Origin of the sequence: Staphylococcus sp. GDY8P196P, assembly GCF_017891705.1 — a bacterium.
Taxonomy (GTDB): domain Bacteria; phylum Bacillota; class Bacilli; order Staphylococcales; family Staphylococcaceae; genus Staphylococcus; species Staphylococcus ureilyticus.
In genome coordinates this window covers 123,606-181,276 of sequence record NZ_JAESJS010000021.1, presented here as the reverse complement: position 1 = coordinate 181,276, position 57,671 = coordinate 123,606, and the positions used below count along the sequence as shown (strand labels likewise).

At 32.2% G+C, this 57,671-nt stretch carries 52 protein-coding genes, 2 tRNA genes and 2 pseudogenes (2 of these 56 cut by a window edge); 18 read left to right on the top strand and 38 right to left on the bottom strand.

Annotation, left to right across the window (positions count from 1 at the left end; genetic code table 11):
* A protein-coding gene (locus tag KA814_RS12475) for a GNAT family N-acetyltransferase (protein WP_046208086.1) crosses the window boundary here: on the bottom strand, positions 1-33 show its beginning. 519 nt of this gene lie to the left of the window's left edge; the window shows 33 of its 552 coding nt (coding positions 1-33); it begins with the start codon at positions 31-33; the stop codon falls past the left edge of the window.
* Positions 34-209: 176 nt separating this feature from the next.
* Between KA814_RS12475 and KA814_RS12470 the strand changes: the two genes are divergently transcribed.
* The gene (locus KA814_RS12470; RefSeq protein WP_046208085.1) at positions 210-422 is read left to right on the top strand and encodes a TM2 domain-containing protein; all 213 of its coding nucleotides are present in this window, start codon (positions 210-212) and stop codon (positions 420-422) included.
* 108 nt (positions 423-530) lie between these two features.
* On the top strand, positions 531-620 hold the full coding sequence (locus KA814_RS13855; RefSeq protein ID WP_019469096.1) for an SAR1012 family small protein: 90 nt from the start codon (positions 531-533) through the stop codon (positions 618-620).
* Between the two features lie 463 nt (positions 621-1,083).
* Here the strand turns inward: KA814_RS13855 and KA814_RS13850 are convergent.
* A pseudogene (locus tag KA814_RS13850) lies at positions 1,084-1,215 on the bottom strand (MazG-like family protein); the annotation flags it as partial.
* 96 nt (positions 1,216-1,311) lie between these two features.
* Between KA814_RS13850 and KA814_RS12465 the strand changes: the two are divergent.
* On the top strand, positions 1,312-1,653 hold the full coding sequence (locus tag KA814_RS12465; RefSeq protein WP_080937822.1) for a magnetosome magnetite crystal formation protein family: 342 nt from the start codon (positions 1,312-1,314) through the stop codon (positions 1,651-1,653).
* Between the two features lie 736 nt (positions 1,654-2,389).
* Here the strand turns inward: KA814_RS12465 and KA814_RS12460 are convergent.
* The 3 genes from KA814_RS12460 to KA814_RS12450 form a co-directional block, all read right to left on the bottom strand.
* Positions 2,390-2,478: transfer RNA gene (locus KA814_RS12460), tRNA-Ser, on the bottom strand.
* A 2-nt stretch (positions 2,479-2,480) separates the two neighbouring features.
* Positions 2,481-2,555, bottom strand: a tRNA-Asn gene (locus KA814_RS12455).
* 153 nt (positions 2,556-2,708) lie between these two features.
* Positions 2,709-3,272 carry a competence protein ComK gene (locus KA814_RS12450; protein ID WP_046208083.1) on the bottom strand — a complete coding sequence of 188 codons (564 nt, stop codon included), beginning with the start codon at positions 3,270-3,272 and terminating at the stop codon, positions 2,709-2,711.
* Positions 3,273-3,523: 251 nt separating this feature from the next.
* Here KA814_RS12450 and KA814_RS12445 point away from each other — a divergent pair, with 251 nt between their 5' ends.
* A complete protein-coding gene (locus KA814_RS12445) occupies positions 3,524-3,742 on the top strand; it encodes an IDEAL domain-containing protein (RefSeq protein WP_046208082.1) in 219 nt (72 codons plus the stop codon).
* Positions 3,743-3,820: 78 nt separating this feature from the next.
* On the opposite strand, the gene lplA is transcribed toward KA814_RS12445, so the two are convergent.
* Positions 3,821-4,810: a lipoate--protein ligase gene (lplA, locus tag KA814_RS12440; RefSeq protein WP_046208081.1), complete on the bottom strand. Its 990-nt coding sequence runs from the start codon at positions 4,808-4,810 to the stop codon at positions 3,821-3,823.
* 197 nt (positions 4,811-5,007) lie between these two features.
* On the opposite strand from lplA, the gene KA814_RS12435 reads away from it, so the two are divergent.
* Both KA814_RS12435 and KA814_RS12430 read left to right on the top strand, forming a co-directional pair.
* Entirely contained in the window at positions 5,008-5,193 is a 186-nt protein-coding gene (locus tag KA814_RS12435; RefSeq protein WP_002508073.1) for a YkvS family protein, read from the top strand.
* 5 nt (positions 5,194-5,198) lie between these two features.
* Positions 5,199-5,801: a CPBP family glutamic-type intramembrane protease gene (locus tag KA814_RS12430; RefSeq protein ID WP_046208080.1), complete on the top strand. Its 603-nt coding sequence runs from the start codon at positions 5,199-5,201 to the stop codon at positions 5,799-5,801.
* Positions 5,802-5,991: 190 nt separating this feature from the next.
* Here the strand turns inward: KA814_RS12430 and KA814_RS12425 are convergent, their stop codons facing one another.
* The 7 genes from KA814_RS12425 to KA814_RS12395 form a co-directional block, all read right to left on the bottom strand.
* The gene (locus tag KA814_RS12425) at positions 5,992-7,500 is read right to left on the bottom strand and encodes a bifunctional metallophosphatase/5'-nucleotidase (RefSeq protein ID WP_046208079.1); all 1,509 of its coding nucleotides are present in this window, start codon (positions 7,498-7,500) and stop codon (positions 5,992-5,994) included.
* Between the two features lie 196 nt (positions 7,501-7,696).
* Entirely contained in the window at positions 7,697-9,055 is a 1,359-nt protein-coding gene (locus KA814_RS12420) for a TrkH family potassium uptake protein (RefSeq protein WP_046208078.1), read from the bottom strand.
* Between the two features lie 18 nt (positions 9,056-9,073).
* Positions 9,074-10,828: a S1C family serine protease gene (locus KA814_RS12415; RefSeq protein WP_107521929.1), complete on the bottom strand. Its 1,755-nt coding sequence runs from the start codon at positions 10,826-10,828 to the stop codon at positions 9,074-9,076.
* A 192-nt stretch (positions 10,829-11,020) separates the two neighbouring features.
* Positions 11,021-11,818 (bottom strand): TerC family protein, encoded by a 798-nt coding sequence (locus tag KA814_RS12410; RefSeq protein ID WP_046208076.1) that lies wholly within the window; start codon positions 11,816-11,818, stop codon positions 11,021-11,023.
* Between the two features lie 363 nt (positions 11,819-12,181).
* A complete protein-coding gene (locus tag KA814_RS12405; RefSeq protein ID WP_046208075.1) occupies positions 12,182-13,744 on the bottom strand; it encodes a peptide chain release factor 3 in 1,563 nt (520 codons plus the stop codon).
* 12 nt (positions 13,745-13,756) lie between these two features.
* Positions 13,757-14,005: a YueH family protein gene (locus KA814_RS12400; RefSeq protein WP_267888744.1), complete on the bottom strand. Its 249-nt coding sequence runs from the start codon at positions 14,003-14,005 to the stop codon at positions 13,757-13,759.
* The gene (locus KA814_RS12395; protein WP_210122771.1) at positions 13,986-15,470 is read right to left on the bottom strand and encodes a UDP-N-acetylmuramoyl-L-alanyl-D-glutamate--L-lysine ligase; all 1,485 of its coding nucleotides are present in this window, start codon (positions 15,468-15,470) and stop codon (positions 13,986-13,988) included. Before KA814_RS12395 ends, KA814_RS12400 begins: the two co-directional genes overlap by 20 nt.
* A 430-nt stretch (positions 15,471-15,900) precedes the next feature.
* On the opposite strand from KA814_RS12395, the gene KA814_RS12390 reads away from it, so the two are divergent.
* Complete coding sequence (locus KA814_RS12390; protein ID WP_046208073.1) at positions 15,901-17,076, top strand: diglucosyl diacylglycerol synthase; 1,176 nt, start codon at positions 15,901-15,903, stop codon at positions 17,074-17,076.
* Positions 17,054-18,256 carry a lipoteichoic acid biosynthesis MFS flippase LtaA gene (gene ltaA, locus KA814_RS12385; RefSeq protein WP_064209420.1) on the top strand — a complete coding sequence of 401 codons (1,203 nt, stop codon included), beginning with the start codon at positions 17,054-17,056 and terminating at the stop codon, positions 18,254-18,256. Before KA814_RS12390 ends, ltaA begins: the two co-directional genes overlap by 23 nt.
* 127 nt (positions 18,257-18,383) lie before the next feature.
* On the opposite strand, the gene KA814_RS12380 is transcribed toward ltaA, so the two are convergent.
* From KA814_RS12380 to KA814_RS12370, 3 genes are all read right to left on the bottom strand, one after another.
* The gene (locus tag KA814_RS12380; protein ID WP_019469079.1) at positions 18,384-18,893 is read right to left on the bottom strand and encodes a YjcG family protein; all 510 of its coding nucleotides are present in this window, start codon (positions 18,891-18,893) and stop codon (positions 18,384-18,386) included.
* 85 nt (positions 18,894-18,978) lie between these two features.
* Entirely contained in the window at positions 18,979-19,725 is a 747-nt protein-coding gene (locus KA814_RS12375; RefSeq protein WP_046208071.1) for an esterase family protein, read from the bottom strand.
* Positions 19,726-19,823: 98 nt separating this feature from the next.
* Entirely contained in the window at positions 19,824-21,395 is a 1,572-nt protein-coding gene (locus tag KA814_RS12370) for an alanine/glycine:cation symporter family protein (RefSeq protein ID WP_046208070.1), read from the bottom strand.
* A 337-nt stretch (positions 21,396-21,732) separates the two neighbouring features.
* Between KA814_RS12370 and cozEa the strand changes: the two genes are divergently transcribed.
* Positions 21,733-22,818 carry a lipoteichoic acid biosynthesis protein CozEa gene (cozEa, locus tag KA814_RS12365; RefSeq protein ID WP_064209421.1) on the top strand — a complete coding sequence of 362 codons (1,086 nt, stop codon included), beginning with the start codon at positions 21,733-21,735 and terminating at the stop codon, positions 22,816-22,818.
* An 85-nt stretch (positions 22,819-22,903) separates the two neighbouring features.
* Here the strand turns inward: cozEa and fabI are convergent, their stop codons facing one another.
* From fabI to KA814_RS12330, 7 genes are all read right to left on the bottom strand, one after another.
* Positions 22,904-23,674 carry an enoyl-ACP reductase FabI gene (fabI, locus tag KA814_RS12360; RefSeq protein WP_046208068.1) on the bottom strand — a complete coding sequence of 257 codons (771 nt, stop codon included), beginning with the start codon at positions 23,672-23,674 and terminating at the stop codon, positions 22,904-22,906.
* Positions 23,675-23,977: 303 nt separating this feature from the next.
* Positions 23,978-25,816, bottom strand: coding sequence for a monovalent cation:proton antiporter family protein (locus tag KA814_RS12355; protein WP_064209422.1), 1,839 nt, complete (start codon positions 25,814-25,816; stop codon positions 23,978-23,980).
* 8 nt (positions 25,817-25,824) lie between these two features.
* Positions 25,825-27,225 (bottom strand): magnesium transporter, encoded by a 1,401-nt coding sequence (mgtE, locus tag KA814_RS12350; protein WP_103161403.1) that lies wholly within the window; start codon positions 27,223-27,225, stop codon positions 25,825-25,827.
* Positions 27,226-27,236: 11 nt separating this feature from the next.
* Positions 27,237-28,091 (bottom strand): RluA family pseudouridine synthase, encoded by an 855-nt coding sequence (locus tag KA814_RS12345; RefSeq protein WP_064209423.1) that lies wholly within the window; start codon positions 28,089-28,091, stop codon positions 27,237-27,239.
* Positions 28,091-28,900 carry an NAD kinase gene (locus KA814_RS12340; RefSeq protein ID WP_019469071.1) on the bottom strand — a complete coding sequence of 270 codons (810 nt, stop codon included), beginning with the start codon at positions 28,898-28,900 and terminating at the stop codon, positions 28,091-28,093. Before KA814_RS12340 ends, KA814_RS12345 begins: the two co-directional genes overlap by 1 nt.
* An 11-nt stretch (positions 28,901-28,911) precedes the next feature.
* Positions 28,912-29,547 (bottom strand): GTP diphosphokinase, encoded by a 636-nt coding sequence (gene yjbM / locus KA814_RS12335; protein WP_046208064.1) that lies wholly within the window; start codon positions 29,545-29,547, stop codon positions 28,912-28,914.
* Between the two features lie 16 nt (positions 29,548-29,563).
* On the bottom strand, positions 29,564-29,911 hold the full coding sequence (locus KA814_RS12330; RefSeq protein WP_046208063.1) for a UPF0738 family protein: 348 nt from the start codon (positions 29,909-29,911) through the stop codon (positions 29,564-29,566).
* Between the two features lie 189 nt (positions 29,912-30,100).
* On the opposite strand from KA814_RS12330, the gene KA814_RS12325 reads away from it, so the two are divergent.
* From KA814_RS12325 to yjbH, 3 genes are all read left to right on the top strand, one after another.
* Positions 30,101-30,685, top strand: coding sequence for a CYTH domain-containing protein (locus KA814_RS12325; RefSeq protein WP_046208062.1), 585 nt, complete (start codon positions 30,101-30,103; stop codon positions 30,683-30,685).
* Between the two features lie 87 nt (positions 30,686-30,772).
* Entirely contained in the window at positions 30,773-31,144 is a 372-nt protein-coding gene (locus tag KA814_RS12320; protein WP_064209424.1) for a globin domain-containing protein, read from the top strand.
* 16 nt (positions 31,145-31,160) lie between these two features.
* Entirely contained in the window at positions 31,161-31,949 is a 789-nt protein-coding gene (gene yjbH / locus KA814_RS12315) for a DsbA family protein (RefSeq protein ID WP_210122467.1), read from the top strand.
* A gap of 711 nt (positions 31,950-32,660) precedes the next feature.
* Here the strand turns inward: yjbH and pepF are convergent.
* The 4 genes from pepF to spxA form a co-directional block, all read right to left on the bottom strand.
* Complete coding sequence (pepF, locus tag KA814_RS12310; protein WP_210122765.1) at positions 32,661-34,469, bottom strand: oligoendopeptidase F; 1,809 nt, start codon at positions 34,467-34,469, stop codon at positions 32,661-32,663.
* Between the two features lie 126 nt (positions 34,470-34,595).
* The gene (locus KA814_RS12305) at positions 34,596-35,501 is read right to left on the bottom strand and encodes a competence protein CoiA (RefSeq protein WP_210122764.1); all 906 of its coding nucleotides are present in this window, start codon (positions 35,499-35,501) and stop codon (positions 34,596-34,598) included.
* A 593-nt stretch (positions 35,502-36,094) separates the two neighbouring features.
* Positions 36,095-36,811: an adaptor protein MecA gene (gene mecA / locus KA814_RS12300; RefSeq protein ID WP_064209428.1), complete on the bottom strand. Its 717-nt coding sequence runs from the start codon at positions 36,809-36,811 to the stop codon at positions 36,095-36,097.
* A gap of 312 nt (positions 36,812-37,123) precedes the next feature.
* Positions 37,124-37,519 (bottom strand): transcriptional regulator SpxA, encoded by a 396-nt coding sequence (gene spxA, locus KA814_RS12295; protein ID WP_040030144.1) that lies wholly within the window; start codon positions 37,517-37,519, stop codon positions 37,124-37,126.
* Between the two features lie 304 nt (positions 37,520-37,823).
* Between spxA and trpS the strand changes: the two genes are divergently transcribed.
* Positions 37,824-38,813 carry a tryptophan--tRNA ligase gene (gene trpS, locus KA814_RS12290; RefSeq protein WP_046208056.1) on the top strand — a complete coding sequence of 330 codons (990 nt, stop codon included), beginning with the start codon at positions 37,824-37,826 and terminating at the stop codon, positions 38,811-38,813.
* A 395-nt stretch (positions 38,814-39,208) separates the two neighbouring features.
* On the opposite strand, the gene KA814_RS12285 is transcribed toward trpS, so the two are convergent.
* Genes KA814_RS12285 through opp3b form a run of 5 tightly spaced genes read right to left on the bottom strand, consistent with a single transcriptional unit; the run spans position 39,209 to position 44,903 of the window.
* On the bottom strand, positions 39,209-40,858 hold the full coding sequence (locus KA814_RS12285; RefSeq protein ID WP_064209429.1) for a peptide ABC transporter substrate-binding protein: 1,650 nt from the start codon (positions 40,856-40,858) through the stop codon (positions 39,209-39,211).
* Between the two features lie 17 nt (positions 40,859-40,875).
* Complete coding sequence (locus KA814_RS12280; RefSeq protein WP_150822840.1) at positions 40,876-41,817, bottom strand: ABC transporter ATP-binding protein; 942 nt, start codon at positions 41,815-41,817, stop codon at positions 40,876-40,878.
* The gene (locus KA814_RS12275; protein ID WP_046208053.1) at positions 41,807-42,892 is read right to left on the bottom strand and encodes an ABC transporter ATP-binding protein; all 1,086 of its coding nucleotides are present in this window, start codon (positions 42,890-42,892) and stop codon (positions 41,807-41,809) included. The genes KA814_RS12280 and KA814_RS12275 overlap by 11 nt, the downstream gene beginning before the upstream one ends.
* Before the next feature lie 17 nt (positions 42,893-42,909).
* Positions 42,910-43,977, bottom strand: a complete 1,068-nt coding sequence (gene opp3C, locus KA814_RS12270) for an oligopeptide ABC transporter permease (protein WP_046208052.1) — start codon at positions 43,975-43,977, stop codon at positions 42,910-42,912.
* Complete coding sequence (gene opp3b / locus KA814_RS12265) at positions 43,977-44,903, bottom strand: oligopeptide ABC transporter permease (RefSeq protein ID WP_064209430.1); 927 nt, start codon at positions 44,901-44,903, stop codon at positions 43,977-43,979. Before opp3b ends, opp3C begins: the two co-directional genes overlap by 1 nt.
* A gap of 245 nt (positions 44,904-45,148) precedes the next feature.
* Here opp3b and KA814_RS12260 point away from each other — a divergent pair, with 245 nt between their 5' ends.
* A complete protein-coding gene (locus KA814_RS12260) occupies positions 45,149-45,523 on the top strand; it encodes a DUF3899 domain-containing protein (RefSeq protein WP_064209431.1) in 375 nt (124 codons plus the stop codon).
* Positions 45,524-45,559: 36 nt separating this feature from the next.
* Here KA814_RS12260 and KA814_RS12255 read toward each other — a convergent pair whose 3' ends face one another.
* The 3 genes from KA814_RS12255 to KA814_RS12245 all read right to left on the bottom strand — a co-directional run bounded on the left by KA814_RS12255 (position 45,560) and on the right by KA814_RS12245 (position 49,252).
* Positions 45,560-46,810 (bottom strand): MFS transporter, encoded by a 1,251-nt coding sequence (locus KA814_RS12255; protein ID WP_210122763.1) that lies wholly within the window; start codon positions 46,808-46,810, stop codon positions 45,560-45,562.
* 244 nt (positions 46,811-47,054) lie between these two features.
* Positions 47,055-48,299, bottom strand: coding sequence for a beta-ketoacyl-ACP synthase II (fabF, locus tag KA814_RS12250; protein WP_064209433.1), 1,245 nt, complete (start codon positions 48,297-48,299; stop codon positions 47,055-47,057).
* Positions 48,300-48,310: 11 nt separating this feature from the next.
* Positions 48,311-49,252, bottom strand: coding sequence for a beta-ketoacyl-ACP synthase III (locus KA814_RS12245; RefSeq protein WP_040030149.1), 942 nt, complete (start codon positions 49,250-49,252; stop codon positions 48,311-48,313).
* 230 nt (positions 49,253-49,482) lie between these two features.
* On the opposite strand from KA814_RS12245, the gene KA814_RS12240 reads away from it, so the two are divergent.
* Positions 49,483-49,677, top strand: a complete 195-nt coding sequence (locus KA814_RS12240) for a YjzD family protein (RefSeq protein ID WP_046208047.1) — start codon at positions 49,483-49,485, stop codon at positions 49,675-49,677.
* Positions 49,678-49,932: 255 nt separating this feature from the next.
* Here the strand turns inward: KA814_RS12240 and clpB are convergent, their stop codons facing one another.
* Positions 49,933-52,542: an ATP-dependent chaperone ClpB gene (gene clpB / locus KA814_RS12235; RefSeq protein ID WP_064209434.1), complete on the bottom strand. Its 2,610-nt coding sequence runs from the start codon at positions 52,540-52,542 to the stop codon at positions 49,933-49,935.
* A gap of 319 nt (positions 52,543-52,861) precedes the next feature.
* Between clpB and KA814_RS12230 the strand changes: the two genes are divergently transcribed.
* Positions 52,862-53,281 carry a nuclear transport factor 2 family protein gene (locus tag KA814_RS12230; protein ID WP_064209435.1) on the top strand — a complete coding sequence of 140 codons (420 nt, stop codon included), beginning with the start codon at positions 52,862-52,864 and terminating at the stop codon, positions 53,279-53,281.
* 171 nt (positions 53,282-53,452) lie between these two features.
* On the opposite strand, the pseudogene KA814_RS12225 reads toward KA814_RS12230, so the two are convergent.
* Positions 53,453-55,274: pseudogene (locus KA814_RS12225) on the bottom strand (acyltransferase family protein).
* 231 nt (positions 55,275-55,505) lie between these two features.
* On the bottom strand, positions 55,506-55,814 hold the full coding sequence (locus KA814_RS12220; protein WP_019469047.1) for a metal-sulfur cluster assembly factor: 309 nt from the start codon (positions 55,812-55,814) through the stop codon (positions 55,506-55,508).
* 113 nt (positions 55,815-55,927) lie between these two features.
* On the opposite strand from KA814_RS12220, the gene KA814_RS12215 reads away from it, so the two are divergent.
* Both KA814_RS12215 and KA814_RS12210 read left to right on the top strand, forming a co-directional pair.
* Positions 55,928-56,770, top strand: a complete 843-nt coding sequence (locus KA814_RS12215) for a Cof-type HAD-IIB family hydrolase (RefSeq protein WP_046208043.1) — start codon at positions 55,928-55,930, stop codon at positions 56,768-56,770.
* A gap of 28 nt (positions 56,771-56,798) precedes the next feature.
* A protein-coding gene (locus KA814_RS12210; protein WP_064209436.1) for a CoA-disulfide reductase crosses the window boundary here: on the top strand, positions 56,799-57,671 show its 5' portion. 450 nt of this gene lie beyond the right edge of the window; 873 of the gene's 1,323 nt are visible here — the first part of the coding sequence; its start codon is at positions 56,799-56,801; its stop codon lies off the right edge, out of view.

Below are 57,671 nucleotides of genomic sequence, written 5' to 3'. Positions count from 1 at the left end.
TTTTTTGTCACTAGGCTTAGCTTTTCTAATCATTTTATTTCTCCTTTATTTATTACGATTATTAATTCCATTATATCTGAATCAATTTAAAATTTCGATGTAATAACAACCATATAATTCAAATTTTGTCACATTGTTTTATTTGTTCAATTTCACTATTTAAGAGATAATTAATACAATAATCTAGAAAATGAAAGGACATTATACACATGAAAGTAAACAAAGTTATATACGTCGTACTTGCATTTCTTTTGGGTTGGTGTGGCATACATAAATTTTACTCAAACCAATTACTACAAGGTATTATACATTTAATATTTTTTTGGACTGGCATCCCTTATATTATTGCTATCATTAGCGGGATATTAACAATTTTCTTTAACAAAGCAGATGAAAATGGTCTCATTACCCTCGAAAAATAGTTTTATACTAACTTGCTAAAAAATCCCTTACATTTTCATTACACTTATAAAAAATGGGTAAAGGTATGTAAGTAGCATGTATGAGTTTCGTTTAGGAGGTAAAATTTTATGAATATTATAAAACGTGTTTTTAGAACACTGATTGTCGGTTATATTGTAAGAGGAATTAGAAACTTAATAAGTAAAAAAACAAAATAAATTAAAGCCCCACTTCTCTATTTATTGAGTTAGTGGGGCTTATGCATGAGCTAGATCAGGCAATCCCTAATACCACTTCTCTATTTATTGAGTTAGTAGGATTATGCATGAGCTTAGCTCAGGTAATCTTTAATACCACTTCTCTATTTATTGAATTAGCGAGCTTATGCATGAGCAATGATGCTCCAGTCACATTGCAATAACGGAAAACAAATCCATATAATTATAAATCTCTCTCTTTTATGCACCCATCCACATCTAAATTATTCATTTAAACTTACTTTTATGTTTTACTGAAAAGCAATTACTATTTGCTAATGTTGTCGCATAATTTTTATTACGTATTTATCGAAAATTAACCGGACGTAACAAAAAAAGTTAAATCAACGTATTATTTACATCAATTTAACGGGAATTCGGCATTACCTTTACCGTCTTTTAAATCTTCCATTTTGTTACGTTATAATGTTGCACCGACTTTGCCAGCTTCTTCATAGAATTTTAATGTTCGTCTATCTGAATTACCATTATGTAATTTTATATCTATACTCCATTGTTCTACTTGTATTAATAATTGATCTAGTGTGTTCGTAATTTAAATATTCTTCCTTATCTAACAATATTGTCAGATTTTATATATTGCTTCAAATTTATTTTGTTAAGTGTTTTAATTGCTTTGGAGGTGATTATATTGAATCAATCTAATAAAAATCAAAATATTTTATCATCACTAAGTTATTTCAGTGTGTTTTTCGCACCAATTATATTTCCAATATTCGTTTGGATATTTGCTGAAAAACCAACTTCTACTCATGGTAGAAAAGCATTATTTAATCACATTTGGGTATATATTTTCTTATTCTTTGCAAATCTAGGTTTCATCTTTTCTCGAGAAGTTTTCGATAAACCTTTTGACAATCAAGAAGTAATATCTAATGTTTCATTCGGTATAGGCATTTTTTTATTACTCATTGCTGGCATTATATTTCTTTTCAACATCATTCGTGGTATCAAATTGCTTACGGATAAATAATATTGTCCCATCCTTAACTGGATAGCTTTTTCCATCTTTATATTCTCTCCCTTTCATCGTCTACATGCTACAATCTATCAATACTGCCGTGACATTAATTACAAATAAAGCAGCTATAAAGACTTAAAAAAAGTTCTTGTTAGAAACAATGTTGATAATTTTACATCACTTTTGATAAGACATACCCATGCATCAATATATTAAAGTAAAGAATTTTCAATGCCATATATTAGTAAAAGATTAGGTCATGCAAATATTGAAATTACTTGGTGAGTATATAATCATTTGCTTGAATAATTGAAATCACAGGAAGATGATAAGCTACTTAAAGCCTTTAATTTCTAGCTGGACATCTCAACGGACAAAAAATTTTAAAAGTGTTCAAGTCGTCCCATGTTGACCAAAATTTATAGAATTCACTTTTGTATATTTTTCATAAAATAAAAAGAACGCTGATTTAACAACGTTCTTTTGTTATCCAAAGTATTTACTTGAAATGATTTTTCTGTTTTTACGGAAACAGTTAAAGCCGAAAACGATAAGGCTATTTCAAGCGTTAGAAAGTATGGAAACTCACACCAATGCGTTGGCGTATCTTGTAAAATCTATATAACTATTGGCGTTTCATCGTCTTAAAAGTTCATTTAAGACACTTAACCAAGCTTATCCAAATATAATAAAAAACCCGTCAAATCAACGTTTTACTCACGTCAACTTAACGGGATTATCTAATTTACGGAAACGGAGGGATTCGAACCCTCGCGCCGCTCTCGCGACCTACACCCTTAGCAGGGGCGCCTCTTCAGCCAACTTGAGTACGTTTCCAATGGCTCCACAGGTAGGACTCGAACCTACGACCGATCGGTTAACAGCCGATAGCTCTACCACTGAGCTACTGTGGATAAATAGTATCTCTAATCAAGCACAAATATTATTATATCAATTAATAGCAAATTTTCAAGAGATATCGTAAAAAAATATGCAGAACATTTACACTAAATTAATATAATATTCCGCATATTCTACTTTTACATTAATATTTTTAATAAACTTTACTATTTACTTTCAAACAAAGAATACTTAGCAAGTGCTTCATATATATTTAATTGTGGTTTTGTATAATCTATAGGAGATTCTGGATCAAAAGTTGCAACTCTTGCCGCTCTATCCATCATATAATAATAATAAATACCATTTAAATATTGATGTTGCATGCTATGAGCTGAAATGTTTACAACGATAGATTGATTATCAACAAAGTTCACTTTGCATTTTTTATCTTTTAGTGATTTAATACTTTGAACATAATGGATATTAATCCATGTATTTTGTGTTTTTCTATCAGAATGTGTTGGAAAAAAATAAGTGGGAAATAAAGGAGTGAATAAAATCGGGGGCTTGCTGCTAATACCTGTAATTCGAATGGTATCCTCTTTTTTAAAAACATAACTACTACCATAAAATCTACAAGAGCGGTCAATAATTTTGTGGGTACGTTCTTTTATTGTACTTTCATCTTCTTTATACCTTAGCACTCTTGTTCCTTCATATTGGCCAACGGGTAAATGGCACGGTTGCAATGACATATCACCTTTTTTAATAATATACGGTTGAATCATAGTTGTAACCTCCTTGCAATTTTGGTGATACTCAAATAATATACTATCATCATTTTAAAATCAACTTATATTATAAAATATTTTCTATATATTCTACAATTAAATTTTAGTTACGAATCTTTTTCTATTTTTTAATTATTGAAAGTTTCGTTTTACACTTATTTTTTCGGAAAAGTCAGAATATTCGTTGATTTAAAAATCAAAACCTTGTATAATGTATTTTAAATATAGATAGAGGGGTTGTGTTGATAATGAAACATAATACACATGTAAAATACAATACTTTAGAGTCTTTTGTATCAACAATTAATGACTTAGGTATCGAATTAATCATTGATGAATCGTTAAGGAATGTCCGTAAGCAACAATTAGAAAATCTCATCGATCATGCACTTAAAAATAAAAACGAGAATGATTTCAAACGCTATACAGAAGAATATAAACATTTGGAGGCATATCTCGTTGGTTAATTTAGTTGTCATATATTTAAAATAAGGTCTATTCACTAATTAATTAAAGTTAGCGAATAGACCTTTTATATTGTTTATTTAAGACATTAATCTGATTAACTCATATCTATCAATATCTCCAAAATAGTGATAGATATCATAATCTGCTAATGCTTCTTCTATACTATCAAAGTCATGCAATGTGCCTTCCAATGCATGTTCTAATTCAGTAACGTCTCCCACACCGAAGAAGTCACCGAAAATTTTAGCATGTTCAATTCTTCCTTTTTTAACATCTAATTTAATTTGAACAAATCCCTTTTCAAATTTTTCTTCTCGTTCAAAATTATATTTAGGATTTCTACCGTAATTCCATTCCCAAGTACGATATTTTTCATTACTTAATTGCTCTATATTTGCCCAATCTTCGTCTGAAAGCTTATATTCTTCAACTTGTGTAGCCTCACCAAATATTGTTTTTAAAATAATTTCTTTAAAAGTATCAATATCTAATGGTTCAGTTAAGAATTCTGAGATATTAGCAACTCTACTTCTCACAGATTTAATACCTTTCGATTTAATTTTTGCTGGATTCACACGCAAGGCATTTTGAACTTCATTTAATTCACTGTTTAACATTAAAGTACCGTGGCTAAACATTCTATCTTTTACTTTGACCATGGCATTACCGGAAATTTTAGCTTTACCGATTTGAATATCGTTTCGGCCACTCATTTCTGCATCTAATCCAAGTGATTTCAATGCTTCCACTATAGGTTCAGTGAACTTTTTAAAATTATGAAAACTATTGCCATCATCATCCGTTATAAAACTAAAGTTTAGGTTGCCTGTATCATGGTACACGGCACCGCCACCTGAAATACGTCTGACTACATCTATACCATGTTCATCAATATAAGGTTGGTTCACTTCTTCAATCGTATTCTGATTTTTGCCAATAATAATTGAAGGACGATTGACATAAAACAGAAAATAACTATCGTCATTCGGCATGTGCTTTAATACATATTCTTCCATTGCCAAATTTAATGTTGGATCTGTAATATCATTATTACTAATAAATTTCATATACTGCACTCCTTTTCCTCTTAATACCCTTACCTTATTTATGCAATATTTTCATTAAAAATGCCAATCATTTAACTGATTTATACTAATTTTTCTAAAAAAAGAATGATAACTGTATATTTAAAGGTTATTTGTTTATTTGTCTGTCGTTTTTTTGTATAATACTATCTAGTTAGCATTTCTAGGGAGGATTCAATATGACTGTCGCAGAAGTCGGAAATATAGTAGAATTTTATGACGGTTTAAAAGGCCGCGTAGAAAAAATTAATGATAACTCTGTAATTGTAGATTTAACAATTATGGAAAACTTCAATGATCTAGACCTGCCTGAAAAAACTGTCATCAATCACAAGCGATATACAATCGTCGAACAAGAAGGATAGTTTATATGAATAGAATTTCAAACGCTTTAATCTGGTTTATTGTAAGCTTCATCGTATTTCACATTATTTTATATATCATGTGGGGTGAAAAGCAAGAATACTGGTACCTTTATACTGGTATCATGCTTATCGCAGGTATCAGTTATATATTTTACCAAAGAGATATTGAATCAAAAAGATTATTAACATCTCTAGGGATAGGTATTATTACGGGTATCGTACTCATTATTATACAGCTAGTTTTAGCAGCTATCTCATCAGATATTCAGTACGCATCACTGATTAAAGAGTTAACGCGAACAGGTGTATACTTTAAATGGCAAATGTTAGTTACTTTATTATTTGTGATACCGTGTCATGAACTTTATATGAGAACTGTATTACAAAAAGAACTACTCAAATTAAACATTCCAATGTGGTTAAGCGTATTAATAACAGCAATTTGTTCTGCTTCTTTATTTTTCTATCTAGATAAAATGTGGATTGTTTTCTTTGTATTCATCGTTCAAATTGTGCTTTCATTAAGTTATTATTATACGCGTAGAATTGCTACGACTGTCATAGCACAAATTGTTGCAGTAGTTATTCTATTAATTTTCCACGGATAAATTGAAATAGAAACACAAGCTTATGAATGATGTAAAAAAGATTAAGATTTTACAGCTTATACCCCACAGTTTGAAAGAGATGAGGGCATAAAAGGTCTCTGAATGAAAATAAACGCCAATTTCTATTGAAATAATATAGAAATTGGCGTTTTCTTTGGTTTTAAGAGATTTTTATAGCACATAAATTTTATCAAATAATAACATTAAATGTTTGTTTTTGTTCGATGTGGTAGTCATTATCTTTTAAATTTCTAGCAATTAATTCAACCATCGTAATTTCACCCGTTTCGTGAATGACAGCATCTTCTAAATATTGCTTATAGTTTCTATAGCAGTAATCAGTCATACTTACACGATACATGTGGTCTAATTTAATATTTTCCAATGTCACACGATGGTATGGCTCTGCATTCATATCTATTGTATAGTTAACACCTTGCCAAAACGTACATAAGGTTTCATCTACGATTGTTAAGCTCAATGCGCCGTCACTAAAAGCTATATGTGAATAGCAATACTCTAAAATATCATGAATCTGTTGACCTTTCATTGTTAAATCAACTGGGACATCTGGATGAGGATAGGCATTAAATAAATCTTCATTTGTAATGATGCCATTGAGCCCCTCTTCACCACTCGTTGGTAAGTGTACACAAGATATATCATAATCATAGGCTAATCGAATACTATCATGTAATAACTGTGTGAATGGATGAGGTTTTGTTATAACATCACTCAAACCATTTACCTCTGCTGACAAAGCATTTTCGTTTATGCTTTCTTCACTCCAATTACAAACTGTTTTTCTATCATAAAAAGTCAAATCTAATAATGCTTGGTCTTCTGGATAATGATTTAAATCCACAATTTTAGAATTGACATCTTCTAATTCATACGAATTTGTGCGTTTTTTAAAGTTAATCTTCACATGTATAAGTTGTTCAGCATTTTGTCCTGCTTGTACATAAAGCGTCTGATCATCTCTACCGATAAACGTTTGATGTTGATGACCAGTAATTAATAAATCAATAACGCCTAGGGTCTGCATGATTTTTTCCGCTTCATTTACATTTTGCTCACGCTCATTAGAGGTTTTATTTAGTTGATTTAGTCCACCATGGTATATAACAATTAAAAAGTCTGGCATTTCGCTTTCATGAATAAATCGAATCCAACGTTTAGAAGAGCGTAATGTTTTTTCAATTCGTACATCATTTTCCATTTCAAAATGTTCACGCTCCATTAGCCCATCTGAAGTCAAACCCACTATTGCGATTTTTACACCTTCTATTTCTTTAATTGTATATGGTGTAGAAAAATATGGTTCTTTTGTACGTTTATATTCAATATTTGCCGATAACCATGGAAACCTAGACAATGATACTGCCCTTGAAAAGAATGACAGACCAAACTTAAATTCATTAGGACTAATACCACTTGCATCGTATTGCATAGCATTCATCAATTTTATCATTGGATGACGTTTATAAGGTGCTACAACTGCATAATAAAATGCTGCTAACGAACCTGCTAAACTACCACCACTGTCTAATAAAATAACGTGATCATTTGTTTCTCTAATACTTTTAACATAAGATCCTGCTCTATAAATATTGGAATTATTCTCACCACTTTGAAAATAACTATGCATATCAGAAGTAGTGATAATGTCTATTGCGATTTTTTCACTTTTTTTCATACGCCTCTCCCCTCATTAATATTAGTCTAACACGTTTCTAAAATAGCTTGAAATAATAATAAACATTTATCATCAACAGTGAATATTTGCCAACTATACGCTTTGATCCTGAAACTAAAAGCACCAGTACATCATTTGTTAGATGTACTGGCACCATTGTTTCATAAACTATTCAGTTCAGATTTACATTTAACAATCAACCAATTTGTACGCGTTCTTTAGGATAATGAAATTTATCAGGTTCTCTACGTCCACCAATCATAATAATAAAACTGATTAAACCAACACGGCCAATTAGCATCAACACCATCAAGACACCTTTACTCATATCATTCACATCACCAGTAATACCTAATGATAATCCACAAGTTCCAAATGCCGACATAACTTCAAAAAACGCTTGTAAAAATGAAACCTTTCCATTTTCAACAACCAGTATAAAAATCATACTCGTAAAAGTTAATATGCTAGCCATGATAAAGACAGCAAATGAACGTTGAACATCAGTTATGTGAATTTCACGATTAAATGCTTTGATAGACGTTTTTTCAGGTTGGTTGCTAAAGTTTAAAAGGAATAATATTAAAATCGCAAACGTCGTAGTTCTAATCCCCCCACCGACAGAACTAGGGGATGAACCTATAAACATCAGTATACCCATAACAATATTCGTACCTTCTCCAAAACCACTTACATCAATAGTTTGAAGCCCCGCGCTCCTTGTGGTAGCTGATTGGAATAATGCATAAAATAGCGATTTGTGCCAACTCATATTCTGAAAAGCTTGGTTATGTTCGAATAAAAGGATAATTAATACACCGAAAATAAACAAACCAAAATAAGTGACCGTTGTGATTTTTGCAAATAATGAAAATCTAAAATTAGGAATTCGATTTTTGATATATGCTTTCACTTCTATCAATACAGGAAAGCCAATTGAACCTAACATGATTAAAAACATAACAATAGTTTGCACAAAATAGTCATTTGCATATGGTATAAGTGATTGTCCAGTTATATCAAGCCCACCATTTGTTGTTGCTGATACCGATACAAATAATCCTTGCATAATTGCATATTGAATGTCGGGGTTATCTCTATAGAAATAAAATGCTAATAATGATGCACCAACAAGTTCTATGATAATGATTGTTCGAACAATATCTAAAATCAATTTCACAGTACCACTCATCGTATGTTTATTATTATCAAGCATGATTAATTGGCGTTCACGCATACCAATATGTTTACCTAAGACAACCCACAGCATAGTTCCAATGGCCATAACACCAATACCACCTAAATTTAGTATCAGCATGATAACCACTTGGCCAAATGTTGTGTAAGTATCAATAATGTTAACTGGCGTTAGACCTGTTACACTGACACCTGACACAGCAACAAACAAGGAATCAATTGGATCTACAGAGACATTGGACTTATGGACAAACGGCAAGTTCAGCATTAAAAATGCCACGATAATTGCCGCGATATAATACATTACAATCCCTTGTTGAGGACTTGATTTTTTTAACAATTGGTTGAAAATGGACAACGTTTCTTCACCTCAACGTTACTTCAGTTTAATCTTAATATCCTTTTCTTTACCATCCCTATATATTTTAGCTGGTAGCGTTTTTAAATCATCTTTATGATTAAAAATAATTTGTCTATATCTAAGATTATCTTCTAATGCTTTACCATCTAATTCTACTATGACATCATTTTTTTGCAACCCGGATTTTTCACCTAATGAATCTTTTTTAACATCACCTACTAGCACGCCTTTTTTAACATCTTCTGGTAAATTAATAGATTGTTTGGTAGCTTCATCAACCTCACTAATATTAGCAATCTTCACACCTGTATTAGGATATTTAACTTCACCTTTATCTTCTAATTGCTTGGCAATGTCTTCAGCGTCATTGACCGGTATGGCAAAGGCAATACCTTCAACATTATCCATATCTATTTTCAAGGATGCTATACCTACTAACTTACTATTTCTATCAATCACGGCTCCACCTGAGTTGCCCGGATTTACAGGTGCATCTATTTGGAAAGCACTCATTAACACATCATATTGATCGTCTTTATTGATATCCACTGGTATGTGTCTGTTCAAACCTGAAATAATACCATCAGAAATACTTCCTTTAAAATCTACACCTAGAGGGTTTCCTACGACTATAATTGGTTCACCTAGTACTAAAGTACTGGAATCGCCTATTTTAATTGGTTTCACTTTACTATCCGATTTTACTTTAGCTTTAACAACGGCGATATCTGAATACTTATCCGTGCCAACAACTTTTCCAATCGCATAGTCATCATTACCATATGTAATCTTCTGTTCTTTTTTATCTCCAACCACATGTGCGTTGGTCATAATAAAAATAGAGTCGCCCACTTTTTTGTAGACGACACCTGAACCTAATTCATTTTCTTTACCTGCTTCTTGTGTCTCTTTTTCGGCAGAAGTTCTATCATCACTTGTATCATTTTCAACAGTTACTACTGAATGAATTGCACTGTTTGCACTTTTCATTGTTGTTGTATAAGTTTTATCTTTATTTTGATTATCGTTAAACACGCTATCATTTGAAGTACCATTTTCATCAACATTTTTGAATATAGCTTGTATGAGTGTAAGTAAAACAATAACTGCAACAACAATTAAAATTTTAGCCCAATGTTCAATAAAGAAAGCCTTAACTTTATCAGAAGTATTAGCTGTGCTTTCATGCTTAGTTTCATTGTTACGATTCGAATGTTCACTGGCACTTTTTTGGTGCTTCATTTGGACAGATGTTTGTTCATCATTACTCAAATAATCATCGACTCTAGATTGTTGTGCATTCTCTGAGTAAAAGTTTTCTTCCTGCTGTTTTTCAGCTGGGACATGTTGTTCATTTGATTGTGCACTGTTATTTTGATCCACATTCTCAACATGTGATGATTTTGAATTTATATTATTTTTTTCATCCGCTATGTTCTCGTTTTCATTGTATGGATGATTGATATTGTCCGCTGAGGTTGACTCATCGTTTTCTGTTCTCTCTGGTGTATGTTTTGAGTTCCGCGCAGCAGCAATGGCTTGTTGTTGCTGAATTTCTTCTTGTGTAAGCTTTTCAATACGTGCTTTTCTTAAATTTTCTTTCACACGCTCTTCATTATTTTTAGCAAGTATTTCAGCCTTTTCTTCACGCTGTTTTCTAGCTTGACGTTCTTGTTGCACACGTTGTTCCCGTTCCTCGTTATGAAAGTACTCACGTCGTTTGCGTCCATACTTTACTTTTGGGATGACATGTTTTTTATTTTGCGTCACAATAAGCCCCCCTATTACTTTTGATTGCAATTCTATTATGACATATCAAATATAATTTTTCTGCTTTATTTTGTCATATAAAGTTAGCATACTACAGATTATAGTCTCTTTTATTAAAAAATTCTAACTTTATCTCATGAAAAATAAAACAAAGCCTGAGACATAGTTTTTTATGACTCAGACTTATTTATATTATTTATGTTCTTTTTTATTATTTTTAACAGAAGTTAACCAACCAATAATCACAAGTGCAATCATAACCGTCCAGAAAATAGATTGCCATAATACACTGTGTGGGAAGTGTTCCGGTAATATTTTAATATCTGGGTGCGCTAACACCATAATAACTAATTTAATACCTACCCAGCCTACAATTGCAAATGCAGCACCTTCTAAACCAGGATATTTATTCAATAGATTTACAAACCAAGTGGCAGCAAAACGCATGATGATTACACCTAGCATACCACCTAAGAACATGACTGCAAACTGTCCAAGGTCCATACCACCAAAGTGTATACCAACAGTAGGTAAAGTTACTGCAATAGCAAGTGCAGCTAACATAGAGTCAATCGCAAAGGCAATATCTGCAAATTCTACTTTTAATACTGTGCCCCAAAATGCTTTTGGACTTGCATGTATTTCCTCACCTGACTCATCATAATGGTGGTCATCCGTACCATCTTCTTTTTGGTGATCTTTTTCATTAAAGAATGATATAAGATTCTTAATGGACATGTATAATAGGTAAATTGCACCCAATGCTTGAATCCACCAAAAATGTGCGATGATGCTTATTAAGAATAAAGAAATAAAACGGAAAATAAATGCACCTAACAGTCCATAAAACAATGCTTTTTTACGTTGTTCTGGAGGCAAGTGTTTAACCATGACTGCCATTACGACAGCATTATCTGCTGCTAATAATCCTTCTAAAAATACCAGTACTACTAGAACCCATAAATAAGGTAAAATTAAACTCGGATCCATTTAGGACAACTCCTTTAGTTTTTTACATAAAAATAGAGACCTAAGCTAAGTAAATGCTACACACATTTTCGATCATATACACGCCTATAGTAAATTAAACTTTTAGCTTTATATATTTTGTATGTTTGTAACATTTATAAGCAAAGGTCTCACTCGACAGTATTTTTCTGCCCATTTTACCGGAAACGTTTAACGTTTCGTAATGACGACAAAATGACTATGTTAAAAAGATATATAAAACAGACATTTCACAAAAATATTACTATCTCATATATCTCCTTAAAAACAGTTAAGTTACTCCCCTCCGACTACAAAGTCATAGGTATTCTATTAATAATATAGTATTATACACAATTAATCATATTATAACAAACTGTATAATTTAATTTCTGGAAATTTTTCTTCAAACCATCTCGTTGCAAACTCATTTTCAAATAAGAAAACGTAATTATCATAAACATCTTTAACAAGAATAGAACGAGAAGAGCTCATTTTATCTTTAATATCTTCTTCATTTTCAATCCATCTTGCAATTTTTGGACCAACTGGTTCCATGATGACATCGACATTATATTCATTTTTAAGTCTATGTTCAAATACTTCAAATTGTAACTGACCTACCGCACCAATAATAATTTGATTGGTATGCAATGCTTTATAGTATTGAATTGCGCCTTCTTGAACTAATTGTTCAATTCCTTTATGGAAATGCTTCTGCTTCATGACATTTTTGGCAGAAACTTTCATAAATAATTCTGGTGTAAACTGCGGTAATTCTTGGAAACTGAATTTTTGGTTGCCACCTACTAATGTATCTCCAATTTGGTAATTACCTGTGTCATACAAACCTATGATATCTCCAGCAACTGCGTGATTAACTGTTTCTTTATCATCAGCCATAAACGAAGTCGAACGTGTTATTTTCTGTTTCTTTTTCGTTCTTTGTAAGGTAACATCCATACCTCGTTCAAAAGCGCCACTAACTACCCTCATAAAAGCAATTCTATCTCTGTGTTTGGGATCCATATTGGCTTGAATTTTGAAAATAAAGCCTGAAAAATCCGTATCGTAAGGTGTAACTTCAATATCTTCTTTCGTTTGTCGTGCACTTGGCATAGGTGCATGATCAACATAAGCATTTAAGAAATTTTCTACACCAAAGTTCGCTAATGCTGATCCAAAGAACACTGGTGTTAAATCACCATTTCTCAAAGCTTCATTATCAAATGTTTCTCCTGCTTCTTCTACCAACATTAATTCTTCGATTGCTTGTGTAAAGGCGCTATCATTTTTAATATTATGATCTTCTTCCAGTTCATAATCATCATTTAAATGTAGTACATTTTGTTCATCTCTAAATGGCTCAATCGTATGTGTATCTCGATCAATGATACCAAAGAAATTTTGTCCCATACCCACTGGCCAATTCATAGGATACGTTTCGATTTCCAGTGTAGACTCGATTTCATCTAACAATTCAAATGGCTCTTTTCCTACTCTATCTAACTTATTGATAAACGTAAAAATAGGAATACCTCTCATTTTACAAACTTTGAATAGTTTTAAAGTCTGAGGTTCAATACCTTTTGCACAGTCTATAACCATTACAGCACTATCCACTGCCATTAATGTTCGATATGTGTCTTCGGAAAAGTCTTCATGCCCTGGCGTATCTAAAATGTTGATTTTATAATGATCATAATCAAATTGCATCACTGAACTCGTTACTGAGATACCACGTTCTTGTTCAACTTTCATCCAGTCACTTGTCGCAAACTTACCGCTCTTTTTACCTTTTACGGTCCCTGCTTCTCTTATTGCCCCACCAAATAACAGTAACTTTTCTGTTAATGTGGTTTTCCCAGCATCAGGATGTGAAATAATCGCAAAAGTTTTTCTGGATTCTACTTCTTCCTTTATACTCATTTGTTCTCTCCTTTAATTCTCAAATATCGATTGACCAATATCATCAGCAATTTGTACTGCTGTTGACTCATCAAGTAACGTAAACAAGTGTACCACAAGTTCCTCCTTGATATCATCATCATTTAACGAAGTATCAATTTCTAATGACCAATTGAGGTCTGGTATTGCCATAAGTAAGACATCAGCGTCATCATTTTTATAAATATAACTACGAACTGTTACACCATTCAGACTTATAGGCTTAATTTTCAACAGGACCACCGCCAAACTTTTTATAAGCCGCTTCTAAACCGATTAAGTCATCTCGATGCGGTACTTTTACATGACCAGGCATAATTTGATAAGGCTCACGCCCTTTTGACGCCAAGACAACTGTATCACCAGGATTAGCAATTTCAATAGCATGACGAATCCCTTCCGCACGATCTTCGAATTCAACATAATTACTATGCGTTGCGCCTTTAGCAAGTTCACTTGTTAATTTTTTTGGATCATCATTTGCTGGATTGTCAGGCGTAAAAATAACATAATCCGCTCTACAAGCGACACGACCCATTTTAGGTGTTTTCCCCATATCTCTTTCTCCAGCCATTCCACACAAGAAAATCAATTTCTGTTTTGCAAAAGGTTTCACTGCATCTATAAGTTTATCCATACCATCTGCTGTGTGTGCATAATCTATAATTAAATCAATTGGTAATTTTGGGTCTAAAACTTCAAGTCGACCTTCAACTGGTTCTAAGTTTTCTACCGCTTGAATAATTTCTTCTAAAGTAGCACCTTTTGCCCAAACAGCTATCATTGCTGCCATAATATTAGAGACATTGAAAATGCCTACATATGGTGACTTCACAGGAAATGTACCTTCAGGTGTATTAAAATCAAATGTTACACCTTGTAAAGACTCATGAATATTTTCAGCCTTAAATTGTGCATGTTCTTTGATGCCATACGTAAACACCTCGTAAGGTGTAACTGAAGCTAAATATTCTGAGAATTCATCATCTTGATTTAAAACAACATATTTTTCTTTTGATAAATCTTCACCTAACTGGCTGAATAATAATGATTTGGCATGACCATAAGCTTCCATTGTACCGTGAAAGTCTAAATGATCTTGCGTTAAATTTGAAAACACAGCAACATCAAAATTAACACCACTTAAGCGTCCTAATGATAATCCGTGGCTTGATACTTCTAAAGTCATAGCTTGTGCTTGTTGTTCTACAGCTTCATGAATTTTTTTCGTCAACGCAACTGTTTCAGGAGTTGTATTTGTACCTTTAGATTTTTCTTCGTTAATTTGAAAACCATTTGTACCTAAATAAGCACTACCTTTACCTAATTTTCTATATATGTGGTGTATCATTGTTGCTATAGATGTTTTGCCATTTGTCCCGGTAACACCATATGTAGTAAGTTGTTTACTTGGATAATTAAATAATACATTTACGAGTAAACTAGCAACACGCAACGTGTCAGGAACGATAACTTGCGTTACATCACCTTTCAACAGTTGTTCATGATTTACCACAATAACTTTACAGCCTTGATTCACAACATCTTGACAAAATTTATGACTATCGACGGTATAACCTTTAGAAGCAACAAATATGCTGCCTTCTTTAGCTGTACGCGAGTCCGTTGTTATATCATTCACATTCATATCTAATGTTCCAATCACTTGTTTAACTCTAATTTTTTTAAACAACTCGTTTGCATTCAACATTAACCGCTCCTTTATTTCCAATACTTCTATTATACACATTTTCAAGTGATTTTATAGAAACTAATATTGCATTTTGCCTTTTCTCTACCATTATATATTTTTTTCGTTTTTATTTAAAAACATTATAATTACCGTAAGTATAAACTAGATTTAAAATGTTAATCATATGTAATTAATTATGTAGATTTTCTTTTTTATTTATTTAATTTCTTTTAAGATGACTTATTTTAAAAGCATGCGTGGTATGGTATAAATATAGAACAATCTAAATTTATCATGATATAATTTTTAAAAATAAGTATGAATTATTTTCTATGCGTTTGTAAAATGATATACTCTCTATTAATTATGTTTTTTCTTTCGCATGACAACAAAATGCGTTAAACTTAGCATGAGCTAAATTTATACTATTGGAGGGTGACTCAAAATGGTTACTCGTAACAAAAAAATATTGATTATTACTGGTTCTTTTGGTAACGGACATTTACAGGTTACTCAAAGCGTAGTAAACCAATTCAACGAAATGAATCTAGACAATTTAACTGTCATTGAACATGATTTATTTTTAGAAGCTCACCCAATTTTGACTTCTATATGTAAAAAGTGGTATATCAATAGCTTTAAGTATTTCAGAAATATGTACAAGTCTTTTTACTATAGTAAACCTGACCAAATAGACAAATGTTTCTACAAATATTATGGTTTGAATAAATTAATTAATTTATTACTAAAAGAAAAGCCAGATTTAATTCTACTTACCTTCCCTACGCCAGTGATGTCTGTATTAACTGAGCAATTTGATATGAATATTCCCATTGCCACAGTTATGACAGATTATAGATTACAAAAGAATTGGGTTACACCACATTCTCAACGATATTATTTGGCAACTGAGGAATTAAAAGATGAATTTGCTGAATTAGGCATTCCAAGAAATCAATTAAAGGTTACAGGCATTCCAATTTCTGATAAATTCGAACAAGATATCGACCAATCTGCATGGTTACGTCAAAATAATTTGAATCCTGACAAACCAACAATCCTTATGTCAGCAGGTGCTTTTGGTGTTTCTAAAGGATTCGATCAAATGATTAGCGATATTTTGACTAAAAGTCCACACTCGCAAGTCGTCATGGTTTGTGGTAAAAACAAAGATTTGAAGCGCACATTATCTAGCCAATTTAAAAATTATGATAACGTACTGATTTTAGGTTATACAAAACAAATGAATGAATGGATGGCTTCAAGTCAATTGATGATAACAAAACCAGGTGGCATCACTATTTCTGAAGCACTAACGCGACAAATACCAATGATTTTCTTAGATCCTGCGCCAGGACAAGAGTTAGAAAACGCGCTCTATTTTGAAGAAAAAGGTTATGGTACAATCGCTTATTCACCCGATGAAGCTATACAACAAGTAGCCTCATTAACAAATCATCCAACTTCACTAGTGGAAATGTCTGAAGCAATGAGTGAATCGCGCATTCCATATTCAACATATAAATTATGCAAAGATTTGTTAGAACTTCTAGACCATTCGACACGTTATGAAGAAGTTTATGGAAAGGTTCCTTTATATGCAAAGCTCTTCGTTAAATAATACTAACTACAATTCAAGCACAAATTTTATTATTATGTTGATTATTTTATTTTTAATGGAGTTTGCTAGAGGTATGTATGTATTGAGTTACTTAGCCTTACTTCCAACGGCAACTTCTATTGCGGTAGGTGTTACATCTATCGCTATTTCTATTCACTTTATTGCTGATGCAACAACAAACTTTGTCATTGGTTTTTTACTTAAACGCTTAGGTACTAAACTTGTTTTAACACTTGGATTTTTATTAGCTTTTGGTAGTTTGTTTTTAGTCATTTGGTTTCCTACATCACCAATCGTATTAATCACAAGTGCGATATTACTAGGTATCGCAGTGAGTCCGATTTGGGTCATTATGCTTGCAAGTGTTGATGAAAATAACCGTGGTAAACAAATGGGATATGTCTATTTCTCTTGGCTACTAGGCTTATTAGTCGGGATGGTTGGAATGAACTTAATCTTTAAATTCCACCCAACACGCTTTGCGTTTATGATGTCATTAGTCGTATTGATTGCATGGATTTTATACTATTTTGTTAAAATCAGGCTTACTAACTACAATACAAGACCTGTAAAGCAACAATTAGGACAAATTGTAAACGTGACCAAACGTCATCTCATTCTATTTCCAGGTATTTTATTACAAGGTGCTTCAATCACCGCCTTAGTCCCAATATTACCTACATATGCGACAAAAGTTGTCGGCGTTTCAACCGTAGAATATACAATAGCAATTATCATTGGTGGTATAGGTTGTGCCATTTCTATGCTATTTTTATCTAAAATTATAGATAAAAATGGAACATTATTTATGTACAGTATCATTTTTGGTGGTTTTGTCTTATACACTATAATGATATTTGCTTTATCTATTATTACAGATATTAAACTAGTCTGGGGCTTAGCATTATTTATTGGCCTAATGTATGGTATCTTATTACCTGCATGGAATACTTTTATGGCTAGTCATATCCATATGGATGAACAAGAAGAGACTTGGGGCGTGTTCAATAGTGTTCAAGGTTTCGGGTCTATGATTGGTCCACTCGTAGGTGGTTTAATTACAGAATTCTCTAAATCTGTTAATAATACATTTTATTTTTCAGCATTAGTGTTCTTATTTTTAGCAATATTTTATGGCTTGTATTTTATTAAAAATAAAAAACAACACAATCACACTTAAGTATATGAGTACGTTTCAACATACAAAAGCGTCGCTATCATTTTAGAAATTATCTAAAAATATGATAGCGACGCTTTTAAAACTTCAATATTATCATCGATTAAAATGATAATTTTATATAAAAAAATTATGCAAAATTAAAATTCTCTAATACTTTCCATTTTTCTGCACTTTCATCATAGTAAACTAAAGAAAGTTGCTCAATTGCTTCTTTATAGTCAATACCCGCTAAGTTCAATTGACCAAAAATGTCTTCGAACTCTTGACTAGTCAAGCCTTGTGCAATTGTAAAATGTGGTACAAATGGATGTTCTGGACGACCATAAAAATCACCACTATTGAATTGATTAAATAATTTTTCTAAATTGTCCGTTTTGGCAACTTTAAAATAAATTACATTTGTAATTGGCGCAAAGTTTGATGCCTTTGTCGCGTGTACTTCAATCGGTGGTATTCCCTCGATTCTTGATTTGATTGTCTCTTTGACAGCGTCAAGATCACCTTCGTTTATTTTAAAATGCTCTTTAATCGTAATGTGTGGCATAATCGTTGCATAGTGAGCATCATAACGTTTACGGTATGCATTTACTTCATCTTGAAACGCTTTTGACGGAATTAATGCTAATCCTAAAATCATTTAAATTCCTCCTTTGTTTAACATAACTACATTATATCAAATTTCACAAAAATTCGTTACTTTTAACTAAATTTCCTACAGATAATTAAAAAGAAATATTATCTGATAAAAAATATTTTAATAAATCATCTAGTAAATGTTTCCAAGATTTCCATCTATGTCCCCCATCAAACTCTGCATAGTGATAAGTAATATCACTATTTTCGATAATCGATTTCAACTGGCGATTAGGTGTTAAAAAATCCGCTTGCTTTCCGGTCGTTGGTAAAGCAAAGTCTTTTTCTTCTAATCCAACTGTATGCCAAATCGTCAATTGTTCTTGAAATTGACATCGTTCAATTAATGTTTGTATTACCTCATCATGTTGAGGACTCAATAGACCTACTTGGCTAAAAATTCTTGGATAGGATAAGGCTGTGATCAAAGCTGCACTCCCTGCTAAACTATCACCTAAAATAACTCTGCCATTTCCTACTTTATATGTTGGGAATTGAGCGTCTATAAACGGTAAAATTTCATTCGCCATACATTTTACAGTTAGTGCTGTTTTTGCTCCTTGAGGATGAAATTCTGCTCTTCTTTTTTCAACATCTTCATAATGAAAACCCACAAAGATTGCTCTTTCTACTTCATTTGCTTCCCATAATTTTTCATACGTTCTGTGTATTCTACCAAAGCTAAAAAAATCCAAACCATCAAAACAAAAGACGACCTTGTATTTAAATAATTCTGTGAAATCTTTAGGTAAATAAATAGAAAGTGTGATGTCTCTATCTAATATGTCGCTTGAAAAATTAATTTTATTAATTCGTCCTGCTTGAAAATTGTCCATAAAATAATGCGCCCCCTCATAGTCTTAATGACATTGTATCAAGAGACGCAATATTTTAAAATAACTCCTTTTTATTTAGCAAAGTAAGATATTATTTTTTAATCGTTAATATTCTCTTTTTTAAGGCGTTCAGGATAATCTTTTAGCCAAAAAACAGCATTGGGTACTTTTTCTGGGTCTGGTTTATAAATCGCTTTTCTACCAGATCCTAAACGCTTTTTCTGCAATTCATAATCTTTCAATGCGTTTATAGCTGGTTTGTGTAATAGCCAAATCGCTATGATATTAAGCCATGCCATCATGCCTACACCTAAATCTCCCATTAACCATGCTATATCTGCCGTTTTCACTGCGCCATAAACTGTTGCTAATATCAATACAATACGAGTTATATTGATAAATATAAAGGAAGTTCTATAATTTGCAGATCTCGTTAAGTATGCAATATTGGTTTCTGCAATATAGTAATAAGCCAATATAGTAGTAAAAGCAAAGAAAAATAATGCAATTGCTATAAAGTAAGATCCGAATCCAGAGAATGATGGATCAAAATGATAACTTCCGCCTTGTAAAGCCTTATCTATACCTGCTTGAGCATACATTGCTGTACCAGAATAATCTTTATCTCCATTTGACATTTCAACAAAGATACCATTATCTTTAATCAAACTCGCTTTATCACTAGGTGTATTGCCACCATCCGTTACATTATATGTACCAGAAAGCAAGATGATTAGTGCGGTTGCAGTACAGACAAATAAAGTATCAACGTAAACTGAAAACGCTTGCACCAAACCTTGTTTTGCTGGATGTGACACCTCTGCTGCCGCGGCTGCATGTGGCCCAGTACCTTGACCAGCCTCATTTGAATAAAGACCTCTTTTGACTCCTATTTCAATCATTGCACCTACAATCCCACCAAATGCTGCTTGCATGCCAAATGCAGATTTGAAAATTAATGCAAACAATGCAGGAACCGCTTCAATATTAAGTATAATGATAATAACCGCCATTAATATATAAAACACTGCCATAAATGGTACAACTGCTGTCGCTGCATTAGCAATCCATTTGATTCCCCCAAAAATAATTAATCCGATAATGATTGCTAAAAATATGGCTACAACCCATGGATTTAATTGAAACGCATTTTTCATAGAACTGGATATAGCATTGGATTGAACACCTGGCAATAATAATCCGACTGAAATTACAGTGACAATTGCAAAGATCAATCCATATACTTTGCCCAGTTTCCCCTTTATACCATATTCAATATAAAATGCTGGTCCACCTCTATATTGTCCCTTCTCTTCTCGTTTATATATTTGACCTAGTGTCGATTCTATAAAGGCGCTACTTGCTCCTAAAAATGCTGTAGCCCACATCCAAAATACGGCGCCTGGTCCACCAATAAATATTGCTGTCGATACACCTACAATATTACCAGTACCTACACGACCTGCTAACGATAAGGCGATTGCTTGAAAACTTGAAATACCAGTTGGTGACTTTTCACCTTGAAACATAAGTCGAATCATTTCTTTAAAGTGTCTGACTTGGAAAAATTTCATAAATAGTGAGAACAATATACCAGTGATTAACAAACCATAAACTAATGGTTTGCTCCATACTATGTCATAAAGCCAAGTTAAAAAACCTTCTATCATAACGTATCCCCCTTGTTATACCATTAAAGAAAATGATATTTTTTAATATTATACACATATGTTATGTTCCGCGCAACGCATTATATAAGTTATTATTTTCACAATTTATATAATGCGTTATGAATTTTTTATATAAATAACATTAATATATTTAATACTTATATTATCTTATAACGTACTACTTATTATTAAGTAACAATTGTTACTTACCTGAAATTGCAGTCAACCACACGGTGCGACTAAGTACAAACTTTCACAAATTTACCTTTTGTTCTATCTTTTTTTAAGATATACTGAATTATAAATTCAAATAAAGTTTTATAGGAGGAACCATTCTATGCTTAACAAAGTATGGTTTAGAACAGGTATCGCTTTATTAATCCTGTTTTTACTAATCAAATTGATTATGGAAGTACATAGTATTTTCACACCATTCATTATTATCCTTCAATCTGTGTTACTGCCATTATTATTGAGTGGCTTTTTGTTTTACATTTGTTTGCCTTTTCAAAAAATACTTGAAAAGAATCATGTGCCACGCTGGGGTAGCATTACTCTAATCTTTATAGGCTTAATCATAATTATTAGTATTGTTATTGGGGTATTAGCTCCGTTAATTGCAGAACAAATTGAAAACTTAGTAACTCAAATACCTGCATTACAACATGAAGTTCAAAACATCATTAATTTCGCTCTAGATCAAATGGAAAGATTGCCTAATGATGTAACAGATCGCATTAATAAAATGGTACAATCTATCAGCGACAGTACTGCTGATATTTTATCTAACTCTTTAGGTTACTTAACATCATTTATTTCAACACTTTTCTTACTGATAATGGTTCCGTTCTTTTTAATTTATATGTTAAAAGATCATGAACGTTTTATCCCTTTCATCGCAAGACTATTTAAAGGAGACAGAAAAGTTTTCACTGTAGAATTATTGAAAGATTTAAATGAAACTGTTAAATCCTATATTCAAGGCCAAGTTACAGTAAGTATCATTCTTGGAATTATCTTATACATTGGTTATTCAATTGTAGGACTTAACTACACATTATTACTCGTTATGTTTGCATGTGTAGCAAATATGATACCGTTCTTAGGTCCTTGGATGGCATTTGCACCCGCTGCAGTCATTGCAATTATTCAAAGCCCTACAACATTTATATGGGTATGTATTATCACGCTGATTGCACAACAATTAGAAGGTAATGTGATTACACCTAACGTAATGGGTAAATCACTTAGTATTCATCCTTTAACAATTATTGTAGTGATATTAGCTGCAGGTAATCTTGGCGGTTTCGGTCTAATCTTAATAGCTGTTCCATTATATGCTGTCATTAAAACCGTTGTCAGAAACGTATTCCGTTATAGACAAGAAATTATTGCAAAAGCCAATAGTGACGTCAAAGAATGAAATAATGATATAAAACAAAAAGACTATTCGTTTCAGTTGTTGAAACGAATAGTCTTTTTATATGTTAATAATTAAAGATATTTAATTATTTAACGATATGATAACCACTGTCTACATGGATATTTTCGCCTGTAACTCCACTTGAAAAATCACTCAATAAGTAAGCTGCAGTTTTACCTACTTCTTCTTGGTCTACATTACGTTTTAATGGCGCACGTTCTTCAATTTCTTTCATGATTGTGTTAAAACCACCAACACCTTTAGCGCTAAGTGTACGAATTGGACCAGCTGAAATCGCATTGACACGGATATTATCTTCACCCAAATCTAATGCTAAATAACGTACATTTGCTTCTAAACTCGCTTTAGCTACACCCATCACATTGTAATTTTGCACAGCATACTCGCCACCTAAATAAGTAGTAGCAACAATACTACCACCCTCAGGCATGATTTTTTTTGCTTCTCTAGCAACAATTGTTAATGAATATGAACTAATGTCTTGTGCCAATAAGAAGCCATCACGAGATGTATCTGAAAAACGACCTCTTAAATCTTCCATGTTAGCAAAAGCAATCGAATGATAAACACCGTCAATGTTACCTACTTCTTCTCCAATTTTTGCAAAACCATTGATAACATCTTCGTCTTTTTGTACGTCTATTTGATACATTCTAATTGTTTGTTGATCTAACTGTTCAACAAGTTTTTCCATTTCTTTTTTACTACGTTCTTTACGATATGTAAAAACTAAATTCGCACCTAATTTGTCTAATACTTTAGCTACACCAAAACCGATACTACGTTTATTAGCAATACCCATAATGACGAATGTTTTATTTTCTAAATTTAACATGAAAATAACTCCTTTTTTAAATTTTCATTGTAAATTGGTTCGAGATGTTATAATCATACTTCCTATCACTTCGCTCGATGCCAATTCTAACAAACTTTATTTTAACATTGGTTTCATTGTTTAAACAATTCATTTTACATTCTATAAACGAATTCATCGTTTTTTGCTTTCTTTCGAGTTGAAATTTTGACCAACGCTTCATTCAATTAATCAGTACTAACAGCTTAAAGTAACTTGCATATTGTTCTTTCACTACCTATTAATACATATTTTAGGATTTCAATACTATCCCAGATATAGATGTTAATAATAAAATTCTAATTCACGTTTTAACTCATCAACATACTCTTTAGATCCCGTTACAATGACACGGTCTTTATAGCGTAATTGAGTATCACCATGTGGTACAATCGATTCATTATTTCTAATGATTCTCACAAATATAATATCCCCATCAAACGGGAAATTACGTAATTGAATTTGATCATATTTGTGATTTAGCATTGCAATTTCATATAAAGATGTTTCCACATTACTTAAAAGATTAAGCATATTTGGTGTTTCTATTAAACCTTTCAAGAGTATCTTATTACTCATAAAGCCACTAAATACTTCTATACCTTCACTTTGTAAACCTTCATCACCAGTACTCGCTTCTAACCTACATATAACTCGATTTACACCATGGCTTTTGGCCATTAAAGCCACTTTTCTATTAATATCGTCATCATTTGTAGAACAAACAACAATATCTCTTTCAAATAAACCTAAACGCTCTAATAATGGTTCTTCATAATCTGCAATTTCAATCATCGAAATTGCATCTGATAATTTACGTTTATCACTTAAATCATTTCTATAATATAACGAAACTTGATAAAGTTGTGATGTTAAATTCTGAGCAATTGGTATGGTTAATTGGTTTTTACCTATTAAACTCACTTCAATCTGTCTTGTTGCTTCATCTGGCATCGGGAACATTTTCTTAAATATAATTGGTACAAAAACACATGTAATAACTGCACTTAATATTAAAATACCTGATATTTCAGATGATATTGTTCCAAGTTTTTCAGCAATTTTTGCAGAAGCAATAACCAACGATAAAGTTGACGTTAGCAAGAAAGCTGAAGAAATTGTTGTTTTCATATCAAACCATCGACGTATATAAAATACTGGTATTAATTTAGATATTAAAAAGGCCAATATTAAAAATGGAATGATAAGTAATAATGAAGGCTCTTTTATTAACATTGGTATATTTAAATCTACACCAACCATGATAAAGAATATTGGAATAAAGAATCCGTAACCAAAGGAATCTAATTTCTCTACCATATCCTCATCAGGACCCAGTAAAGAAACAATCACGCCGGCTAAGAAAGCGCCTAGAATATTTTCTGCACCAACGCCTTCCGCCAAAGCAACTAGCATGATAATTAACGCAAATACCGCACGTATACCAATTTGTGTTGTACCATCCATCAGTTTTTGCAAGAATTGTGCTTTCTTAAATAATCCACCTAGGAAATAAAAAACAAGCGCAAATACTACTAAACTCCCTATTAACCAAAGTGATGTGCCACCTGAAGCGTGTAGTGTTCCGTACGCAGTTAATAATATCATTGTCACTAAGTCAGCTAATACTGCTACTAATAATATGAATTGTCCGATAGTTGTACGCATAATATTCATTTCTTTTAGTGTAGGTACCACAACACCTAATGAAATAGTAGAAATAATAATAATCATTAATAAAACATCATCAATTAAACCAAACCATTTAAATGCATATGCAAATACAATTGAAATAACCATAATAAATAAAAATACAGTAAGTGCTAATTGTAAATGACCGGGTTCTTTACTTTTTTCATTATCTTCTAATGCGCCTTTGTCTTTTTTAAATGCTTTAAAATCAATTTCTAAACCACTCAAAAACATTAAGAATATAAAGCCTAATGTAGATAAAATATTTAACATAGCATCACGTTCTACTATGTTTAAAAAAGAGTGCCCAATAAGAATACCCATTAATATTTCTGCTACAACAACAGGCAAGAATGTAATTCGCAATCTATTGATTAGTATCGGTGTAAGGAATGCTGCCATTACAACGACAACAAGTGATAAAAATTCCATGTAACCCCCTATAATAAGTAAGACATGAATGAAGTTGCTAATCCAAAGTAAATCAACATACTCACAATATCATTGATTGTAGTTATAAATGGACCACTAGCAACTGCAGGGTCAATTTTTAGTTTATTCATAACTAATGGAATCATTGATCCCACTAATGTACCTACTGTCATAGCAATTGTTAAACTGCTTGCCACGATCGTAGCTAAAATTGGCTGTCCATAAAGCACCATTATAATAATAAACAGCAATATAGCACAAATCAAACCACTTAAAAAACCGCTACCTGCTTCTCTCAATGCGACTTTAAAATTACTTTGTTCGTCAATTTCACCAGTTGAAATATTACGTACTGATACGGCAAGTGATTGTGTCCCAGAATTACCAGACATACCACTGATAATTGGAATAAACGCTGCCAATAATGACACTTGTGCTAAAGTATCCTCAAATGATCCAAGTATCGTGGCTGTGATCATTCCTAAAAACGTTAAAATAATTAGCCATGGCAAACGTTTCTTAGCAGTTTTAATGACTGAATCATTGGTTGCATCAACATCAGATACCCCGGCTAAACGAGAGTAGTCTTCACTCGCTTCTTCATCCATAACATCTAAGATATCATCGATTGTAATAATACCTAATAAGTGATCTTGATAATCGACAACTGGCATAGCGATAAAATCATAATCACGCATTTTCTGAGCAACATCTTCTTGGTCATCAGCAGCATTAGCACTGATCACACGTTCGCTCATTATGTCTTCTATATAAGCATCATTTTCTGCTACGATTAAATCTCTTAGTGATAAAACCCCAGCTAATTGTTTATGCTCATTCACTGCAAATATGACATAAATTGTCTCAGCATCTGGCGCTTGTTCTTTAACATGCATTAAAGCTTCTTTCACTGGCATTGTTGATTTTAAAGAAATATATTCCGTCGTCATGATACCGCCAGCAGTATCCTCTTCGTAATGTAATAATGCTTTAATTTCTTTTGCATCTTCACGGTTCATCAGTGTCAACAAGCTAACAATTTTCTGCTTAGATAATTGATTCATAATGTCTACTGCGTTATCGTATGACATATTTTCTAACACTTTGCTAGCATATGTAGCATCCATAGTATCGAACAGCGCTTCATACGCTTCTTCATCAATTTCTAATTGTTCAAAGAAATCTGCTACTTCTTCAGGGGACAATACTTCAAACATTTTTTGTCTAATATCTTCATCGCTGTCTTCAAAGTATTCACTTTGTTCATATGTGTGCATCGCTAAGAATTCTTCTCTAAATTCACCAATATGATTTTCATGCAGTAATTTATCTAGCATTTCTTGATCATATACTTGCTCATCTTCTAAAACGATTTGGTCTTTTTCATTTGCCAAAAGTCCCACCTCCATAGTTACTCAAATTATATCATATTAAATATGTTTTCTATTGCATCATATTTATCTTGTATTTCAATCTTTTGATCATAGATTGGATGTATAAAAGATATTTTAAAACATCGTAACAACTGATGTTTAAAATACGAATGTTCTCCTCCATATAAATCATCACCCACAATAGGATGTCCTATATGCTGAAGATGGACGCGAATTTGATGTGTCCGGCCTGTTAATAAAGTAACTTCACATAAACTGTAATTATTTTTATGGTCTAAGCATCTATATTTTGTTTTTGCTTGTTTACCATTTGAATTGACTTGTCTTGTAATAATACTAGCAGGATCTCTAGCAATAGGTGCATCTATGATTCCTTGTGATTGCAATTCACCATAGCATACGCATAAATAGGTTTTATCAATGTGTATGTTTGACATCAGATGATGTAAAAAACCATGTTTAGCAATCACAACAATACCTGAAGTATTTCGGTCAATCCTAGTGACAATATGCGGTACGATGTTTTGTCCTGATTGTTTAAAATAACCTAGAACTTGTTCAGCTAAACTAAAATGTTTATGTTCTCTTGATGGTGCGCAGTTTTGAAAAGCTTTTTTAGAAACGATTAATAAGTATGCATCTTCATATAAAATATTTAAAGACTTATTGAATGGGATTAAATTATTACTAGCTGTCTCGTAACCTAAATGTACCTCCACTATATCGCCGTTCTGTAATTGCTTACGCACAGTTTCTGCTTGTCCATTAACAATTAAAGCGCCATTATGCTTAATGGCGCTAATTGTATTCTTAGAATACCCTTGCTCCTGTAAAAAAGTTCTTAGCATTTGAGGGTCTCTAATCATATACGTAAATTGCATTATTCATCGTCTCCACTTGAAATAAAGGAATCATGTACTCTTTTCCAAAATGGAAATGGTCTAAACCTAGCAAATCTAATTTTTTCATTTGCCACTCTAAATTGAATTGCATTAACATTTTTATGTTTTATGCTGACGTGATCTATGGTTGTTAAAATCTTATCATGATTCACTGGTGTAATCAGACATGTATGATGTTTGGGCAATACTAATGGTGACCCAACCGTTCTGAATACTCTATTATTAATAGAAGCGATTTCGGCGATTTGCATCGCTTCCAAAGAAGGATGTATTAACGCACCACCCAACGCCTTATTATATGCAGTAGAACCTGATGGTGTTGACACACACAGTCCATCTCCTCTAAAGCGTTCAAATTGGTTTCCTCTAATATTCACATCCACAACAAGTGTAGAACCATTTTCAGTTTTCATCGTCGCCTCATTTAATGCTAAGTATCTCGTCTCATATCCATTATCGTTATAACGCACTATAATTTCTAATAGTGGATATTCTATAACTTGGAATTCTGAATTATTAATTTCAATAATCAATTTCTCAACTTCATGTGGCAACCAATCTGCATAGAACCCTAAATGTCCAGTATGTATCCCTACAAATGCGCACCTCGATAACATGTGACTATACTGATGGAAAGCCTGTAATAAAGTACCATCTCCACCAACTGATATGACTATTTCAGGATTTTCCGTATCTTCAACCATTTCAAAATCTTTCATGTGATTAATCATCTTATGCTTTAAAGCGTTCGACTTAGAATCACCTTTAGATAAAATTGTATAGCGCATGATTGCACCTCCTAGTCATTATCATGCTTTTTAGCACGTTTTTTGGAATAGTATTTTTGAGCTTCTTGAATTTCCTCTTTAATTTCTGACATTTCTTCATCAAGTAAAAACGCTGCTTCAGCCGCACGTTCTAGTCGGTGCTGAATTTCTGGCGGATAATCTCCATCATATTTATACCGCAAAGTATGCTCGATTGTTGCCCAAAAATTCATGGCTAATGTTCTGATTTGAATTTCTGCTAAAATTGACTTTTCACCTTTAAGTGTTTCGATTGGATATTCAATAATTACATGATATGAACGATATCCACTTTGTTTTGTATTACTGATATAATCGCGTTCTTCTACTACTTTGAAATCTTGACGTTGTCTCAAGAGATTGACCACAATATCGATATCATCGACGAATTGACACATTAATCTCAAACCTGCTATATCATACATTTCTTCATGTAATCGATCAAATGAGATTTGTCTTTTATTTGCTTTATCAATAATGCTAGTCATAGGTTTAACACGACCCGTCACAAATTCAATCGGTGAAGCATTATCTTCTACATCATATTGTTTTCTAAGCCCTTTTAATTTTACTTTTAATTCATCAACTGCTTGTCTATATGGAGATAAAAATTGATCCCATTGATTCATTGTGCTTCACTCCGCTTCACTCTAATTCGAAAGTATCTTCCACAACAGAAACAAACTCCTTACCATAGTTTGAATTACCTTGAATATTTTCTAATATATAATTAAATTCTCTATCGAATTGTTTTAGTTCTAAATGATCATTAACGATAATCTTTTTATTTTTATTTTCATGTAGCATAGACCAAGTTTCTTGAACAAAAATCAAATATGAATACGACTGGCCGTCATCTAAGATATATGCAAAGCTATAATTATCACTATCAACAAGCATTTGTCCTGCTTCTTGTAAGCCTTCTGTAGATTGTTCTGTATAACACTTTAAACTATCTTCTGTTACTTTAATTTCATTCACATAAATACGCATGCTTGTTCCTCCTTATTCCTCATTATTTTAACATAATTAAGACGTACATAACACGTTACATGACTATTATTATGTCATCAATTGACTTAACGTAAATATAATAATTTTCAGCGTATAATGCAATCTAATTTAAATTAACTTACAAGTCCTTTAAAATGAATTATCATATATATTTAAGGAGTGTAACGCGTGGCAACTAATAATGAAATTGAATTTAAACAGTTATTGTCTGAAGACGATTATCAAGCTATATACAACACCTATTTTTTAAATATCAAACCATTTAGTCAAACTAATTATTACATCGACACATTAAATTTCGATTTAAAATCTCATCAATCAGCTTTGAGAATTCGCGTTAAAGATGATGCATACGAAATGACGTTAAAAGTACCAGCTGAAATTGGTTTGATGGAGTATAATTTCGATACAATCGTTGAACCAAAACTAAACAAGCACATCAAAAGTCAGGATCTGCCCCAAGATATTTTAAACCAACTCCTAAAAATGGACGTAGATATTGATGCATTAATCGTCTTAGGAGACCTAACTACCGAACGTATAGAAAAAGAAATTAACGGAAATCTACTTGTTTTAGATAAAAATTATTACTTGGATTTCCAGGACTTTGAACTTGAATATGAAGTAAATGATTATAATGAAGGATTAGTTCAATTTAAATCGATTCTTAATCAATTTAATATCAATCATGAAATTCCAAACAATAAAGTCCAAAGATTTTTCAATCGCAAACGTAAATTAAACAACAGTTAATTGCGCACAATATTAAGAAGTCGAATTACTTCCAAATGTAAAAATTCATGTTATATTAGTATTATATTAATAGGATATGGTGATACTATGACTCAAACAGCTTACGAGGTTATCGGACAAGACGCCTTATTTAAAATGATTGACCATTTTTATGATATGGTTAAACGTGATGATAGAATCAATCATTTGTTTCCTGGAGATTTTGAAGAAACAAGCAGAAAACAAAAACAATTCTTAACACAATTTTTAGGCGGACCTCAACTGTATACAGAAGAACATGGTCATCCTATGTTAAAAAAAAGACACTTGGAATTTGTAATAACAACATACGAACGTGACGCATGGCTTGAAAATATGTATAAAGCTATTCAACAAGCAGATTTTTCTGCAGGCGTCGGGGATTATTTATATGAACGATTACGTTTAACAGCGAATCACATGGTTAATTCCGAAAATTAATTGTAGGTGAAAAAACATGGCTGAAGAATTAAAATTGATAAATGCTAATAGTCGTGAAGATGCAAATCTTTCACCTTTGAGTAAGATTGAAATTTATTCCTTTTTCGATCCATTCAGTAAAGAGTGCTTTAAATTGTCTGCGATACTTTCAAAATTACGACTTGAGTATAAACAATATATAAGTATTAGACATATTTTAAACCCTTCTTTACGTGTATTAACAAAATGCCAAGCACAAAGTACATCAAATTTAGATAATATTGCACTTGCCTATAAGGCCGCCGAACTCCAAGGTCGATTACGGGCGGAGCGTTTTATCCATCTTGTTCAAAATGAGATAATACCAAAACGAGATATTATCACTGAAGAGATGGTCAATAATTGTATAAGTAATGCTGGCCTTGATTATGAAGTCTTTAAAGAAGACTTACATAAAAGTGCTTTAAAGGAAAGCTTACAAGTTGACTTGCATATCGCTCGAGAAATGGAAATTGAAGAAGCACCCTCTCTTGTATTCTTTAATGAAGATATTCATGAAGAAGGTTTAAAAGTCGAAGGCTTTTACCCTTATCACATATATACGTACATCATAAACGAACTGATTGGTTCACCGATTGAAAAAGAACTCCCACCAAGTTTGGAAACTTACATCTATCAACAACAATTAGTAACCAAAGAAGAATTACTGACTATTTATGAATGGCCTGAAAAATTATTGAATAAAGAGCTGAAAAAATTAGCATTACAGCAAAAAATAGAAAAACTTAGCTCACCAGAAGGTAAATTTTGGAAGTCAAAAGTTTGAAATATTAATTTTGTTAATATCTATATCAATATACTGCACCATAAAACGTAGTATATTTTATGGTTAAAAACTTGTGACATACAACATGCTTACTTTCCGAATCAAAAGCTAAAAGCATAAGTCAAAATAAAATGACTTTAAAAGATTTTATATAGGTTAATGATTTATCTAGAAAATGTTTCATAAACTTATAAAAGTTAAATAAACATTTTGAATATACGCAAATATCATAGTAGATAGAATTACAAAATTTCATAAAAGTAAAGAAATGCCAACTTCTATATGAGTATTAAAGAAGTTGGCATTTTTATTTATCATTCCTAGTTATGATCACTCAATCACTTTTTTGTATAATATATACTTGCAATTACTTGCTTAGTAGTTGCTAATTGTTAATCATTATTTTCAATATACATTCATGTTTTATATAAAATTCCAGTCAAAATATATGCTGAAATATCTGAATAGTTATTCAATTTCTTATACATATAAAAGTCTTTAAAAATGAACATAAAAAAACGCCGTGTCTGATTACACGGCGCTAAACAAAGGGGATGGGAGAAATTTTTCACTTCAAACAAAGGGGTATGTTTGTTATGTGATTAATTTCATGTATATAATATAACACGGTGTTATATACCTTTCAACCTTTAAAATTAAATAAATCTCCTTTGTCACAAACTTGTCATATTGTAAACGAATACATTCATACTAAGCTTTCATTAACTTTTCAAAAGCGTCTAATTTTTGTTCGAACACTTGGCAAGCTTGTTCAATTGGTTCTGGAGTTGTCATATCTACACCTGCATTTTTTAAGATTTCAATAGGATAATTTGAACTACCTTTTTTCAAGAATTCATTGATATATCGCTCAACAGCAGGTTTACCTTCTGTTAAAATTTGATGACTTAAACTTTGAGCTGCACTGTATCCGGTTGCATATTGATACACATAATAATTCATATAAAAGTGTGGTATTCTAGACCATTCTTTACTAATATTTTCATCTGTTTCAACAGAATCTCCAAAATATTTTCTGTTGAGCGCTGCGTATTCTTCATTCATACGGTTAGCTGTTAATGGTTCTCCTGCTTCTTCTATTTGATGGATTTTATGTTCAAACTCTGCGAACATTGTTTGTCTAAATAGTGTTGCACGGAAACGTTCAAGTTCTTGGTTTAATAGTAATAATCTGCGCTTGTCATCTAAATGTTTATCCATATAATCACTTAATAGTGCTTCATTACAAGTCGATGCAACTTCTGCAACGAAAATAGTGTAATCACTTAAATTAGATGGTTGATTTTGACGACTAAAGTAGCTATGTGCTGAATGACCAAATTCATGTACTAAAGTATACAAATCAGAAACAGTATTTGACCAATTTAGTAAAATAAACGGATTTGTTAAGTGTGCACCTGATGAATAACCTCCAGAACGTTTACCTTTATTTTCAAAGACATCTACCCATCGATGATTTAATCCTTCTTCTACAACTTTCATATATTCTTCACCCATCGGTTGTAATGCTTTCAACATCCAATCTTTAGCCTCTTCGTACGGCATTTCAAATTTAATATCTTTAACAAGTGGTGTGTAAACATCATACATTTTCATGTCATCTAAGCCCAATAGTTCTTTGCGCAATTTAGTATAGCGATGAAGTAAAGGTAAGTTTTTATGAACTGTTTTCACTAAATTATCATATACAGCTTCTGGAATGTGATTATTACTTAACGCTGCTTCTCTTGCTGTTTTATAGTTATGTGTTCTAGCGTTAAAAACATTTTTCTTAACTTCTCCAGCGAGCGTCGCACTTAGTGTATTATTATAAGCACCGTATGCTTTATATAAATTTTCATAAGCAGATTGACGTAATACGCGATCATCTGATTCCAGACATTTAATGAATGTTCCTTGTGTTAATGAATGTCGTTGGCCTTCACTATCTATCGCATCTTCAAATTCTAAATCCGCATTACTAAACATGCCATACACATTGTCAGGTGTAGACAATGCATCTTGTGCTTCAGTTAGTAATCTTTCTTTATCTGCACTCAATACATGTGGTCTTTTTTCATTAATTAATTTTAAATCAAATTTGTAACGTTCCAAATCATCATTTTCATCAATAAATTTTTGTATCGTTGCTTCATCTATTTGTAGAATTTCTGGCACTAAGAAACTCCATGCTGAGCTGAATTTTATAATTAATTGATGTGCTCTAGATTCATAACCTGTGTATTTATCATTCGCTGTATCTTGATCTTGTTTTAAATGTGCATATACATATACTTTTTCTAACTTAGAACCTAATTCATCTTCTAGTGCTAATGCATTATATAGTGTAGATGAGCTATCAGCTAAGTGACCGACATATTGTTGTTCTTTGCCGATATTATTTTCTACTTCTTTAAATGCATCTTCAAAAGCATTGTCAGATTCAAAAATGGTAGATAAATCCCAAGTATATTCTGGATATTTACGTTCTTGCTCTTCTCTTGTTAATTGTTGTGTCATAATATCTAGTAAACCTCCTATAAAGTCTATTAGTATAATTTTCTCATGTCATGATTATTTTTGCACGCTATAACACCCATGATTATGATAGAATTGTTTGAACTTTTGAACAACGCTATGGCTTATTTAAAAATGATTTAATTCTATCAGTTGTTTAAATCGTGTCATGTTAAAAGTGTGTGTACGCCACAAATATATAAGTTGTAATTGCCAATACACAGGATGTGACTTAATATAAATTTGTTCTGGGTAAATTATACCTATATATTTATTTACCCATGCATCCGTTAATTTTAAATTATACATCACACTTAAACTTGGTTCTAAAACTGAGTGTGTTTTACGGCAGTTTCTCAAATAAGTGCTTATAGCAATTTTGGATAATTTTAAGGGCTGTGTTGGCGCATGATAAACACGCTCTATTTGAATTTGATTAATTAATTGTGCAAATGTCATACAATGCCTTTTGGCAATAAATTGTTGCCCTCCTAAAAAATTAATCACTTTATAACCAAAAAGAATTTTATGTGTTGTATCCCACGATAATAATAATCTATTATGAATGTTAATAAAATTTCTTTCGTATTTTGATAAATACAAAACACTATTACTTTTATTATATTTAACTTTTTTTGTTATCCAATACACTTTATACCCAGCATCTTGTAAAGTTTTACTGCGTTTTGAAATACATGCTGTCGTTACTTTTGAAAATTGTATTTCTAATACAATTTCATCATCAATGATTAAATCAGGATATTGGCAACTTTGTGGTACATAAGGTTCGATGTTAACTTTGTGATTTAAGCCTTTTAACTCACGAGCAATATGGTATTTTAAATTAAAATGTTCTTGTGATTCATTTTTATGACAGTATGAACGATTATTACGGATATGCGCAAAATGAGGTGTATTGTATGTTCCTTTTTTTAATATCACTTTGCATTTACAAAATGGGCAACGATAATGCTTATTTTTTATCGCATCTTTTGCCCAAACGGCCTGATTTCGATTATTGTTCGCGTATAACATTTCTTCACCTCATTTAATTACACGTGATAAGCCAACAAATTACTATACTTTATTTAGAAATCACCTTGTTATTACATAAAGAATCTGAGACATAAATCCTAGAAAAATAGCACGCAGATGATTTAATTCAATTTATCTGCGCGCTTCTTTATGATTCAATACTTCGTATTGTTGACTTGCTTTCTTAGAAAACAGCTTCATACTGCAGTCTTCAGCTTATCCTGTTCCTTCAGTACCTCACCAAAATACAACGTATTCATACGTAATTTCACATTAAAATACTTTAAAAACAACGTCTTATATCAACCAAAATGATGTTAACAATTATTCTACATGTAGACACCCAATCTGTATGCTCTAGTCGTACAATAGAAAAAGATCAATAATGGTATCTGAATGATGTAGCTCTCACAGAATCAAATGACTTATTTTAAAACAATACAGAAAAAGGCAATTTCTATATGATTTCAATAGAAATTGCCTTTTTTCATTTGTCCAAGAACCTTATGTCCCAGACTGTCAGTCTCAAATTAATCTACTAATCAAATCATAATCATTGTTGATAATAATTTATATTAGTTTCTTTATCGTAGTTATTCTGTTGTATCAGGAAAATAACGACGTACTTGTGAAGCGACATTATGACTCATAATAATTTTTGCGTAATCGTTTAAATATACTTCTGATTTATCAGTAGGATATGCGAACTCAAGTAATTGACTGTAACTATCGTTAATTGTTTCTTGTCCAACTGTTTCATCAAAGTGAACAGCGTAGTAATATACATTATTAAAACTATATAATAAATCTTCAAACTCATCTGTTCTTTGATTATTATGGTAAGCATAATCAATTACTTCTTCCAAGTCATTAAATCTAACTATAACAGTACGTGTATTTTGCGGCTTACGTTTGTTGCGTTCTTGATCTTGTTGTGTCTCTTTTTGTTGTTGTCGTTGTTCAAATAAATCCTCTAAACTATCATCTTGATCAAATGTTTGTGATAATAAATCATTAACTTGATGATCTAATTGGTCATTGTCTTCATCAGACATATTGATAAGATCTTCGTTTTTAGATTTAGAAATTGTTACTTCAACGCCCTTTTCAAAAGCATGTACTTGAATCCATAAAGGACCTTCAACAACAAAATCTTCTTCTTCATTGATTTCTTCCATCATGTTCCAAAAGAATTCTTCTCCACGTTTGCGATTAGTCCATAAATCTTCTCGTTTAAAACCTCTTGCTTCTATATCACTATATGTTATAAATAGTTTAACGGTAGTATCGTCAACTCGCTCTATTCTCATATCATCTCACTCCTTACAGTCGATGAATAGTAATCATTATTGTATTAGAACGTAGTAAGAATTACAATTAATTTGTTTGATTAATTTTTACTATTTTCTATTTGGTCTCTTATAATAACATATACCCTTATAAAAGGCCAAAAAACAGCACTTTTTATAGAGTGCTGTTTGAATTTAGTCAATAATTATTCACAATCGAATAATCGATTTGTTTGACGTAAGTATACATTTATCTGTTATGGTAAACACAACAAAACCACAAAGCAACATCACAATAACATTACTTTATGGCTTAATCGCTCTATTTATAAATTAATCAACCATACGTTGCGCTTCTTGCAATTGGAACGTACGTACTTTTCTAGGTAAAAAACGTCTGATTTCATCTTCATTATAACCAACTTGTAAACGTTTATCATCTAAGATAATCGGACGTCTTAATAAACCTGGATTATCTTGGATAATTGAATATAAGTCTTGAAGTGGTAAAGCATCAATATCTACATTTAATTTTTGATAAGTTTTAGAACGAGTAGATATGATTTCGTCTGTTCCATCTTCAGTCATTTTTAAAATTTGTTTAATTTCATCAATTGTTAAGTGTTCTGAAAAAATGTTACGCTCCGTATACGGAATGTCATGTTCTTGTAACCATGCTTTCGCTTTACGGCAAGATGTGCAACTTGGTGAAGTAAATAATGTTACCATACATCTCACTCTCCTATTTTTCATGAATATAAATTCATTAGATTTCAATTTTTATATGATTAAGAAATTACTAAGTCATTTTTACCTCTCTTAACCTTACAATTAAAGTATACCCTATCAACATTAAAATTAAATGAGAATTCTCTAATTTTTTTAAAAATTTTCAAATAAGCTTAATTCCCAATCAATTTAGTTAGAAATATTGACATGTATACAGTTTAACATAACTTACAAATGATTGAAATACTGTTATACTATTACTAAAGTAGATAAATTAAATTATTAAAAAGGTAGGCATCAAAAAATGGAAACTTTATTTTCTGGTATCCAACCTAGCGGCATCCCAACGCTTGGTAATTATATTGGTGCGTTGAAGCAATTTGGTGAAGTCCAAGAAGACTATGATTGTTTCTTCTGCATCGTGGATCAACACGCAATTACAATTCCACAAGATCGATTAAAACTACGTAAACAAACAAGACAACTAGCAGCAATTTATTTAGCTTCAGGCATTGATCCAGAAAAATCAACATTATTTATACAATCTGAAGTGCCAGCGCATGTGCAAGCTAGCTGGATGTTAACAACTATTTCATCTATTGGTGAATTAGAACGCATGACACAATTTAAAGATAAAGCAGTAAAACAAACGGAAGGTATACCAGCTGGCTTACTTACATATCCTCCATTAATGGCAGCAGATATCGTTATTTATAACACAAACATCGTTCCTGTTGGAGACGACCAAAAACAACATATTGAATTAACTAGAAATTTAGTAGACCGATTCAATTCACGTTACAACGATGTTCTTGTAAAACCAGAAATACGCATGCCAAAAGTTGGTGGTCGTGTTATGAGTTTACAAGACCCAACGAAAAAAATGAGTAAAAGTGATGATAACCAAAAAAATTATATCTCATTGTTAGATGAACCCAATGTTGGCGCTAAAAAAATAAAAAGCGCAGTAACAGATTCAGATGGTATTATTAAATTTGATCGTGACAATAAGCCTGGCATTTCAAATTTATTATCTATCTATTCAAGTTTAACTGATAAAACAATTGATGAACTCCAAACACAGTATAAAGATTCTAACTATGGTGAATTTAAATCAGATTTAGCTGAAATTGTAAAAGACTTTTTAGTTCAGTTCCAAGAAAAATATGAGTATTATTTCAACTCAGATGAATTAGATACGATTTTAGATAATGGTAGAGAGAAAGCTCAAAAAGCTTCATTTAAAACATTAAAAAAAATGGAAAAAGCAATGGGCTTAGGTCGAAAAAGATAATCTAAAAATCAAAAAAATTGGCATACATCTCATTTTAAAACAGACCAATCCAAATTAAAGGATTAGTCTGTTTTTTCAACTTTCGATACATATATTAATCTGGTTGTACTCAAATTTCATCATTCCTTCTACAACTATCCGCGTGATTTTAGCAAATTACAATTTTGTTTAGTTGATGAATGCTACATTAACACCGTAATTTTTGAAATATATCAATTAGGTCTTACAATATCAATAATCATTTATTGTCAGTTCTTCTGTTGGTAAGTAATTATTTAACAAGGATCAAAAATGTATGATATCAAAGAATACGTCACTCTCTATATAATGACATAGAAAGTGACGTATTTTCATTATTTCAATAAGTTGTACTCAAATTTCATTTTTCACTTCTTTTATTTCTTTTTACCAGTTTCACGGTCAATTGATTTATCAATGCTTACTTCTTTTAACGAAGTATCACCACCAATTTGGTGATAGAATAAACCTTTGACTTGTGGATTGGTTAAATGTGCTTCCCCTTTTTGATATATAGGTGCTACAGGTGCATCATTGAGTAATAATTCTTCTGCTTCTTTCATCGCTGCATTACGTTCTTCCGGTTTTTTCAATAATTTACCATTCGCATCTTTAACGAGTTGGTCGTATTTTTTACTACCCCAAGCGGTATTATTTGAAGGATTACCTGTTGTCATAATTTCCAAGAATGTTAGAGGATCTGGATAATCTGGCCCCCAACCTGATAACGATGCTTCAAATGTTTCAGAATGTTCTTGATTTACTCTCTGTTTAAACGGTAATTGTTTAACTTTCATCGTTACACCTGGTAAATTCTTCTCTACTTCTGATTTTATATATTCTGCTGATACTTTTGATCCTGGTGTATCTTCAGTATTCATGGTAAACGTCAATTCTTTCACACCTAAATCTTTTTTCGCTTTTTCTAAGTGTTTCTTGGCTGCTTTCGGATTATATGCAAGTGGTGAATCTATAGATTCGGCAAAGTCTTTGCCGTCAGGTGTTTCTGCCGTTAATTTAGCTGTGAACCCATCTGTCGATTCAGATCCATTATTTAAAACTGAATTCACATAGCCTTCTTTATCAATCGCTTGTGAAATCGCAATTCGTAAATCTTTATTTTTAAATTCAGGTACATTATCTTGATTTAATTTCATATAGAACGTACTAGCTAACAAACGTTTTTTCAAACCAGGATTTCCTTGATATTTATCCACTTGGTCTGCACTGATAGTAGTATCATCTACAGAACCAGTGTCATAAAGTGATGCTCCTGCTTGCTGGTCTTTTAACACTTTATAATTTACACGGTCTAAATGAACTTTTTTCTTGTCCCAATAATCTTCATTTTTAACTAATTGAATTTTATCTTCTACTTTCCAATCTTGAACTTTGAAAGGACCATTAAACACTGTTTTATCTGCAGTTGTAGCATATTGTTCACCATGCTTTTTCACAACTTTTTCTTTTTGAGGCAAGTATGTGCCAAATGCGAGCATTTCATTAATATATGGTATTGGCTTATTTAGTTCAATTTTTAATGTGTGGTCATCTAACGCTTTTACACCTAATTTATCAACATCTTTTTTACCCATATTAATGTCTTCAGCATTTTTTAAGTCATACATTATGTAAGCATATTCTGAAGCTGTATCTGGATTGACAACACGTTTCCATGCAAAAACAAAATCTTGTGCAGTAACTGGATCTCCATTAGACCATTTTGCATCCTTACGCAATTTAATTGTCAAGGTCTTACCGCCATTACTTTTCTTTGGCATTTCTTTAGCGACACCTGGTTGTGCTTTATCATTCTTATCCAAAGTGTAAAGACCTTCATAGACTTGATTGAATAAATCAAAAGATACCGTGTCGGTCACTAGTGCAGAGTCTAATGAAGAAATATCTTGTGGTATCACTTTTCTAAATACTTGTCCTTTGTCCGAGTAGATACCTTCAGCACTGCTACATCCCGCTGTAATCACCGTTAAAGCTAATAAAACTATAAATAGTTTAATCCTTTTCATATTAATCCCCCTTCCCCTTATACTGATGGTGCTTGCATTTGAGATTTTAATGTTTCTGCTTCTTCATCCGTAGTAAATACAAAATGGCCAGGTTGTATTTCATTTAATGACCGTTGATTATTTTTGGATGTGTCTTCTTTATACACTGTTCTTTTTCGAGAACGTTCACTTTCAGGATCCGGTTGTGGTACTGCTGAAAGCAATGATTTCGTGTAAGGATGTAACGGATGATTGTATATTTCATCTGCAGAACCTAATTCGACAATTTTACCAAAATGCATTACTGCTATTCTGTCTGAAATATATTTCACCATTGAAAGGTCATGGGCAATAAATAAAAACGTAATATTGTGTTCTCTTTGCAACTTTAATAACAAATTAACGACCTGGGCTTGTATTGACACATCTAACGCTGATATTGGCTCATCTGCAATAATAAATTCTGGTTCTACTGCTAATGCACGTGCAATACCGATACGTTGTCTTTGACCGCCTGAGAATTCATGTGGATAACGATTGGCATGTTCTTTGCTAAGACCTACTGTTTCTAATAAATTGTAAACTCTTCTTTTTCGGTCTTTTGTCCCACTAGCTAGCTTATGAATATCTATCCCCTCTGCTACGATATCCATGACTTTTAACCTTGGGTTTAATGAAGCATACGGATCTTGGAAAATCATTTGCATCTTTTTATTAAACTTCAACGAATCTTTACGGTTTTTTATTTTTTGAATATCGATACCTTCATAAAGTATTTCTCCATCAGTTATATCATTGAGTTTAATAATAGCTTTACCAGTTGTAGATTTTCCACAACCAGATTCACCAACTAATCCAAATGTTTCCCCTTTATAAATATCAAATGAAATATTTTCAACTGCACGCACTTCGTTACGCTTTCCTTCATTAAAATATTGTTTAACATTTTTCACTTGTAAAAGTATGTCTTTATTTTGCATCATCAAACGCCACCCTTTCTACTTGTTGCGGTTTATCGTAATTATTTGGCATCTTACGTAAACGTTTTTGTACCATTTCTGGTGGTTCAACATGAGGTGCACGTTCGTCAAGTAACCAAGATTTCACAAAATGTGTATCAGATATTTTGAACCATGGTGGCGGTGTTTTAAAATCCACATCTAATGCATATTGGCTACGTTCAGCAAACGCATCTCCTTTAGGCGGGTGTAATAAATCTGGTGGTGTACCTGGAATAGCTAATAATTCTGTTTCTGAACCAGTCGTTAAATCAGGCATCGATGATAATAGTCCCCAAGTATACGGGTGTTTAGGGTCATAAAATATTTCATCTACATCCCCTGTTTCAACCATTTGACCACCATACATAACAGCTACTCTGTCTGCTATATTAGCAACAACACCTAAATCATGAGTGATGAAAACGATTGAAGTACTTATTTTACTTTGTAACTCTCTCATCAATTCTAATATTTGAGCTTGCATCGTTACATCAAGTGCAGTAGTTGGCTCATCAGCAATTAATACTTTAGGCTCACATGCAAGTGCTGTCGCAATGACTATTCTCTGTCTTTGTCCCCCTGAAAATTGATGTGGATAGGCATTAAAACGTTTTTCAGCGTTTGGTAAACCGACAAGGTTTAATATTTCCAATGCTCTTTTTTTCGCATTTACTTTATTGTAATTTCTATGTTTCATTAGTGGTTCCATAACCTGCTTGCCTATTTTCATTGTAGGATTAAGCGAAGTCATCGGATCTTGAAAAATCATAGAAATATCTTTTCCTCGTAATTTAATTAACTCTTCTTCTGATTTTTGAGCTAAGTCTTCACCCAAGAAATTAATAACACCTTTTTTAATTCTCCCTGTATCACCTTGGAATAATTTCGTAATAGCTTTTGTTGTCACTGATTTCCCAGAACCTGATTCACCAACAATCGCTAGTGTTTCTCCTTTATCTAGAAAGAAATCCACGCCACGTACTGCTTGCACTTCCCCTGCGTCAATATCAAAGGAAACATGCAAATTGTTAACTTCTAATATTCTTTCTGACATAAAATGTTGCCCCCTTTTTATTTACGCATTTTCGGATCAAATGCATCACGTAATCCATCACTAAATAGATAGAAGAATAATATTAATAAACTTAAAATAATAGCCGGAATAAATAATTCATGTGGATGAATCAATAACATTGCACGACCATCATTTACAAGTGAACCAAGTGATGTTCTTGGTGCTGGCACTCCAATACCAATAAAGCTTAGGAATGCTTCGAAGAAGATTGCATTCGGCACTGTAAACATAGATGTAACAACTATAACTCCTAGTGTGTTAGGTAATATGTGCTTAAATATTAATTTAAGTTTAGATGCACCTAATGTTTTTGAAGCTAATACAAATTCTTGGCCTTTTAATTTTAAGAATTCCCCTCTGACAACACGACTCATTCCAATCCAGCCTGTGATTGCCATCGCTAATATAATCGTCCATATAGATGGTTCAAAGATTAACACGAATAAAATAACAACAATCAATGTTGGTATAGACGCAACAATTTCAATAATACGTTGCATCACATTATCAAGTCGTCCTCCAAAAAATCCTGAAATCGCGCCATAAATGACCCCTATAAAAATATCGAGCAATGCTGCAACAACACCAATAAATAATGATACTTGTGCACCTTGCCAAGTACGTGACCATAAATCTCTACCTAATTGGTCTGTACCAAACCAGAAATTTTCTTTCACTCCAGCTTCTTCATAGGCATCTTTACCTTGAGCACCTTCACCATCAAATGGTAAAAATGAAATTTGATCTAGTACAGGTATTTTAGCTGGTAAGTTACGTCTTTCAACATCTTGTTCAGCATAGTCATGCGCACTAAATAATGGCCCAATTAACGCTAAAATAATGATAATAATTAACCCTATCATACCAACTACCGCTAATTTATTACGCTTTAATTGTGTCCATGCATCCTGCCAAAAGTTTTTACTTTCTCGCTGTATTTCAGGCTCTTTTTCAATATCATTGTTACTTCTAATAAAATCTGATGCTGGTATTGCTTCTGAGGTATGTGACATAACTGCATTTGAATAATCTTGATTTAAATTTTCATTTTTATTATCAGCCATTATTTTTTACCTCCTTGTACACGTATACGTGGATCAATAACACCATATAATATATCTACAAGGAAAATAGAAACTATAAATAGTGTACTGAATAAAATAGTTGTCGCCATAATTACTGGGAAATCGTTCGTGGTAATCGATCTTACGAATTGATCCCCTAACCCTGGCACACCAAAAATATTTTCAATTGTCAAAGTACCTGTTAATATACTCGCCAACATTGGCACAATAATTGTAATTACTGGAATCAAGGCATTTCTTAATGCGTGTCCAAATAATACTCTCATTGTTGAATTACCTTTGGCACGTGCAAGTAAAATATAATCTGAACTTAACACTTCTATCATTTCTGCTCTTATGTATCTTGCTACCGTCGCTAAAACTGCTGCTGATAGTGCTAAAGATGGTAACACTGCTGTTGAAATACCTTCCCAACCTGCTACTGGGAACCATTGTAACCTTACTGAAAATACATATTGTAATAAAACAGCTAAGACAAATGATGGTACCGATACTGCTATAACTGAAATTACTGTAGCTGTATAGTCAGCCCAGGTGTTTTGCCGGACTGCCGCAATGACCCCTAAAATCAGACCGAGTATGACACCAATCACCATCGCTGTTAAACCCATCTCTAAAGATGGTAATAACCTTGGTTTGATTAAATCCCAAACTGGCTGGTTATCATATTGGAATGAGTTACCAAAGTCCCCCGTAACAACATTCTTCAAATAACTCGCATACTGAACTGGTACTGGGTCATTCAAACCATATTTTTCATTTAGAATTTGCTTTTGTTCATCATTTAATTTTTCATCATTAAATGGTGAACCTGGCATAAGTTTCATCAAGAAAAAAGTAATGGTAATGATAATGAATAATGACAAAAACATATAACCCAATCGCTTTAAAACATATTTAAGCATATTGTATCCCCCTTTGAATCGAATTAAACATTCCCTTCACAATATTCAGAATATTTAATAACATTATACGTTTAGTTAAGATTTTAATCAATATTCTATTGCTTTACTTTATTAAAGAAATTAAAAATTAATTAATTTTAAACTTCTAATTAAATACTGTTGTTAACGAATTTATAGTAATTTTTATTCATTTTTTAGTTAACTTAAGTTACAATTAATTTAATTCTTTTTTGGGGGGCAACGACATGAAATATTTAAAACATCTCGTATTATTTTTACTTATTACACCTATAATTTCATTTATTTTATGGTTATTTTCAAACCATAATTGGATAAACTTTATTAATATTATATTCTATGTCTCTATCTTCTTAGCAATATTCTCTTTTATCATTTTGGTTGTGCAGGAAGGCGTTTTAGATCCTACAAGCTTTGGTTTTAGAAGATTAAAATATCAATTGATGAGAAAGAAACATAGAAGCTCGCTTGAAGATGATACGTTTTTTAAGCCTACTAAACCTAAAAAAGATATTTATATTGTTTCATCTTGGGTGAAAATTGCTTTTCTTTGTAATCTCATTTATGTCATTATCTCTATTTTAATATCATTTGCTATATAAAAAGACTGGATTAGTAATTGTATTTAATAACAATAACTAATCCAGCCTTTTTTTCTGTTGATTATCAATATTGGGATTACAAAAAAGTGCATAATAAAGTAGGATAAAGCCCAACAAAACAATGACTGCCACGTAGATAGACATCATCCATGGTAATATAAATGCGCCAATAATAAGTCCTAGACGTGCTAAAATATTTCCGCCGTAAAATGAAACCATTGCAAATGTACTATACGTACTTCGTTTATCTTCAGGAATCATCAAGAATCGTTGTGCATTTTGTATAGGTGAATATATTAATTCCCCTAAAGTAGCCAAAATTGAAAATAAGCATAAAATCCAAAACGATGTTGCAGACGTCAATACACTGTATCCTAATGTATACAAGACAATCCCAATCATAAATGCAATTCTAGTCGAAGTCGCTGCGACAATTCTGTTTACAGTAAATGTTAAAGTGGCGACAACTACTGTATTAATAATCATAATGACCGTAAACATTCTGACACCATCTATATAAAAACCTAAAATCGATAATGGTTCAAAAGCATCTTTCAACCTTACCACGACATAAGAATTTAAACTCAATTCAGCCATGATTACCATCATATAGCCCAAATTTAGCATCATATAATATTTATCTTTAACTACATCTCGATAGCTTTCAAAAAAATGTTTAAACTTAGTCGTAACGTCGCCTTTTTTACTAATAACTTGTTTAACATCATAATACTTCTCAAATAAGTACCAACTTACTAACATAGCGACAAAGAAAAGAATAAATAATAAATGTTTATGCCCCAAATATAATAATGCACCTAACGCCATACCGATGGCTGTACCGATATTAAACATCCAATAATTGAGTTGATATACATATGCCCTAACATCTTCATATATAGCATCCATAATAGCCGCTTCAAATATAGGTTCACTTGCAGCAAATAATAATTGAAAAACAAAAATAGCAATACAAAATATAACTAAACCAGTACCGTACATAGTAACCGTAATACTTAGAATAATTAGGCAAATTGCATATAAAAAGTGAATATAATTCACCGTTTTCTTCCTATTATAATTATCACCTAAATATCCACCTAAAAAAGACACTATAAAACTCACTATAATATTTATAATTAAAAATGTCCCTGCAAAAACTGCGTTCACCTTGCTCGTTAAATAAAGTGCTATAAAAGGCATGATGGCTTGACTTGCTATAATCAAGATAAAATCTGCAATCATTCGTGTTTTCAAAGTTGTTGACAAAGTTGAAAAGCGTTTCATCTTGACTGCCTCCTTTTGAAGTAAATATAAAGCACATTATACACTAGGTGCACACTATAAATATACAATATATCAAATTTAATTATGTATTTTACTATTAAAATATATATTATTTAAAAATTAAAACTATATTCAATCGATATCATCGCTTATTCATATCACTCCGTATCTGTTAAATAACCTCAGCCAAAATAAATAAGGCTGGACAAATGAATTGTCTCAGCCTTTTATCATTACATATGATTTAGTCGTTAAATTTTTTCAAAACAAGGACGGCATTATGGCCACCAAATCCTAAACTATTACTCATAGCGTAAGTAATATCTAAATCTTCAGCTTTATTTGGAACAATGTCTAAATCACACTCTGGGTCTGGAGATTCAGCATGGATGGTTGGCGCGATGCGGCCATCTCTAATAGATAAAGCAGAGAAAATGGCCTCTAAACCACCTGTTGCACCTAATAAGTGACCAGTCATTGATTTTGTAGAGCTAATTTTTAAGTTTTTAGCTGCTTCACCAAATGTATTTTTAATCGCTTGTATTTCAGTCAAATCGCCAACTGGCGTACTCGTACCATGAGCATTTAAATATTGAATATCTTGGGGCTCAATGCCTGCATCATCAATCGCTGCTTGCATCGCACGTGAGCCGCCTTCGCCTTCAGGTGCTGGAGCTGTAATATGATAAGCATCACCTGTTGAACCATAACCAACTACTTCAGCATAAATTTCTGCACCACGTGCTTTGGCTGACTCTAAAGATTCAAGTACAACAATACCTGCGCCTTCTCCCATTACAAAGCCATCGCGGCCTTCTTGGAATGGTCGACAAGCTGTTTCTTTATCTTCATTCGTTGTTAAAGCACGGCTTGCACTAAAGCCTGCGATTGCCATATGTGTAATTGGCGCTTCAGTACCACCTGTAACCATAGCATCGGCATCACCGCGTTGGATAATCTTGAAAGCTTCTCCAATTGAGTTTGTACCTGTAGCACATGCTGTAACCGTAGCACCATTCGGCCCTTTTGCACCTAAATCAATAGATACTTGGCCTGTAGCCATATCAGGAATTAACATCGGAACAAAGAAAGGACTGACACGTCTAGGGCCACGCTCTAGCAATTGGCTATGTGATAATTCAAATGTTTCCATGCCACCGATACCTGAGCCAATCCAAACACCAATTCTATTAGCTGTATCTTCATTAATATTTAGTTTTGCATCCTTAACCGCTTCTCTTGCAGCGACTACTGCATACTGTGTGAATCGATCCATACGACGCGCTTCTTTTTTATCTATATGATCTTCAATATCAAAGTCTTTTAATTCACCAGCTAAATGAACTTTATATACTGATGTATCTATACGTGTTATTTCATCTATACCACTAACACCATTTAGTGCATTTTTCCATGAAGTTTTTGCATCATTACCGATTGGTGATAAAACACCCATACCAGTAATGACGACACGATGTTCCTTGCTCATATATTATCCTCCTATTTTCCCCATCTTATTGTTACAGCACCCCAAGTAAGACCGCCACCGAATCCTACTAGTACTAAAACATCATCATCTTTAATTTTACCATTTTCTAATTCTTGTGCGATACTTAATGGAATTGAAGCTGCAGAAGTATTACCAAATTTATCCACTGAGACGCTCATTTTTTCTTTAGGTATACCTAATCGTTCTCTTGCAGATTCCATAATTCTAATATTCGCTTGATGTGGCACAAACATATCGATATCGTTTGGTTCTAAATTTGCTTTTGCAACTGCATTATTAGAGGCTTCACCCATGATTCTAACAGCAAATTTAAACACTTCTCGTCCATTCATAAATATCTTACCATTTTCTGGATTTAAATATAAATATTCGCCTCCAGAACCGTCTGATCCAAGTTCATAACTTAAAATACCTCGGCCTTCAGACACTTCGCCGATAACGACTGCACCAGCACCATCACCAAATAAAATAGCGGTTGAACGGTCTGTGTAATCTGTGATTTTAGATAATTTATCTGCACCTACAACTAAAATATTTTTATAATCGCCTGATTGTACGAATTGTTTAGCGTTAATCATTGCATACATGAAACCACTACATGCAGCTAACTGATCCATAGAAGCAACCTTTCCGATACCAAGTCTGTCTTGTAATATGTTAGCCACAGTTGGAAATGGAAAATCTCCTGTAGATGTTGCAACAATAATCATATCTATGTCCGTTGGTTCAATACCAGCATCATTAATAGCTTTAACACTTGCTTGATAAGCTAAATCAGACGTCTCTTCATCTTCATCAGCCCATCTTCTTTCTTTAATACCTGTCATTTTCGAAATCCATTCATCTGAAGTTTCTAAAAACGATTCAAAATAGGCATTCTCTACTACTTTTTCAGGCGCATATGCGCCGAAACCTTTAATACCCACGTTCATGGTTGTACACCTTCTTAATAATTTTTTAATACCAGGTATTAATTTAACATAATACATAATTCCAATACAAGAACTTCACCTAGTATACTCATTAAAATCACATTTATTATTATAATTTATAGTGAAAATTAGTACAATTAAAATCTACACTTTATAACTTACTACTATACAAATATCACATTCTTATTTATAATAAATGTATATATATATTAAATTGGAGGCATTACATAATGAAATACCTCGCAGTGTTATTTTGGTCTATTGTCTTATTACAAATGGTAAATTTCGTGCTTAACAGTCTTTCAGGTGGGGGCGCACTTAATTTGATTACCCCTATTATTGGTGCTATTGTATTTACAATCATTGTCGTATTATTTGACTTGATTATTAAACCTTCAAAGCATGAAACGAAAGAACAACACTAATTATTTATCGCATACACATTTTTAAGAAGCGTTCGAAACGAAAATATCTCGAACGAATTTAAAAAGGCAATCTCTAAGTTTTCAATTTAGAGATTGCCTTTTTGCTATAGAAAATTTCTAAGATTTTAAATGTACTAACTTTTTAATTAATCCAACATTAATATAATAGTAGCCCATAAATAAATTTCTCCAAATCATTTATGGGCATATTTTAATAGCGATGATGCGCAAACACTATTTTCTATTTATTTCTTCTTATATCATTTCTGGTTTAATTTCTTCAAATGTTAAACCATCATCAGATAAATCTATTTTTATTAACGTACCTTCCGGTAGATTTTCTCTAATCATTTTGCGTGCAAGTGGCGTTTCAATTTGTCTTTGAACAAATCTTTTAAGTGGTCTTGCACCAAATTGTGGTTCATATGCTTCTTCACCTAACCAAGTCTTAGCTTTGTCAGAAACTTCAATTGAAATACGTTGTTCCATCAGTCTAATGTTTAATTGTGTTAAAATTTTATCAACAATTAAACTCATATCATTTACAGATAATGGTTTAAATAATACGATATCATCCATACGATTAATGATTTCAGGTTTGAAGTATTGATTTAAACTATTCATAACTGCTTTTTCTGTTGATTCAGTTATTACACCTGTATCTTTTACATTTTCTAATAAAATTTGTGAACCTATATTACTCGTCATGATAATAATTGTATTTTTAAAGTCTACTTCTCGACCTTGTGAATCAGTTAAACGACCTTCTTCTAATATTTGAAGCAACACATTGAACACATCTGAATGTGCTTTTTCTATTTCGTCTAACAGAATGACTGAATAAGGATTACGTCGTACTGATTCAGTCAGTTGACCGCCTTCTTCATGTCCAACATAACCTGGAGGCGCACCTATTAAACGTGAGACAGAATGTTTTTCCATATATTCACTCATATCAATACGAATCATATGTTTTTCTGAATCAAATAAAGTTGATGCTAAAGATTTCGCTAATTCTGTTTTACCCACACCAGTTGGGCCTAGGAATAAGAAGCTGCCAATGGGTCTGTTAGGATCTTTAATTCCAGCACGTGCTCTGACAACTGCGTCTGCAACCAAATCTACAGCCTTATCTTGTCCCACAACACGTTCATGAAGTATATCAGATAAGTTCAAGAGTTTTTCTCTTTCAGTTTCAACTAATTTTGATACTGGAATGCCTGTCCAAGAACTAACAATATCACCAATTTCTTCATCGGTAACAATTTCACGAATGATGCGGTCATTGTCTTCATTTTGTTCATTTTGGAAAGCATCTTCTAGTTCACGTAATTCTTTTTCTAATTGTGGAATTTTACCGTGCTGTAATTCCGCTGCTTTTTCTAAATTGTAGTTGTTTTCAGCATCTTCTAAAGCTTTTCGATTTTCATCTAATTCTGAACGTTTCTCTTGCAACTTAGCTATTTTTTCTTTTTCTTCTTCAACACGTGATTGAATAGAACTTTGTTTTTCTTTTTCGTTCGCTAGTTCTTCTTGTAGCTCTTGTAAACGCTGTTTACTAGCATTATCAGATTCATTTTTCAATGCCGACTCTTCAATTTCCAGCTGCATAACACGACGATTCACTTGATCTAATTCTGTTGGATTTGAGCCCATTTCAGTACGTATCGTCGCACATGCTTGGTCTACTAAATCTATTGCCTTATCCGGTAAGAATCGATCTGTAATATACCGATCTGATAATTCAGCTGCTGCTACTAATGCTTTATCTTGTATACGAACACCGTGATATACTTCGTAACGTTCTTTCAAACCACGTAAGATAGAAATTGTATCTTCTACATTAGGCTCAGATACATTTACTTTTTGGAAACGACGCTCTAAAGCTGAGTCTTTTTCAATATATTCTCTATATTCATTTAATGTAGTCGCACCAATACAATGTAGTTCACCACGAGCTAACATCGGTTTAAGCATATTACCTGCATCCATAGCCCCTTCAGTTTTACCAGCACCTACAAGCATATGAATTTCATCAATAAACAAAATAATTCTGCCGTCAGAGTCTTTGACTTCTTTAAGTACTGCTTTCAATCTTTCTTCGAATTCTCCTCGATATTTAGCTCCAGCCACAAGTGCACTTAAATCAAGTTCAAAAATTGTTTTATCTAACAATGATTCTGGCACATCTTTACGAACGATACGTTGCGCTAACCCTTCGACGATTGCTGTTTTACCTACACCTGGTTCACCAATCAAAACAGGATTATTTTTAGTTTTTCTACTTAATATACGGATTGAATTACGAATTTCTTCGTCTCGACCAATGACAGGGTCCATATTTCCTTGACGTACTTCTTCAACTAAGTCACGACCGTATTTTTCTAAAGCTTCATAATTTGCTTCTGGATTTTGTGATGTCACGTGATTGCCTCCTCTAACTTTTTTAATAATTTCTTCAATAACTTCTTTTTTATTTGCTACAAATTGTTTAGTCGTATCATCTATATCAATAGCAGCTAATACGATGTGTTCCATAGATATATATTCATCTTCATATTTTTTCATATAAGATTCAGCTTTATTTAATAAATTGTTAGCATTTTGGCTTATATATTGGCCATATTGGACATTATCTCCTTGAACGGATGGATATTTTTTAAGCTTTTCTTTATATGATTGATCTAATTTATCAGTGTCTATATGCGCTCTATCAAAAATACTTTTAAATAAACTTTCACTTTCTGTTAATGCCGCTGATAATACAGCTTCAATTTCAATATTTTGATTTTCATTTATTTTAGCCAGTTCAATAGCATTTTGTAATGTACTTTGGACTGCATAGGTCATTTGATTGATATCCAAATTGATTCACCTCACCATTTAATGATTGATCAATAAAGTAAGTTTGACTTTGACTTTCTTTGACCTTATCTATATTATATTACGCTTCTCGGCAATAATCAACAATAAAAGGGTTGGTTTTTCAATTATTTTTTATAAGTTTTTAACGCTTACTATATCATAACTTTTACCAGATACATATATGTTAAAACATCTAGATAAATAATATAAAGCTATTAAATTCTATAGCAATATTTATATTTTCAACAATAGGACATTCCTCATTACTTTAAAGCTATGTTAGCATTATTGTAAATATACAAGATTGGAGGTTATCTATATGAAAGATGTAATCAAAAAGCCAACGCCGCCGTTTAATAAACAGACAGCTTTAGAAAAAGTTAAATTGGCGGAAGATGCATGGAATACTAGAGATCCTGAAAAAGTATGTCTCGCTTATACACTTGATTCACAATGGAGAAATCGTAATGAGTTTTTTGAAGGTCGAGAAGCAATCAAATCTTTTTTATATAGAAAATGGAATAAAGAACTTCATTACAAATTGATGAAAGAATTATGGTGTTACACCGATAACCGTATTTCAGTTAGATTTGAGTATGAATGGTATGATGCTTCAACAACTCAATGGATGCGTACCCATGGTAATGAACATTGGGAATTTAATAGCCATGGACTCATGACTAGAAGGGATATGAGCGCAAACGATTACCCAATCAAGAAACAAGATAGAAAATATTAATATCATCTATGCTAATTCATCAATGGTAAATATATGTCATTTAAAGTACATCTTCAAATGACAGTTTTCTTTATAGATGTTCAAAAGCAAAGTAAACGCCAATTTTAACAAAAATTGGCGTTTACGCGTTAGTTAAGTTTCATTGATTTCATATTTCTCTAAGTTTTTAATTTATTTTGCATTGCTAGCTATATGTTTTAAAATTTCATCCGTCAATGCCTCTACACCTTTTGGTTCTAAATGAATACCGTCTGGTGCAAAGTATTCTGTATGATTTTCAGAGCGTTTGTACCAATCAACAAGCGTTACATTCTTGTGTGTGTGCAGCATCTGTCATCAATTTATTCACATGGCCTTCATAACTTCTCGGAACTCTCGTATTCACTAAATAAATTTGAGCATTCCCGAATTTATTGATTAACGTATCTAATTGTTCTTTACTAAAATCTCCATTTGTACCAAGCTCTAGTACAATTTTATCTGATTTTTTATTAAACGAATGATAATGTTTTTCTACAAGTGGAGCGACATCGTAAAGATTACGACCAACCTCACCATCAATTTGTGCATTGGGCACCCTTTTTTTAAAATTCTCACCAATATCAACCATCACTGAGTCACCAATGAGCAGTGGTTTAATATTTGTAAAAACTTCTGATTTGGAGGTTTTTTTAGCATTTGATTTACCAAAAAAGTTTACATCATCAATTGGTATAGGCCTCACTATTTGTTTATCAAATTCATTAGTCTTAAACGTAGTTTTTTTATCTGAAACCATATCTTTCCCTAATTTATCAAAGCTACCAGCTAAAACAAATAAACTTGGAATCATAAAAATTAATAAAATAGCTGTTCTCACTAATGGTATTTTTTTGTTTAATTTTATAGAAAGTGCTTTGAAACCTTTTTTTCTAAAAGGCGTTTCAATATAACGATACGATAATTCTGCTAAAATAATTGTCAATATGATATCTAATAAGTACACATAACTCGGTAATTGTCCATCAACATAATATGAATGTACAAAACTAATCACTGGAAAATGCCATAAATATAAGCTATAGGACCTTTTACCTATCATAACAAAAATAGGATTTCCTATGACTTTAGCAAAGTAACCTGATGGATGAACAACACTCATTATGACAAATAATGTCATTACAGATATTAAATAAAAACCACCATTATAAATCCAATCGCTATTATCATTAACTTTATAAAAAAGTAAAAGCAAGATAAAAATACCAAAAACACCAATACCATCTATGATATGCGTTAATGTCTTTTTCGGATGTTTTTTCAACTTGAACGGAGGCCATAAAAACGCTAATATGACGCCTAATAACATAGTTTGAAGTCTTGTATCTGTACCAAAATAAACTCGAGAATGAGACATATGTGGTTGTGAAATGCTTATCATCACTAGTAAAGAAATTAACGAAATAATCCAAAATATCAAAACAACATTACGATATTTTTTAAAAGCTAATAAAAGGAATATAAAAAGAATTGGAAAAACTATGTAAAATTGCTCTTCAATTGCTAAAGACCACAAATGTTTTAATGGCATGAAAGCAAATTGTTCAAAATAATTGACATCTGTAGCGATGTACCACCAATTTGAAAAGTAAAAAATTGCTGCTATTGCATCTTTTTTAATATTAATAATTTCGTCTGGTTTTTATACCAGTGTTACCACAATGACAACAAATACTAAAGTTAATACTGCAGGTATCAATCTTTTAAAACGTCTTATCCAAAAGTTTTTTAAATTAATTATCCCTGTTTCTTCATATTCATTTAACAGTAAACTAGTAATTAAATATCCCGAAATAACAAAAAATGTATCAACACCTAAAAACCCACCGGTTAACCATTGCTTATTTAGATGGTAAATAATAATACCAATCACTGCAATTGCCCTTAAACCATCTAAACCTGGCATGTATCGCGTGCTACGTTTCACACGACAATTTTCAAGATTATTGTTCATTTTCCCACAAACTTTCCTAAAATTACATAAACATCTATTTTATTCACCTAGCCATTGTAATACTAATGTAATACAACTGCAATTATTTTAATGAATTGAGCGATAGAAATAAATAATTTTAAAATAGCCTGACACAAAGTGGGTATATGTTGTTTAAATAAAAAAACTAGCTTAAGTTAGCAATACGTATCTCATCGCATTGTTACTTAAACTAGTTCTCTAATCTATATATTAACCTATGCCTAGCGCTATTTTTGCATAGCGTGACATCATTTCTTTACTCCATGGTGGACTCCAAACAATATTTACTTCTGTATCTGAAATCTCTGGAATTTCTGCTAAGACCATTTTTACTTGGTTCATAATTTGCGGTCCAAGCGGACAACCCATAGAAGTTAACGTCATTTCCACTGTACATAAACCTTCATCATCAACATCTACGTTATATACTAAACCTAAGTTTACAATATCGATTCCTAACTCAGGGTCTATGACCATCTCTAAAGCATTTAGTATGCTATCTTTTAATCCTTCGTCCATACTTTTCACCTCTTCGTATTTAATCATATTAACAATATATCAAATATCTTACAAAACGCCAATAAAATGCTATGATGTTCATACATCATTTATTAAATTCAAAGGAGATTTACATGAGTTCTTATTTAATTTGTTTAGACTTAGACGGAACACTATTAAACGATGACAAGAAAATTACACCTTATACAAAAAAGGTTTTAACTACATTGCAAAAGCAAGGACACAAACTAATGATAGCAACAGGCAGACCATACAGAGCCAGTCAAATTTATTACCATGAACTAAATATGGATACTCCTGTAGTTAACTTTAATGGTGCATTCGTTCACCATCCAAAAGATGATCATTTCCAAAATAAACATGAAGTACTGGATTTAGACTTATCACATGAGATCATTCAGTCACTGAACAACTTTGGTGTCTCCAACATTATTGCTGAAGTAAAAGATTATGTTTTTTTAAATAATTTTGACCAAAAATTATTCGATGGTTTTTCAATGGGAAATCCTAAAATTGAAACTGGTGACTTACTTTACTCCTTAAATGAATCGCCTACTTCCATTTTAGTTGAAGCTGAAGAATTTATGATTCCTAGAATCAAACAAATGCTAACCCGTTTCTATGCAGAAAATATTGAACACCGAAGATGGGGCTCACCTTTCCCAGTAATCGAAATCGTAAAACAAGGAATTAGTAAAGCTAGAGGCATAGATTATGTGAAAACTTATTTAGATGTAGACAGAAACCATATTATTGCATTCGGCGATGAAGATAATGACTTAGAAATGATAAAATATGCCAAACATGGTATTGCTATGGGAAATGGTTTAGATGAACTAAAACATGTAGCCAATCATGTGACTTATTCAAATAATGAAGATGGCATTGGTCGCTATTTAAACGATTTCTTTCATTTAAATATATCGTATGAAACAGTAGTAGAATCACATATTTAAACACTAAATTTATAGGGGGCAATATACTATGAATAAAATTGTAGTGGTGGGTGCTGTTGCTGGAGGTGCAACCGTTGCTAGCCAAATCAGAAGACTAGACCATGAGAGTGAAATAACTGTTTTTGAAAAAGATAGAGATATGAGTTTTGCTAACTGTGCACTTCCTTATTATTTAGGAAATGTCGTAGATTCAAGAGACAAAGTATTAGAAGCTACACCCGAGTCTTTCTATGATTCTAAAAAAATTGTTGTTAAACCTTATCACGAGGTAACTGCAATTAATGACAAAGCGCAAACAATTACTGTTTATAACAAGCGTGACAATACAACGTTTGAAGAAGATTATGACACTTTAATTTTAAGTCCAGGGTGCAGTGCAAATACTTTAAACTTAAACAGTGATATCAGCTTTACATTAAGAAATATGGAAGATACTGATGCCATTGAAAAATTTATAGAACACCAAAACGTTAAAACTGCCCTTGTCGTTGGTGCAGGATATATAGGTTTAGAAATATTAGACAATTTACACCATAGAGGTATCGAAAGCACATTGATACACCGTTCAACTCATGTGAACAAGTTAATGGATAGCGATATGAATCAACCCATTTTTGATGAAATGGAAGCGAGAGATATCAATTATCGTTTAAATGAAGAAATTCAATCAGTGGATGGTAATACAGTTCATTTCAAATCTGGTAAAGTTGAAAACTATGATTTGATTATTGAAGGGGTTGGAGTAAAACCTAATTCCGAATTTATTCAATCATCAAATGTAAGTTTAGACAGTAAGGGTTATATTCCAGTAAACGATCAGTTCCAAACTAACATTGATAACATTTATGCTTTAGGTGATATTATTACTTCACATTATCGTCATGTGGACTTAAATGCACAC

What these genes read in the sequence shown, in the direction of transcription:
- fabI (WP_046208068.1), bottom strand. Translation starts at nt 23,674, where the DNA reads ATGTTAAATTTAGAAAATAAAACATTCGTCATTATGGGTATTGCTAAT.
- KA814_RS12340 (WP_019469071.1), bottom strand. Translation starts at nt 28,900, where the DNA reads ATGCGCTATACAATTTTATCTAAAGGTGATTCTAAGTCGAACGCTTTA.
- KA814_RS12430 (WP_046208080.1), top strand. Translation starts at nt 5,199, where the DNA reads ATGAATAGAATTTCAAACGCTTTAATCTGGTTTATTGTAAGCTTCATC.
- spxA (WP_040030144.1), bottom strand. Translation starts at nt 37,519, where the DNA reads ATGGTAACATTATTTACTTCACCAAGTTGCACATCTTGCCGTAAAGCG.
- KA814_RS12375 (WP_046208071.1), bottom strand. Translation starts at nt 19,725, where the DNA reads ATGGACAATTTTCAAGCAGGACGAATTAATAAAATTAATTTTTCAAGC.
- KA814_RS12405 (WP_046208075.1), bottom strand. Translation starts at nt 13,744, where the DNA reads ATGAGTATAAAGGAAGAAGTAGAATCCAGAAAAACTTTTGCGATTATT.
- KA814_RS12330 (WP_046208063.1), bottom strand. Translation starts at nt 29,911, where the DNA reads ATGCGTATTTATGTGAATGAAATTAAAGTAACAGAAGATAGTTTAAAG.
- KA814_RS12445 (WP_046208082.1), top strand. Translation starts at nt 3,524, where the DNA reads ATGAAACATAATACACATGTAAAATACAATACTTTAGAGTCTTTTGTA.
- opp3b (WP_064209430.1), bottom strand. Translation starts at nt 44,903, where the DNA reads ATGCTTAAATATGTTTTAAAGCGATTGGGTTATATGTTTTTGTCATTA.
- KA814_RS12255 (WP_210122763.1), bottom strand. Translation starts at nt 46,810, where the DNA reads ATGAAACGCTTTTCAACTTTGTCAACAACTTTGAAAACACGAATGATT.
- KA814_RS12450 (WP_046208083.1), bottom strand. Translation starts at nt 3,272, where the DNA reads ATGATTCAACCGTATATTATTAAAAAAGGTGATATGTCATTGCAACCG.
- KA814_RS13855 (WP_019469096.1), top strand. Translation starts at nt 531, where the DNA reads ATGAATATTATAAAACGTGTTTTTAGAACACTGATTGTCGGTTATATT.
- yjbM (WP_046208064.1), bottom strand. Translation starts at nt 29,547, where the DNA reads ATGAATCAATGGGATCAATTTTTATCTCCATATAGACAAGCAGTTGAT.
- yjbH (WP_210122467.1), top strand. Translation starts at nt 31,161, where the DNA reads ATGGCTGAAGAATTAAAATTGATAAATGCTAATAGTCGTGAAGATGCA.
- KA814_RS12275 (WP_046208053.1), bottom strand. Translation starts at nt 42,892, where the DNA reads ATGTCAGAAAGAATATTAGAAGTTAACAATTTGCATGTTTCCTTTGAT.
- KA814_RS12370 (WP_046208070.1), bottom strand. Translation starts at nt 21,395, where the DNA reads ATGATAGAAGGTTTTTTAACTTGGCTTTATGACATAGTATGGAGCAAA.
- KA814_RS12345 (WP_064209423.1), bottom strand. Translation starts at nt 28,091, where the DNA reads ATGCAATTTACGTATATGATTAGAGACCCTCAAATGCTAAGAACTTTT.
- KA814_RS12305 (WP_210122764.1), bottom strand. Translation starts at nt 35,501, where the DNA reads ATGTTATACGCGAACAATAATCGAAATCAGGCCGTTTGGGCAAAAGAT.
- pepF (WP_210122765.1), bottom strand. Translation starts at nt 34,469, where the DNA reads ATGACACAACAATTAACAAGAGAAGAGCAAGAACGTAAATATCCAGAA.
- KA814_RS12280 (WP_150822840.1), bottom strand. Translation starts at nt 41,817, where the DNA reads ATGCAAAATAAAGACATACTTTTACAAGTGAAAAATGTTAAACAATAT.
- mecA (WP_064209428.1), bottom strand. Translation starts at nt 36,811, where the DNA reads ATGAGAATAGAGCGAGTTGACGATACTACCGTTAAACTATTTATAACA.
- cozEa (WP_064209421.1), top strand. Translation starts at nt 21,733, where the DNA reads ATGCTTAACAAAGTATGGTTTAGAACAGGTATCGCTTTATTAATCCTG.
- trpS (WP_046208056.1), top strand. Translation starts at nt 37,824, where the DNA reads ATGGAAACTTTATTTTCTGGTATCCAACCTAGCGGCATCCCAACGCTT.
- KA814_RS12410 (WP_046208076.1), bottom strand. Translation starts at nt 11,818, where the DNA reads ATGGATCCGAGTTTAATTTTACCTTATTTATGGGTTCTAGTAGTACTG.
- KA814_RS12390 (WP_046208073.1), top strand. Translation starts at nt 15,901, where the DNA reads ATGGTTACTCGTAACAAAAAAATATTGATTATTACTGGTTCTTTTGGT.
- KA814_RS12260 (WP_064209431.1), top strand. Translation starts at nt 45,149, where the DNA reads ATGAAATATTTAAAACATCTCGTATTATTTTTACTTATTACACCTATA.
- lplA (WP_046208081.1), bottom strand. Translation starts at nt 4,810, where the DNA reads ATGAAATTTATTAGTAATAATGATATTACAGATCCAACATTAAATTTG.
- KA814_RS12285 (WP_064209429.1), bottom strand. Translation starts at nt 40,858, where the DNA reads ATGAAAAGGATTAAACTATTTATAGTTTTATTAGCTTTAACGGTGATT.
- KA814_RS12220 (WP_019469047.1), bottom strand. Translation starts at nt 55,814, where the DNA reads ATGGACGAAGGATTAAAAGATAGCATACTAAATGCTTTAGAGATGGTC.
- KA814_RS12230 (WP_064209435.1), top strand. Translation starts at nt 52,862, where the DNA reads ATGAAAGATGTAATCAAAAAGCCAACGCCGCCGTTTAATAAACAGACA.
- KA814_RS12435 (WP_002508073.1), top strand. Translation starts at nt 5,008, where the DNA reads ATGACTGTCGCAGAAGTCGGAAATATAGTAGAATTTTATGACGGTTTA.
- KA814_RS12355 (WP_064209422.1), bottom strand. Translation starts at nt 25,816, where the DNA reads ATGGAATTTTTATCACTTGTTGTCGTTGTAATGGCAGCATTCCTTACA.
- KA814_RS12240 (WP_046208047.1), top strand. Translation starts at nt 49,483, where the DNA reads ATGAAATACCTCGCAGTGTTATTTTGGTCTATTGTCTTATTACAAATG.
- KA814_RS12470 (WP_046208085.1), top strand. Translation starts at nt 210, where the DNA reads ATGAAAGTAAACAAAGTTATATACGTCGTACTTGCATTTCTTTTGGGT.
- ltaA (WP_064209420.1), top strand. Translation starts at nt 17,054, where the DNA reads ATGCAAAGCTCTTCGTTAAATAATACTAACTACAATTCAAGCACAAAT.
- fabF (WP_064209433.1), bottom strand. Translation starts at nt 48,299, where the DNA reads ATGAGCAAGGAACATCGTGTCGTCATTACTGGTATGGGTGTTTTATCA.
- opp3C (WP_046208052.1), bottom strand. Translation starts at nt 43,977, where the DNA reads ATGGCTGATAATAAAAATGAAAATTTAAATCAAGATTATTCAAATGCA.
- KA814_RS12245 (WP_040030149.1), bottom strand. Translation starts at nt 49,252, where the DNA reads ATGAACGTGGGTATTAAAGGTTTCGGCGCATATGCGCCTGAAAAAGTA.
- mgtE (WP_103161403.1), bottom strand. Translation starts at nt 27,225, where the DNA reads ATGGAGGTGGGACTTTTGGCAAATGAAAAAGACCAAATCGTTTTAGAA.
- KA814_RS12425 (WP_046208079.1), bottom strand. Translation starts at nt 7,500, where the DNA reads ATGAAAAAAAGTGAAAAAATCGCAATAGACATTATCACTACTTCTGAT.
- KA814_RS12320 (WP_064209424.1), top strand. Translation starts at nt 30,773, where the DNA reads ATGACTCAAACAGCTTACGAGGTTATCGGACAAGACGCCTTATTTAAA.
- KA814_RS12215 (WP_046208043.1), top strand. Translation starts at nt 55,928, where the DNA reads ATGAGTTCTTATTTAATTTGTTTAGACTTAGACGGAACACTATTAAAC.
- KA814_RS12380 (WP_019469079.1), bottom strand. Translation starts at nt 18,893, where the DNA reads ATGATTTTAGGATTAGCATTAATTCCGTCAAAAGCGTTTCAAGATGAA.